We start from the raw sequence: 47,264 nt of genomic DNA, 5'->3' as shown, positions 1-47,264 counted from the left end.
AGGCGTAGTCGTCCCGGTGATCGAGGACGAGGCGGATCGCCTTCTCACGGACCTCGTCGGGGTACTTCTTCGGCATGAGGCTTACCTTCCCAAGAATGAAGGTGTGCATCAAACCCGGGACGGTTCACACTCCCCGAGCGCCAGTTGGCCGGACGTGATGGTACCGGCGTCACCATCGGTCTGGTCGTTCCAAAACGCAAGGCTCCCCAGGCCACCCAGAAGCAGAATGGCTCCGGCACCTGCGGCTATGGCTCCCTTGGTTTGTTTCTTCATACAGTCGCTCCCCTCGAAGATCGTTCTTCCGACCTCCGTCAGGTACCCGATGTGATCTGTCGCATACCCGGTGCTTGTTACGCGTGAGGCGTTTGTTATCGAGGGAGGTATCAGGAGACCAACTTGTTACCGCCTGAAAGAAACGAGAGTCTCAGGCGAGCAGTCGGTACAGACCGATCAACCCGACCACGACGATCACTGCACGCAGCGCGACCGGCGACAGGCGTCGGCCGTAGTGGGAGCCGAGATAACCACCGATCAAGGAGCCCACGGCGATCAGCGCGGCCACGGTCCAGTCGATCCGGTCGAACGCCACGAGGATGTACGCGCACGCGGCCACGACGTTCACGACCAGCGACAGAAGGTTCTTCGCCGCGTTCTGTCGCTGGATGTGGTCGTGCAGCAATGCTCCGAACAGGCCCATCAACAGGATGCCCTGTGCCGCCGTGAAGTAGCCGCCGTAGATGCCGACGGCGAAGGTGCCGACGACGAGCAGTGTCATCCGCACCGGTCCGAGGTGGCCGTCGGCGTCGCCTCCTGTCCGGCGAGCCACCCACGCCTGGATCTTCGGCTGGAACACGACGAGCGTGAGTGCCAGGAGGAGCAGGATCGGCACGACCGTCTCGAAGACGGTCTCCGGCAGGTGGAGCAGCAACCACGCTCCGACCAGCGCCCCGCAGAACGATGCGGGGATCTGCCATCGCAACCGTTCCCATTGCCCGCGCAGTTCGCGCCGATACCCCCAGGTGCCCGACACACCTCCAGCGACCAGGCCGATCGCGTTGGACATCGTCGCGGTCACCGGAGGTACACCGAACGCGACGAGCGTCGGGAAGGTGATGAGGGTGCCGGATCCGACGAGGGAGTTGATCGCTCCGGCGCCGAGCCCGGCCAATGCGACGAGGAAGAGTTCGAGCGGGGTCACCGAGGCGAGTCTACGGCGTGCCGTACACACCCGAGACAGGCCACGTTCGGGGAGGTTATGTGTGTTTTTCTCGCGAAAGACGCACACGACCTCCCCCAACTTCCGCTTGGGTAAGCGGCATACTCGGGGCATCGGAACGCGAACGGTCGGAGGAATCTGTGGCTCAGGGTTTGAAGTTGGGGTACAAGGCGTCGGCGGAGCAGTTCGGCCCGCGCGAGTTGGTCGAGTTGGGTGTGCTCGCCGAGGCGCACGGAATGGATTCGGCGACGGTGTCGGATCATTTCCAGCCGTGGCGGCACAACGGTGGGCATGCGCCGTTCTCGTTGGCGTGGATGACCGCGGTGGGGGAGCGCACCGAAAGGTTGCAGTTGGGCACGAGCGTGTTGACCCCGACGTTCCGGTACAACCCGGCGGTGATCGCGCAGGCCTTCGCGACGATGGGGTGTCTGTATCCGGGGCGGATCTTCCTCGGCGTCGGCACCGGTGAAGCGCTCAACGAGATCGCCACCGGATACGCCGGGGAGTGGCCGGAGTTCAAGGAACGCTTCGCCCGGCTGCGTGAATCGGTGCGGTTGATGCGTGAGCTGTGGCGCGGGGACCGGGTGGATTTCGAGGGCGAGTACTACACGACGAAGGGGGCGTCGATCTACGACGTGCCCGAGGGTGGTATCCCGGTCTATGTCGCCGCCGGCGGCCCGGTGGTGGCGCGCTATGCCGGACGTAGTGGGGACGGGTTCATCTGCACGTCGGGTAAGGGTATGGAGCTCTACACCGACAAGCTGCTGCCGGCCGTGGCCGAGGGTGCGGAGAAGGCCGAGCGGGATGTGGCGCAGATCGACAAGATGATCGAGATCAAGATCTCGTACGACACCGATCCGGACAAGGCGTTGGAGAACACCCGGTTCTGGGCGCCGCTGTCGCTCACGCCGGAGCAGAAGCACTCCATCGACGATCCGATGGAGATGGAGGCGGCGGCGGATGCGTTGCCGATCGAGCAGGTGGCCAAGCGGTGGATCGTGGCGTCGGATCCGGACGAGGCGGTCGAGCAGGTCAAGGCGTATGTCGATGCGGGGTTGAATCATCTGGTGTTCCACGCGCCGGGTCATGATCAGAAGCGGTTCCTGGAACTGTTCGAACGAGACCTCGCGCCGAGGCTTCGCGCACTCGCCTGACATCCGACCCACAAGGTGCCGCTTCTCCGCGATGGAGGAGCGGCACCTTTTTCTGTGTCGGGGCGGAATGTCGATGTTGTTTCACAACGGAACAGCGACGGGGTCCGGTGTCTACCTACGTTTGTTCCGACGCGGTGGCAACCGTCACACACATTGCCCGCCACCGCCGGACATCACAGCTCGGACGAGGCACACGCCGACCCCGATTCGAATCGAACCCAACGAGGCACCGTGATCACCGACAAATCTGCATCGACCATGCCGCAGTCAGAAGCGAAACCGGAGATGAACCCCCGCCGCGCATCGATCGCCGCGCTCCTCGGAGGGGCCCTGGAGTACTACGACTTCTTCGTCTACGGCGCTGCCGCCGCGCTCGTCTTCAACGTGCTGTTCTTCCCGGGCGGTAACCCCACCGTCGCCCTCATCGCATCCTTCGCCACCTTCGCCGTGGGTTACGTGGCACGGCCGGTGGGCGCCGTCGTCATGGGGCACTTCGGCGACCGGCTCGGCCGCAAACGCGTCATGCTCGCGACCGTCGTCCTGATGGGCGTCGCGTCCTTCGTCATCGGATGTCTTCCGACCTACGAGCAGGTGGGCATCCTCGCACCGATCCTGCTCGTGGCGATGCGTGTCCTGCAGGGCTTCTCGGCGGGCGCCGAATCGGCCGGGGCGTCGACGTTGACCGTCGAGCACTCGCCGGTGGGACGCCGTGGTTTCTTCACCAGCTTCGTGATGGTCGGCTACGCCGTGGGCTGCTCGCTCGCGACCGTCGTCTTCGTGCCCGTCTCGCTCCTGCCCGACGACGCGCTCTACAGCTGGGGCTGGCGGATCCCGTTCTGGCTCAGCGCAGTTGTCGTCGTCGTGACCTACTACGTTCGCAACCACCTGGACGAGACGCCGACCTTCACCGAGGTGAAGGAAGAGAGCGTCGTCCGCAAACTCCCCCTCGGCGACGTGTTCAAGTTCCACTGGCGCTCGGTGATCCGCGTGGCCGGCGCGTCCCTGATGGCGTCGGTCCAGACCCTCTTCGCCGTGTTCAGCCTGTCGTACGCCACCTCGATGGGTGTCGAGCACAGCGTGATGCTCACCGTCATCTCCGTCTCCATCGTACTGTCGATGTTCACGATCCCCGCGGCCGGCTACCTCTCCGACATCATCGGCCGCAAGCCGACCATGTTGATCGCCTCCGTCGGCTGCGCCGTGAGCCTCGCCGGATATCTGTGGGCGATCTCGACGACGAACATCCTGCTGATCTCCGTCGCCGCGTTCGTGAACATGTCGCTGTTCTTCAGCTGTTACAACGGCGTGTGGACGTCCTTCTTCGCCGAACAGTTCCCGGCGACCGTCCGCTTCACGGGGATGGCCGTGAGCAACCAGCTCGGCAACCTGCTGGCCGGCTTCTCGCCGATGGTCGCCGCGCTGATCCTGCTCCCCGGCGCGACGGGCTGGCTCCCGGTCGCGGTCTTCGGTGCGGTCGCGTGCTGCATCGCCGGTGTCGCGGTCCTCGGGCTGCGCGAGACGGCGAAGACCCCGACCGACCTGCTCGGGCTGTCGGCCGACGCCGAACCGGTGGAGGTCGTGGCGGACGCCGAGCACCCCGACACCCCGCGCGTGCTGCAGACCCAGTCCTGAGTTCCCGCGACTCCCACATGCCCGGCCGGACACCTCCGGCCGGGCATGTGCGCGGGTACACCGGGCGGAGCAAAGTTTGCAGTTAGGGTGGAATCCATGAGTGCTGCTGCAGGGTCCGTCTCGAGCATCTACATCGCAGCTCCGGAAGGGGACACCGGGAAATCGACCGTCGCCCTGGGGGTGCTGCAGACACTGTGCGCGTCCACCGCCCGCGTCGGTGTCTTCCGGCCCATCGCACGCTCCGACAGCGACATCGACTACATCCTCGAACTGTTGCTCGAACACACCACCGTCGACCTCGCCTACGAGGACTGCATCGGCGTCACCTACGACGACGTCCACGACGACCCGGACACCGCGCTCAGCGACATCGTCGGCAAGTACCACGCGGTGGCCGACCGCTGCGACGCCGTCGTCATCGTCGGCAGCGACTACACCGAGATCGCCAACCCCAGCGAGCTGTCGTACAACGCTCGCATCGCCGCGAACCTCGACGCCCCGGTGCTGCTCGTCCTGCGCGGTTCCCGCCGCACACCCGCCGAGATCGCCCAGCTCGCCGGGGTGTGTGCGAACGAGCTCGCGGGTCAGCACGCGCATCTCGGTGCGGTCGTGGTGAACCGCTGCGACCCCGACGCACTCGACGAGATCGCACAGGCACTCGGTGACCGCACCGAACCGGTGTGGACCCTCCCGGAGGTGCCCGCGCTGGTCGCGCCGACGATGGCCGAGCTGCAGACCGCGATCGGAGGCGAGCTCTACAGCGGCGACCCCGACCTGCTGCAGCGGGAAGCGCTGCGCATCATGGTCGGTGGCATGACCGCCGAGCGGATTCTGGAGCGCCTCACCGACGGTATCGTCGTGATCGCTCCCGCCGACCGCTCCGACGTCATCCTCGCGCTGGTCAATGCCAATGCCGCCGAAGGCTTCCCGACGCTCGCCGGCATCATCATGAACGGCGGTCTGCTGCCGCATCCGATGATCGCGGAGCTCGTCGCGGCTCTGAAGCCGTCGCTGCCGATCCTCACCACCGACCTCGGAACCTTCGATACCGCCTCGGCCGCCGACCGCACCCGCGGCCGCATGGCCCTCGGCGCGCAGCGCAAGATCGACACCGCTCTCGCGCTCATGGAACGGCACGTCGACGCGCACTCCCTGCTCGACCGACTGCGACTGCCGCGACCGTCCGTGACCACCCCGCAGATGTTCGAATACCAGCTCATCGACCGGGCGCGGGCCCAGCAGCGCCACATCGTGCTGCCCGAGGGCGAGGACGATCGCGTCCTCAGAGCTGCCGGGCGTGTGCTCCAGCGCGGCATCGCGAAGCTCACGATCCTCGGCGACGAGGCGGCCGTCCGCCAGCGGGCGTCGGAACTCGGGGTGGACCTGTCGGAAGCGCAGATCCTCGACCCGCGCACCTCCGAGCACGCCGACCGGTTCGCGGAGGAGTACGCGCGGCTGCGTGCCCACAAGGGCATGACCGTCGATCGTGCACGCGAGATCATGCGCGACATCTCGTATTTCGGCACGATGATGGTGCATCTGGGCCTGGCCGACGGCATGGTATCGGGCGCGGCGCACACCACCGCCCACACGATCCGTCCCGCCCTCGAGATCATCAAGACCGAACCGGGTGTGTCCACGGTGTCGAGCATCTTCCTGATGTGCCTCGCCGACCGCGTGCTCGCGTACGGTGACTGTGCCGTCGTCCCCGACCCGACCGCCGACCAGCTCGCCGACATCGCGATCTCGTCCGCCGCGACCGCCGCCCGGTTCGGCATCGACCCCCGGGTCGCGATGCTGTCGTACTCCACCGGCGAATCCGGTTCGGGCGCCGACGTCGACAAGGTGCGCTCGGCTACGACGTTCGTGCGGGAGCGGCGAGCCGATCTGCTCGTGGAGGGTCCGATCCAGTACGACGCGGCGATCGAACCGACGGTCGCGAATGCGAAGCTGCCCGACTCCGACGTCGCCGGTCGCGCCACGGTGTTCATCTTCCCGGACCTGAACACCGGCAACAACACCTACAAGGCCGTGCAGCGCAGCGCCGGTGCCGTCGCCGTCGGACCGGTCCTGCAAGGCCTGAACAAGCCGGTCAACGACCTCTCCCGAGGCGCCCTGATCCAGGATATCGTCAACACCATCGCCATCACCGCGATCCAGGCGCAGGAGGAAGACGCGTGAGCAGCCCGAACCCGGCCACCGCAGGCACCGTACTGGTCCTCAACTCCGGATCGTCGTCGATCAAGTTCCAGCTGATCGATCCGGAGAGCGGAAAGTCGCTGGCGCACGGACTGATCGAGCGGATCGGGGAACCGGAGGGGCGGATCGTCTTCCACCACACGACGGGTGTGGACGAACGCAACGACGCCATCGCCGACCACCGGACCGGACTGCGTGCGGTACTGGAGATGCTCGAAGGGCTGGGCCGTCCGCTGCACGAGGTGGGTATCGTCGCCGTCGGACACCGACTCGTGCACGGCGGCAAGGTCTTCTACGAACCGACCCTGATCGACGACGACGTGGTCCGCGCCGTCGACGAACTGTCGATCCTTGCGCCCCTCCACAATCCGGCGAACGTCGTGGGAATGGAGGTCGCGCGGGAGGAACTTCCCGACATCCCCCACGTGGGTGTCTTCGACACCGCCTTCTTCCACGGTCTTCCGCCGCACGCGGCGACCTATGCGATCGACCGCGACATCGCCCACAAACACGACATCCGGCGGTACGGATTCCACGGTACTTCACACGAATACGTGTCGGGGCGTGCCGCGGAGTTCCTCGGACGCGACATCGCGGACCTGAATCTGGTCGTGCTCCATCTGGGTAACGGTGCGTCGGCGTCGGCGGTCGCAGGTGGGAGCCCGATCGACACCTCGATGGGGCTGACCCCGCTCGAGGGTCTCGTCATGGGCACGCGCAGCGGCGACATCGATCCGGGTGTCGTCATGCACCTCAACCGGGCGGCCGGGTTGAAGGTCGACGCCATCGACGACCTGCTCAACCGGCATTCGGGCCTGAAGGGGTTGTCGGGGGTCAACGACTTCCGGGCTCTGCTGAAGCTCGTCGGCGAGGGCGACGAGGACGCGCGACTCGCGTACGAGGTCTACGTGCATCGCATCCGGAAGTACGTGGGCGCCTACACTTTCGAACTCGGTGGCGTCGACGCGATCGTGTTCACCGGCGGGGTGGGGGAGAACAACGTCGACGTCCGGCGCGACAGCCTCGCCGGCCTCGACCGGCTCGGCATCGTCGTCGACGACGCGCGCAACACTGCCGACGACGACGGGGAACGCCGGATCTCGGCCGACTCGTCGCAGGTGGAGGTGCTCGTGATCCCCACGAACGAGGAACTCGCCATCGCCCGCGCAGCCGTGCAGTTCGCCGGGCGCTGACTTCTGATCAGGTCAAACTGCGCGGCCGGATCGCGTTCGCGAGGTCGACGAGGGTGTAGCGGTGTGTGCGGGAAGGGGCGTTGCGCGCCAGTTGCCGCAGCGCCGCCTCGGTGCCCAGGCGTAGTCCCTTCTCGGTGAAGGGTACGTCGAGGATGCGGTCGTACTCGCGAGTCGACGCCCGGCCGCTGCGCACCCATTCGAGTGCGGTCCCGAGGACGAGTGCGCGCATCTGCAGGGCGCGACCCTCGTCGGGAGACAGCGACGCGATCCGGTGCGCGGCCTCCCGAAGATCGGTCTCGGAGATCTCCTCGACGCGACCACCTCGTAACAGGACCAGGGCGGCGGTCATGGTCGCTGCACTGTGGTGCCGGGAGGTCGTGGGGACCTCGTCGAGCACGTCGACGGCGGCACGGATCTCGTCGCGGGCGGTGAGCTGGCGTGCCAAACCGAAGGCCGCGCTGACGACGGCGTGATCGGTGCGCCACACGACCCGGTAGGACTGCTCGCAGAAGCGTCGCCACGCGTCGGGGTCGTCGCTCTCCCAATGCTGCAGCGTCAGTTCGGCGGTGGCCCCGAGCGCGATCTTCGGGGCGATCTCGCCCGGAAGAGCCTGCAGCACCTTGTCGAACCGGGCGAATGCTGCCTCGTAGTCGTCCTGCAGCAGTTCGGCGATGCCGGCGTACCAGTCCATGCGCCAGTCGTCGCCGAACTCGCGCTCGAGGCGGGTGAGGATCTCCACCGCGCTGTCGACCTGCCCGAGATCGAGATGGGCGCGGACCTCGGCGAGGGTGATCTCCTTGGAGAACGACACGTCAGATGCCCCGACGACCCGGCCGACCCCGTTCTCGCGCGCGTGCCGGAGCGAGTCGAGGGTCTGTTGCGGTTCGCTGTGTACCGCTGCGGCGAGGAGCGCGGCACTCGGATCGTTGGGGTCGAGCAGCGGGACGGGCAGCGCCGCTGCGACATCCTGCCCCCGCAGTTTGGGGTCGCGCTCGATCCCGTCGGCGTACACGTCGGTGGGGACGAGCGCCTCGTCGGTGCCGAAGGTCGTGCGGGGCGGACTGAACAGCCTGGAGAGTCCGGGATGTTCGGTGCCGAGCTTCTTCGACAGGATCTCGCGCAGCACACCGGTGAGCTGTCCCTGCAGTTCGTCGGCGGACGAGAAGCGCTGCTGCGGATCGGGGTTCGTGGCCCGCAGGAGCAGTCGGTGGAAGGAGTCGAACTCGTCGAGCAGGGGAGCCTGCTCGGGGGTGGGCAGACCGTCGCGGTACCGGCCCTTGTCCGATGGCATGTCGAGGGTGAGGACCGCGAGTGTGCGTCCGACCGTGTAGATGTCGCTCGCGACCGTCGGCCCGGTCCGGACGATCTCGGGTGCCTGATATCCCGGCGTCCCGTACAGATAGCCGTATCCCTCGATCGCGGAGACGGCACCGAGGTCGATGAGTTCGATCTGCTCGTCGGTGACCATGATGTTCTCGGGCTTGAGGTCGTTGTAGACCAGTCCGATGTCGTGCAGATACTGCAGTGCCGGAAGCACTTCCAGCATGTACCCGATGGCCTGCTCGACCGGGATGCGGTTCGGTGGGGGATAGTTGTCGAGCACGGTACGCAGGGTGTGACCACCCAGGTACTCCATGACGATGTACCCCATCGGGGTGCCGTCGGGTGAGGGGTGCTCGACGAAGTTGTAGATCTGCACGATGCTCGGATGGCTGACCTCGGCCAGGAACTGGCGTTCGGCCACCGCGACCGCCTGGGCCTCGGCGTCGCCACCCTGCAGCAGGCCCTTCAACACCACCCAACGGTCGCTCACGTTGCGGTCGATCGCGAGATAGATCCACCCGAGTCCGCCGTGTGCGAGACAACCCTGCACCTCGTACTGCCCGGCGACGAGGTCCCCGCGGCGCAGGGCCGGAGTGAACTGGAAATGTGTTCCGCACTGGGGGCAATCGCCTTCTGTGGGGCCCGGCCCCGACGGGGTACTGCGTCCCACCGGTTGTCCGCACTTCGAGCAGAACCGCTTGCCCTCGGAGACGTGGGGATCGCGGAGGACGGCGTCGACCGGATCCTTCGTGGTGGGGACCGGCACGTCGACGAGGCCGGCGATGCGGCGACGCTGGGTTCCGCGCGGCCGGATGCGGCGGCTCGACGAGCGTTGGGAGGACGAACGCTGGGACGACGAGCCGGACCAGATCGACGAGCGCTGGGTGGATTCGGGCCGCGTGGTGGGGACGGGGCCGCGTTCGGTGGCAGGTCCGGCATCCCCGGTGGCCCGGGCGGTGGCCGGTCCCGAGTCGCTCGTCGACGGCTCGGTCGCGGGCCCGGAATCCGCCGCACGCCTGGTGGCGGGCCCGGAGTCCACTGCCCGTTCCGTGGCGGGCCCGGAGTCCACTGCCCGTTCCGTGGCGGGGCCGGAATCGACCGACGGGGTCTCGGCCGGTTCGGGTTCGTCGGACATGGCCGTCACTCCCGGTAGTTCGGTGTCGGGGGTGACGGAGTGGGACCGAGCACCCGCAGGTACTTCTCGTACAGCGCCGTCCACGTCCCGTCGGAACGGATCCTTTCGAGGGTGGCGTTGACGAACCGTACGAGCTCGTCGCTGCCCAGCCGGATTCCGATTCCGTACGGCTCCGATCCCAGGGAGGGGCCGACGAGTTCGAGATAGGGGTCCTGCGAGGCGAGTCCGGCGAGGATCGTGTCGTCGGTGCTCACGGCGTCGACCTGCTGTTGCTGGAGGACGACGAGGCAGTCGGCCCACGACGGCACGGTGAGGATCGACGCCGACGGCTGTACCTCCCGCATCCGGAGCAGCGAGGTCGTGCCCTCGACGATGCACACGCGCCGGCCGGCGAGATCGGCGGCGGAGCGGATGTCGGATCCCCGGACGACGAGCACACGCTGCTGGGCCCGGAAGTACTCGGTGGAGAAGTCGACCTTCTCGCGACGGGCGCAGGTGATGCTCATGGTCTTCGCGACGATGTCGACGGTGGAGTCCTGCAGCGCCTTCTCGCGCTCGGCCGACGACAGGATGCGGTAGTCGACGAGAGCGGGGTCGCCCAGGAGGTCGCGGGCGATCTCGCGCGCGATGTCGACGTCGAAACCGGTGATGCGCCCGGTCGCGGTGTCGCGGTAGCTCATGAGGTTGCTGCCGGTGTCGAGGCCGACGATCAGCCGGCCGCGCGTGCGGATCCGATCGATCGCAGGTCCGGTGGCATTCGGGTCCGGGGGAAGGGATGCGGTGGGATCGCCGCAGTCGGGGGCGGGAGGTGTGGCCACCGACGACTCGAGCATCCGCGCGTTCTCGGGGAGCGGGAGGGAGGTCGTCGTCCCCTGGAGGCCGGGGGCGCGCGGTGGGGGATCGGTCGCGCACCCGCCGGCGAGTGCGGCGACGACGCACAGGCTCGCAACGAGCACGCGCTTTCTCACTGGTACTCCTTCAACCGGGGCCGGAGGCCGACCCACACGCCGACCAGCGCCACCGTCAGCAGCACCACCGACATCGGTGCGAGGCCGGCGAGGGTGCGGGAGGCGCGGAACTCGTTGTCGCGCAGTTCGGTGCGGGTGTCGTCGATTCCTTCCGTCAGAGCAGCATCGAGAGCGACGAACCGCGCGGTGGACTCGCCGGGACCTGCGCCGACCGCGAGGACCGAGGCCGCCGCGTAGTCGCCGCGGACGAGGGCGTCGACCATGCGTGCATGCGAGTTGATCCAGGCCTCGTGCGCCGACCGGGCGGTCTCCACCGCCTCGGCGCCGGCCTCGAGGGCGGAATCGCGAGCGTACTCGTCGAGGATGTCGCCGAGTCGCGACATGTTGGTCCCGAAGGTGTCGTCGTACGCGCCGGTCGTGTCGCGCCGGGCGATCAGCAGGGTCTCGGCGGTACGCGACTGCTGGGCGAGGATCCGTCCCTCGGTGAGATCGGCGAGCGGTGCCGCACCGCGCTCGATGGCGCGTTCGGTGGCACTCGACGAGGCCAGGCCGGCGACGAGCAACCAGCACAGCAGCGCGCCGGTCGCGCCGATCGCGACGAGGATTCCGGGATTGAGGGTGCGACGAGAGCGGCGGCTCACGACGACGTGCGCCACGCACAGGGCAGCGACCGTGACGAGGAGCAGCCCGATCGCGAGCCAGGGTGGTCGCACCGCGTCGCGCTGGGTGTCCTCGACGGCGGCGACGCCGCGCGTGTGCAGTTCCTGCGCGGCGGGGAGCAGTTCGGTCTGCATCAGGTGCGAGGCCTCGCCGAGATATGCGGCGCCGACCGGATGCCCGGTGCGATTGTTGGTGCGGGCCGTCTCGATGAGGCCCGTGTAGACGGGCAGCAGCCGCCCGATCTCCGTCAGATTGTGTGCGGTCTCGCGGTCGGCGTCGGTCAGTCCGGTCGCTGCGATGACGAGATATTCCGCGGCTTCGTCGGTCGCCTGGATGTAGCGACTGCGCACCGCCTCCGGTTCGAGTCCGCCCGAGATGAAGCCCGTCACGGCGGCGGCGTCGGCCACCGACAGCGCGCTGTAGAGATTCTGGGCCGCGCTGGCCAGCGGCTCGATGGACGCGAGGAGACGATCGTGGGTGGCCTGCCTGCCGGACACCATCGTTGCGGAGACCGCTGCCGAGGCGACGAGCAGCACGGTGAGCACCCCCCCCAGGACCACCAACCGGACCGGCGTGGATCGCAGCAGGGCACGGGCGTCGTCGAACCGGGCGTCCGGAGTGTCCGTATCGGCGTCGTCGCGGATGTGGCTCTCGACAGGAGCGAAGGGAGGGGTGATCCGTACGTCCACCGGGCACTCCCTTCCTCGTGTCGAGCGGTCTGAGGGGAGCATATAAGCAGCCCGGCGGTATTGTTGCCGTCCACGGACGGCGGGGATCCGGTACCGGGCACAGGCCCGGACGAGGGCGGGTCGGAGAGGCGGACGCAATGCGTGGAGACGGTGACGGCTGGGCGGTCGGACCGGACGGTGAGAAGCGCTGGGGACGACACGGTGCCGCAGGTCTGCTGCTGCGCGCTCCGCTCGCGGACGGTCGCCCCGCGGTTCTCCTGCAGCATCGGGCGGCATGGTCGCACCAGGGTGGCACCTGGGCACTTCCCGGCGGAGCCCGCGACTCGCACGAGAGCACCGTCGACGCCGCCGTGCGGGAGGCCCACGAGGAGGCCGGCATCGATGTCGCGGCCGTGACGGTGCGCGCCGAACGTGTCACCTCCGGTCTCGCGGGCGGATGGACCTACACCACCGTCGTCGCCGACGCCACCGAAACGCTCGTGACCAGCCTCAACCAGGAGAGCACCGAACTGCGCTGGGTGCCCGAACCGGAGGTCGAGGCGATGCCGCTGCACAGCGGCTTCGCCGAGGCGTGGCCGTCGCTGCGCACCTCACCGGTCCGCATGCTGCTCGACACCGCGAACGTGCTCGGTGCGAGCGGCCCCACCGGATGGTGGCGCGACCGCCCCGGCGCGACGAGCGCCCTGCTCGCCGACCTCGCCGCGGTCCTGCCCCGCACGGTCGAATGTCCCGACGGGACGTTCGGTTGGGTCCCCCGCGTCGAAGCGGTCCTCGAAGGGCATGCCCGCGACGCGACGATCGACGACGTCCGGATCCCGGTGCACAGCGCGGACGGCAGCGGCGACGACGAACTGGCCCGGCTGGCCTCCACCGCGACGGCCGTGGTGGATCCGGGGGTGACGGTCGTGGTCACCGCGGATCGCGGCCTGCGCGCACGGTTGCCCGAGGGCACGATCGCGATGTCGCCCTCGGCCGTGCTGGGCTGGCTGTAACGCCTCACGCCGGCAGCGCGGCCTTTCGGCCGTCTTTCAGGCCGGCAGTGCGGCCTTCAGTGCTGCCGCGGCTGCCCGTGGATCGGAGGCCTTCGTGATCGCCCGGACCACCGCGACCCGCGTGGCCCCGGCGTCGAGCACCTCGGGGAGCCGCTCGAGATCGATGCCGCCGATCGCGAACCACGGTCGTGCCGGCTGCGACTGCGCGACCTCGCGCGTCACCTCCAGCCCCGCCGCGGTGCGTCCCGGCTTGGTCGGGGTGTCCCACACCGGCCCGGACGCGAAGTAGTCGACGCCCTCCTCGATGTCGGCGAGCGCGGCCTGCGCCCGGCTCGACGTCGAGCGGCCGATGACGATCTCGTCGCCGAGGATCTGCCGTGCGTGCCGCACCGGCAGGTCGCCCTGACCGAGATGCAGGATGTCGGCGCCCGCCGCGAGCGCGATGTCGGCGCGGTCGTTCACGGCGAGAAGCGCACCGTGGCGTGCACACGCCTCGCCGATGATCTCGAGGGCGGCGAGTTCCTCGCGTGCCTCGAGGCGTCCGAACTTCTTCTCACCGGCCGAGTCCTTGTCGCGCAACTGGACGATGTCGACCCCACCGGCGAGGGCCTCCTCGACGAACCGTGCGAGGTCGCCGGTGTCCCGGCGAGCGTCGGTGCACAGGTACAACCGGGCGGTCGCGAGGCGGCCGCGCGGGTCGGGATGGTTGCCGCGATAGGTGGTCACGACCAAGACGGTAGCCTCTAGGCAGAAAGTGACGACACGGGAGTCCCGAGGTTCGCGGGGCTGAGAGGGGGCCTGCCGGCCCCGACCGTTATGACCTGACCCGGATCATGCCGGCGCAGGGAGTGAGGTGGACCAATGGCAACTGTGGCCGTCGTGGGTGGCGGAGTGATCGGGCTGTCGATCGCATGGCGCGCGGCCCGCTCGGGGCACATCGTGACCGTGCACGACCCGAATCCCGGTAGCGGCGCCTCGTGGGTGGCCGGGGGAATGCTGGCCCCGCTGTCCGAGGGCTGGCCCGGCGAGGACCACGTGCTGTCCCTGGGTGCGGCCTCGCTCGACCGCTGGCCGGGATTCGCGGAGGCACTGCGCGCGGAGACCGGCGTCGACGTGTTCACCGCCGAGGCGTCGCTGACCGTCGCGCTCGATGCGGCGGACGCGGCCGACCTGCGGACCGTCGCCGAATGGGTCGGGGAGCGGGGGCACGAGATGCGTCTGCTCTCCCGTGCCGAGATCCGGGAGTTCGAACCGTCGCTCGGTCCGAAGGTGCGTCTCGGACTGCTCGCACCCACCGAGTGGTCGGTCGACAACCGCGCGCTCGTCGACGCCCTGCGCGTCGCGGCCACCGGGGCGGGGGTGCGCTTCTCCGACTCCGCCGTGCACGACCTCGCCGATCTCTCGGACGACCAGGTGGTGCTCGCCGCCGGCTCGGCGTCGGCGCGACTGTGGCCGGGACTTCCGGTCCGTCCGGTCAAGGGCGAGATCCTGCGCCTGCGGGTGCGGCCCGGCGCGACCCCGCCGCCGCAGCGCACCGTGCGCGCGAGTGTCCACGGTCGCCCCGCCTATCTGGTGCCCCGCCACGACGGTCTCGTCGTGGGCGCGACGCAGTACGAGGCGTCCGACACGCAGGTCACGGTGGCCGGGGTGCGCGATCTGATCGCCGACGCCGAGCGGATCTTCCCGGCGCTCGGCGAGTACGAACTGTTCGAGGCGAGTGCGGGCCTGCGCCCGATGACCCCCGACAATCTGCCGCTGATCGGCCGGCTCTCCGATCGTGTCGTCGCCGCGACCGGCCACGGCCGCAACGGTGTGCTGCTCACGCCGCTCACCGTCGACGCGGTGCTCGCCGAACTCGGTGGGCGGTCGCTGGCCGACGCGCAATACGCCTGTCCTGGACGAATTACGGAAGCGAGTGTGGGATGACGAACGTGTCCGTGGGCATCACCGTCAACGGTGAGGACAAGTACTACGACGCGGCCCCGACCGTGTCGCAGCTGTTGAACGAGCTCGGTCTGCCCGAGAAGGGAATCGCGGTCGCCGTCGACGGTGTCGTGTGCCCGCGCGGCCGCTGGTCGGAGCCGGTCACGCGCGGAGCGAGCATCGAGATCCTCACGGCGGTTCAGGGTGGCTGACACACACGATCCCGGCGCCGACCTGCCGCAGCTGACCATCGCCGGCCGCACCTTCGGGTCGCGGCTGATCACCGGCACCGGTGGCGCAGCGAACCTGGCCGTGCTCGAGGAGGCACTCGTCGCGTCGGGTACCGAACTGACCACCGTCGCGATGCGCCGCGTCGACGCGGCCTCCGGAACCGGTGTCCTCGACCTGCTGCGCCGTCTCGGCATCGAACCGCTGCCGAACACCGCCGGGTGCCGCGGCGCGAAGGAGGCCGTGCTGACCGCCCAGCTCGGGCGGGAGGCGCTGGAGACCGACTGGGTGAAACTCGAGGTCATCGCCGACGAACGGACGCTGCTGCCCGACGCCATCGAACTCGTCTCCGCGGCCGAACAACTCGTCGACGACGGCTTCGTCGTCCTGCCGTACACGACCGACGATCCCGTCCTCGCGCGACGGCTCGAGGACGTCGGCTGTGCCGCGGTGATGCCGCTCGGCTCGCCGATCGGGACCGGCCTCGGCATCTCGAATCCGCACCACATCGAGATGATCGTCGAGGCCGCGGGTGTGCCGGTGATCCTCGACGCGGGAATCGGAACCGCCTCCGACGCGGCGCTCGCGATGGAACTCGGTTGCGACGCCGTGCTGCTCGCGACCGCCGTCACCCGCGCGAAGGATCCGGCGCTGATGGCGTCGGCGATGCGCCACGCCGTCGAGGCGGGATTCCGTGCCCGGCACGCCGGTCGGATCCCGAAACGCTTCTGGGCTCAGGCATCTTCGCCGATGGAGCCGTGACCGGTACGGAAAACCCTTGAGAATCTTCCTGTTCAGGGGTTTTTCGATTATCGCGTGACGGGATACCGTGCGGTCGGTACGATCCCCGGGCATGACAATTGCACACCGAATCCTTTCCGCCGCGGCTGCCGGGCTCATGGGTGTCGCCGTCGCCGTCACGGCACCGGGCGTGGCAGGCGCCCAGGAGCCGTGCCAGCTGAGCCGGTCGAACACCGGACCGAGGACGTGCGAGATGACGCAGCTGGCCACGCCTCCCGTGCTGACATTGGGCGACGGCATCTGCGCCGGCATCGTGCGCGCCGGTGGAACCGCCTTCGACGGCCCGCTCTACGAGTACTCCATGGCTCCGGGTGCCACCCACGGGATCGAACTGCGGATCACGCAGGGCTACTCGCTTCTCGGCGAGTGGACGCCGAGCATCCTGAACTGCGACGTCACCGTCGCTTTCGACTGGCACAATCTCGACACCGGTGCCCGCGGTACGGAGACCCGCTTCGTGCCGGCCTTCCACACGAGCACCCGGCCGTTGTTCATGCACGTGTTCCCCGGGCCGGGCCGCGTCGTCCTGACGATGCGTACCGAGCGACCGAGCATCCCGGTCACGACCGAGGTCTTCGTCCCCTGACGCACCCGCCTGCGGCTCCGGGATGCGCTCGCCGGAGCCGCACGTAGGGTGGTGCGCATGATCGAAGTGACCGGCTTGACCAAGACCTTCGGGTCCACGACCGCGGTCGACGACCTGACGTTCACGGTCCGTCCCGGCATCGTCACCGGCTTCCTCGGCCCCAACGGGGCGGGGAAGTCCACCACGATGCGCATGATCCTGGGGTTGGACCGGCCGACCTCGGGAACCGCACTGATCGAAGGGAAGCCGTACAGCGAGCTGACACGGCCGCTCACCACCGTCGGGGCGCTGCTCGACGCGAAGTGGGTGCATCCCAACCGGTCGGCGCGGGCGCATCTCGCCTGGCTGGCCGCGTCGAACGGTCTGCCCGCCTCGCGCGTCGACGAAGTGCTGCGCCAGGTGGGTCTGACGGAGGTCGCGGGCAAGCGCGCCGGCGGCTTCTCGCTCGGCATGTCGCAGCGACTCGGTCTCGCCGCCGCACTGCTCGGCAACCCGCGCGTGCTGCTGTTCGACGAACCGGTCAACGGTCTCGACCCCGAGGGCATCGTGTGGATCCGGCGGTTCATGCAGGCGCTCGCCGCGGAAGGCCGCACGGTACTCGTGTCCAGCCACCTGCTCTCGGAGATGGCGCAGACCGCCGAACATCTCATCGTCATCGGCCGTGGACGGCTCATCGCCGACACCTCGGTGAAGGCGTTCGTCGACCGCGCCTCCGACTCGTTCGTCGTCGTGCGCAGCCCGCAGCTCGACGAGCTGCGCACCGCGCTCACCGAGCGCGGACACACCGTGCGGGAGGACGACGGCGCCCTGCACGTCTCGGGCGCTCCGGCCGCGGAGATCGGCGAACTCGCCGCGACCCGGTCGATCGTGCTGCACGAACTCGCGGGACGCAACGCGTCGCTCGAGGAAGCGTTCATGAAACTCACCGGTGGCGAGGTCGAATACCACGGATCCGGAGTCGACGACGTCATGAAGGGTGGATTGTGATGAGTACGGCGCTCGACACACTGCGGGCCGAACGGATCAAGCTCACGTCGGTGCAGTCTCCGCTGTGGTGCACCGTCGTCATCGTCGCCCTCGGCCTGGGTCTGGCCGCGATCCTCGGGTCGGTCTCCCGCGCATCGGCCGGGATGGACGACGAACTGGGACGGTTCTATCCGACCGTGGACGTCGCGGTCAGCGGCGTCACCGGCTTCGGCGTGCTGGTGCTCATGATCCTCGCGGCCCTGTCGGTCACCAGCGAGTACCGCTTCGGGGTCATCCGCACGACCTTCCAGGCCACCCCGAACCGCACCCTGCTCCTGACGATGAAGGCGCTGCTCATCGGCGTGCTGGGCGCGGTGCTGACACTCGCGGTCTCGTTCGGTGCCTTCTACCTCGCGAAGGCGCTGGCCGGGCCCGACGCAGGTCGCGAACTCGTCCTCAGCGGCGACACGGCGTGGCGCGCGGTCTACGGCACCGCGATCTACGCGTTCCTGTGTGTCTTCCTCGCGATCGGTGTGGGCACGCTGCTGCGGCAGTCGGCCGGCACGATCGCGCTGCTGATGCTGTGGCCGCTGCTGCTCGAGTCGTTGTTCGCGTTGTTCGGTTCGGTGGGGCGCGAAATCCAGCCGTTCCTGCCGTTCGCGAACGCGAACAATTTCCTGGGCATCGGACAGGGCATCGAATTCCATTGGGGTCCATGGGGTTCGCTCGTGTACTTCGCGGCCTTCTCGTTCCTGGTGTTCGCGGCCTCGCTCGTGGTGGTCAACCGCCGCGACGCCTGAGGTTCCGCCTCGGCACGCCCGAGGTACTGCTTCGACGCACTGTGCCGCACGGTTTCCCCGTGCGGCGCAGTGCTTTTTTGTACGCTCGGTCGATGGCGCGGGCGCAGACGAGATACGGCATGCGGGGAGCGGCGCTGATCGCCGCCGGTGTACTGCTGACGGCGGGATGCTCGGAGGCGGAGTTGGAGGCGCCGCCCGTCGACCCGACGGCGCTCGCCGACGCCGTGCAGCTCGATGCCGTCATGACGCACCTGACGGAACTCGAACGGATCGCCGGTGAGAACGACGGAAACCGTTCGCTCGGGACCCCCGGCTACGACGCGAGCGTCGACTACGTCGCCGGAGCCCTGCGCGACGCCGGATTCGACGTGCAGACACCGGAGTTCGACACGACCCTGTTCACCGTCGAGAACGAGCAGCTCACCGTCGACGGGGAGCCGATGGGCGTGAGCGCACTCGGCATGTCGCCGTCGACGGGACCGGAGGGGCTCACCGCGCGTGTCGTGCGCATCGCCCCCGACGACACCCCCGGTTGCGAGGCCACCGACTACGACGGCATCGACGCGACCGGCGCGGTGGTGATCGTCGATCGCGGCGTGTGCACCTTCGCCGTCAAGGAGCAGGTCGCCGCCGAACGGGGAGCGGCCGCGCTGCTCGTCGCCAACAACGAGGACGGCCCGCTCGCGGCCGCCGGTCTCGGGGCGGAATCGAACCCCCGCATCCCGGTCGGTGGGGTGGCCGGGGCCGACGCCGAGCGTCTGTCCGCCGCGACCACCGTGACGGTGACGCTCCAGACTCGCACCGAGGACCGGAAGTCGCGCAACGTGATCGCGCAGACGCGCACCGGTTCGACCGACGACGTGGTCGTCGTCGGCGCGCACCTCGACAGCGTCCCCGAAGGACCGGGGATCAACGACAACGGAACCGGCGTCGCCGCCGTCCTCGAGACCGCGCTGCAACTCGGCAGCGAGCCGGGCGTGACCAACGCCGTGCGGTTCGCGTTCTGGGGCGCCGAGGAGGTCGGACTGGTCGGCTCCACGAGGTACGTCGAGTCGCTGTCCGACGAGGAACGACTCGACATCGCCCTGTATCTGAACTTCGACATGCTCGGCTCGCCCAACGCCGGATATCTGGTGTTCGACGGCGACGACTCCGACGCCGTCGGTGAAGGACCCGGACCGGAGGGCTCGGCGGGTATCGAACGGACCTTCGCGAAGTTCTTCGACGAACGCGGAATCGAGGTCGGCGGAACGGATTTCGACGGCCGCTCCGATTACGGTCCGTTCGTCGCCTTCGGCATCCCCGCGGGCGGGGTGTTCACCGGCGCCGACGACGTCAAGACCCCCGAACAGGCCGACCTGTGGGGTGGCACCGCCGACCAGCCCTTCGACCCGAACTACCACACCCCCGAGGACACCCTGGCCGGCATCGACCGAGACGCGTTCGCCGCGGCGGCCGCCGCCGTCGCCTACGGCACGGCCGTCTACGCGAATTCGATCGACGGACCCGACGGGGTGCCCACCGGCGACCAGCGGGCCGAGGTGCGCGCCGAGTTCACCGAGTGAGAGCGGGCGCGGTCAGCGCTCGTGCAGGCGCCACAACGGGTTGACCGGGCCGTGGCCGTGACCGAGGTCGTAGGACCACTCGAGGCACTTCGTGATCCATTCCTTCGCGAACTCGACGGCCTCGGGCACCGACCGGCCGTGCGCGAGAGCCGACGCGATCGCGGCCGCGAGCGTGTCGCCGCCGCCGTGGTCGTTACCGGTCTCGATGCGCGGCGTGCTGAACTCGAGGAAACGGTCGCCGTCGAACAGCAGGTCGGTGCTCTTCTCCGAGCTGCGCAGGTGACCGCCCTTGACGATCACCCACTGGGCGCCGAGCGCATGGAGCGCTTCGGCGGCGCGCCGTGCCGACGCGTCGTCGACGACGTCGATGCTCGTGATCAGCCGTACCTCGTCGAGATTCGGGGTGACGACGGTGGCGAGGGGGATGAGCACCCCGCGGATCGCGTCGAGCGCGTCGGAGTGCAACAGCGGGTCGCCGTGCATCGAGGCGCAGACCGGGTCGACGACGAGCGGCACCTCCATGTCGCGGCCGATGCCCACCTCGGAGCACACCTGCGCGACGGCCTCGATGATCTGCGTGGAGGCGAGCATGCCCGTCTTCGCTGCGGACACCCCGATGTCCTCGACCACGCACCGCACCTGGTCGGCCACGGTCTCGGCGGGGATCTCATGGAATCCGCGGACGCCGACGGAGTTCTGGACGGTCACGGCGGCCACCGCGACGCATGCGTGCACACCGCACATCGCCATCGTGCGGGAGTCGGCCTGGATGCCGGCTCCGCCTCCGGAGTCGGTGCCGGCGATGGTGAGGGCTCGAACCGGGGTCTCGCCTCGAGGCGACAGGGGCAGAAGGTCCACGCGGACACCCTACCGAGGGTGTGTTCGATCACGGCCGGGCGGCGCTGAGGCGGGTGCACTTTGCGAAACACGACAGCGTTGCCGCCGGTGGCCGCCTCGTTGCTCTATAGTGGCATAGGTCACAGTTCGATCACGCAACACCCCCATTGGAGGCGCTCATGAACACGAGTTCGCCGGACCTCGCCGTGTCGGACAACGCCGACCAGAACCGGTTCGAACTGCGCCTCAACGGCGATCTCGTCGGCATCCTGGGGTACTACGACTTCGAACGCGCTCCGGCGCCGAACCCGCCGGTCGTCGACTTCATGCACACCGTGATCGTCGAGGATTTCGGCCATCGGGGTCTCGCGGCCGTCCTCGTCGGTGGTTCGCTCGATCTCGCGCGCAGCCGAGGTTGGCGGGTGCGACCGGTGTGCACCTATGTGCAGCGGTTCCTGTCGTCGCACGAGAACTACCGCGACGTCGTCGTGGCTCTCGAGCCGCCGCGCACGGAACCCAAGCGCACGGAAGCTCAGCGCACGGAACCCCAGCGCAAGGAGAATCGGCGCAGGCAACCGCAGCGCAAGGTGCCCGCCCGCAAGGCCTGATGCCTGCGCGGGCGGTTCACCCGGCCAGGAATCCGCTCAGCGATCGAATCCGCTCAGAGGTCGAGGTCGACGATGACCGGTGCGTGGTCGCTCGCGCCCTTGCCCTTGCGTTCGTTGCGGTCGATCTCGGCGCCCGTCACCCGTGCCGCGAAGGCCGGTGATCCGAGGACGAAGTCGATCCGCATGCCCTGCTTCTTGGGGAAGCGCAGCTGGGTGTAGTCCCAGTAGGTGTACACCCCGGGGCCGGGCGCGTACGGACGGACGACGTCGGTGTAGCCGACCTCGGCGAACGCGTGGAAGGCGTCGCGCTCGGGCTGCGAAGTGTGCGTCTTGCCCTCGAAGAAGGCCGGATCCCACACGTCGTCGTCGGTGGGGGCGACGTTCCAGTCGCCGACCAGCGCGATGGGCTGCTCGGGCGCTGCGGTGGCCCACGCGTGCGCGTCGGCGCGCAACTTGGCGAGCCAGTCGAGCTTGTAGGTGTAGTGCGGGTCGTTCAGATCGCGGCCGTTGGGGACGTACAGGCTCCACACGCGCACACCCGCGCACGTCGCGCCGATCGCCCGCGCTTCGAGCGCCGGATCGACCTCCGGGTCCTTGGAGAAACCGGGCTGGTCCTCGAAGCCGATCTGCACGTCGTCGAGGCCCACGCGCGACGCGATGGCCACACCGTTCCACTGGCTCAGTCCGACGTGCGCGACGCGGTAGCCGAGTTCCTCGAAGCGTTCGTACGGGAACTGCTCGTCCTTGCACTTGGTTTCCTGCATCGCGAGCACATCCGTGTCGGTTCGCTGCAACCAGTCGAGGATGCGGTCGGTACGGGCACGGACGGAGTTCACATTCCAGGTAGCAAGGCGCACACGCCCACTGTAGGCGACCTATCCGACGGGTTCGGAGGCGTACCGGTAGCGGTGGTGGTCGACGAAGCCGAGTTCGCGATACAGGGCGCGCGCCGCGGTGTTCGACTCCTCGACCTGCAGATATGCGTGGGTCGCGCCTTGCTCGCGTGCCCAGCGCAGCAGGGCGCCGCACACGAGTGTGCCGAGTCCGCGACGCCGGTGTTCGGGAGCGACCTCGACGGTCGACAGACCCACCCAGCGGCGTCCGTCCGGCGCGTCGGTGATCGCCGCGCGGCAGATCGCGAGGGGCGGCTGCCCGGGTGCTCCGATGCGGCCGAACCCGAGGATCCCCGCGGCCACCGAGCCGAGCACGTCCTGCGCGAGCAGCGGGTCGGCGTCGGCGCGGTGGAGCGACATCCAGTCGGCGTCCGGCCGGTCGGTGATCGTGACGGGGGTGAGCTCCGGCGGCAAGGGGACGTTCGCGAGGTCGGCGCCCATCACGAGTACCGGCTCCGAGGTCGGCCACCCCTCGGGGACCCGGGCGAGGCGATCGGGTACCAGCAGTCGCAGCGGCAGTCCGCGCGCCGCGAACCATTCGCGGAGCCGGGCGCGGACGGCCGGATCGGCGGGGTCGGCCACGGTGCCGCGTTCACCCAGCGGCGTCGCCGAATTGGCGCGCCGGGTGAAACCGTGCCCGGCGCGCACGAGCCAGCCGTCCACCCAGGCCGATTCGAGACCGGGCCACCCCGCGGCGGCGGCGTGCTCGAGCGCGCGGATCTCCGAGACGCGGATCGGCCGCGCCGCGATCGGCTTGAGCGCGACGACCGAGGTGGGGGACACCTGGACGACACGACCGTCGGCGGTGCGCACCGAGACCACCGGTTCGACGGAGACGAGTTCACCGATGACGTCGGTCATCGGGTGGCTGTAGCCGGCGGGCAGGCGGTACCGCAGCACCACCCGGGTGCCGAGGGGTACGGAGGGGGCCGGACGGTCGGTCGTCATCGACGGTTCGCCGGTCGCCTCGTCAGTCGTCCTCGTCGTCGTGGCCGAACGGGTCCTCCACCGAACCGGGGAGCCAGGTCAGACCCGGGACACCCCAGCCGGCACGCTTGATGGTCTTCTTCGCGGCGCGGGCGTTGCGCCCGATCAGGACGTCGACGTACAGGAAGCCGTCGAGGTGCCCGACCTCGTGCTGCAGCATGCGAGCGAAGAATCCGTGGCCCTCGATCTCGACGGGCTCACCGTTCTCGTCGGTACCGGTGACCTTCGCCCAGTCGGCGCGACCGGTGGGGAAGTTCTCGCCGGGCACGGACAGGCAGCCCTCGAGATCGTCCTCGGGGTCGGGCATCGTCTCGGGGATTTCCGAGGTCTCGAGGATCGGGTTGACGACGACGCCACGCCGGCGCGCGACCTTGCCGGACTCGTCGCGGTCGGGGCAGTCGTAGACGAACAGCCGCTTGTCGACACCGACCTGGTTGGCGGCGAGGCCGACGCCGTTGGCCGCGTCCATCGTCTCGAACATGTCGGCGATCAGCTGAGCGAGTTCGGCGGGTGACTCGGTCACCGGCCGGGTCGGGTTGTGCAGGACGGGGTCGCCGACGATGACGATGGGAAGAATGGCCATGGTGACACAGGATAATGGGATCGACTCGCGGCGTTCTCGAACCGGTATGTGTCCCCACCCCGTGATTGAATGACTTCCGCCGAGACGCAAGGACTCTTCGTCACGGTGTGATCCAGCCAGTCGAGGAGGGAAATGGACGGCGCAGCAGCGCACGGCAACGACCGGTCCGATCTCGTGTCCCCGCAGGGCGACGGCGCATCCGCGCAGGAGCCCACCGGCGACGAGGCGAACGGCCTGAGCCGTCGCGATCTCGACATCCTGGCGTTCGAACGGCAGTGGTGGAAGTACGCCGGTGCCAAGGAGGACGCCATCAAGGAACTCTTCGGTCTCTCCGCCACCCGCTACTACCAGGTGCTCAATGCTCTGGTGGATCGTCCCGAGGCGCTCGCCGCCGATCCGATGCTGGTCAAGCGGCTGCGGCGGTTGCGTGCGAGCCGTCAGAAGGCCCGCGCGGCCCGCCGGCTCGGTTTCGACACCCGCTAGACGGGCGGCTTCCGGGCCGGATACTGCAATGTCGACACGCGCGGCCGGTCGGCAGCGCTGCGTGTGCTCGGGCAACTATGGTCGAGGTCGTGAGCAGAACCCCCGAGATCCCCAGCCGCGCGCCCGCACCCTCGGGACCGCCTCTGCGTGCGTTCGCGATGGTCCTGATCTCCCTGGGCATCCTGTTCGCAGGTCTGGGTTTCGCTTCGCTCGGTGATTCCGACGACGAACCCGCTCCCACGGCGGCACCCACCACGACGACCGCCGCAGCGCCGAGCGCACCGTCGCCGCGCTCGGCCGCGGTGCCCAACGTGCCCGCGCCCGCTGCCGCGAACGGGGGCACGTCCGCCGCCGGAACCGGCGCGACCACCACCGCGGCCGCGTCCTCGGTTCCCTCCCTGCCCGTGGCGAGCGGAACCTCCTTCGCCTCCGACACCTCGGCCGCCGCGACGGCACCGGTCCGCGTGTTCAACAACTCCGAGATCGCGGGCCTGGCCGCGCAGACCGCCACCTACCTCGAGGACGAGGGCTTCACCATCACCGAAACCGGCAACTACAGCGAGGGCCTACTGCCGCAGACCTCGGTGTTCTACGGGACGTCGCCCGGCGAGCAGCAGACCGCGACGGCCGTCGCGGAGTCGCTCGGGGTCACCGCGCAACCGCGCTTCGAGGGCATCCGCAATGCCGCCCCCGGAGTGATCGTCATCGTCACTTCGCCGTAGCGCCGGAACCGTGTCGGTCCGCCACCGGGTGGGTGCCGGAGACGCCCGGTTATGATCGGGTGACTTTTCGGCACTTCGAAGGAGCGGTTTGATGGTCTCCAGTTCCACCCGTCGCATGTCCTGGCGTGCTCTGGCCCCGATCGTCGCGATCGCCGCGGTGGGCCTGACTGCGTGCTCGAACAGCGAGGAGGCGAGCACCGAGCCGGGGACGACGCCGCCGGTGTGGACGGGATCCGCCGCACCCGCTTCCGAGGCCCACGGCGACGACCACGGCACCGAGGGCGGCAGCGAGTCGCACGCCGGTGGCTCCGCCACCGCTGCTGCGCTCACCGCCGAGCTCACCACGGTCGACGGCGAGTCGGCCGGCACCGTGTCGTTCGCCGAGAACGGCGGCAACATCGAGGTGACCGTCGACGTCGAGGGTCTCGAGCCCGGCTACCACGGTGTCCACATCCACGAGTTCGGCCGTTGCGAGGCCGAGTCCACCGCTCCGGACGGTGGCGAGCCCGGAGCGTTCCTGTCCGCCGGCGCCCACCTGCAGGCCGGTGGCAACACCTCCGTCCCGGAGAGCGGCGACCTGGTTTCGCTCGTCGTCCGTGAGGACGGCACCGCCACCGCCACCGTCACCACCTCGGCCTTCGGCCTCGAGGACCTCGAGGGTGAGGACGGCACTTCGGTGGTCGTGCACCAGGACAACCTCGGCGCACGCCTCGCGTGCGGCGTCATCGAGTGACCGGAGTCCGAATCTCCTGAGACTCGATCTCGCAGGTAATTCCCGACACAGGGCCCCGCAGACGGACATCCGTCGGCGGGGCCCTGTGGTTGGATCGAGACGTGGCAGTCGCGTTTCCGGGATCACCCCGTCCCACGATCGGCGTGGAATGGGAGATCGCTCTGGTGGACAAGACCACCCGCGATCTCTCGAACAGCGCGGCGGTCGTCTTCGACAGGGTGAAGGAGATCGCGGGGGAGACCCCGCGGTTGACCAAGGAGTTCCTGCGCAACACCGTCGAACTCGTCACCGGCGTCCACGACACGGTCGCCGAGGCGGTCGACGACCTGTCCGAGTCGCTGTCGCTGCTGCGACGTGCCGCCGACCCGAACGGCGTGGACCTGATGTGCGCCGGTACCCACCCGTTCGCGCAGTGGACCGACCAGACCGTCACGCCTTCCCCGGACTACGACGAGATGATCAACCGCACCCGCTGGTGGGGACGGCAGATGCTCATCTGGGGAGTGCACGTCCATGTGGGGATCTCTTCGGCGGAGAAGGTCATCCCGATCCTCAACGCCATGCTCGTGAAGTATCCCCACATGCTCGCGTTGTCGGCCTCGTCGCCGATCTGGGCGGGCTACGACACGGGCTACGCGAGCAACCGCGCGCTGATGTTCCAGCAGTTGCCGACCGCCGGTCTGCCCTATCACTTCGCCGACTGGCCGCAGTACGCGGAGTTCATCGCCGACCAGCTCAAGTCCGGAGTCATCAGCCACCCCGGGGGCATGCACTGGGACATCCGGCCGGCGCCGAAATGGGGCACCCTCGAGGTCCGGGTCTTCGACGGCATCACCAACCGCGCAGAACTGGCCGCCCTCGTCGCGTTCGTGCATTCGCTCGTCGTCTACTTCGACGAATGTCTCGAACGGGGCGAGGAACTGCCCGTGCTGCAGCCGTGGCACGTCAAGGAGAACAAGTGGCGTGCGGCGCGCTACGGACTCGACGCGGAGGTCATCCTCGACCCGGTGTGCACCGAGCGGCTGGTCACCGACGACCTGAACGATCTGCTCGAGCAGATCATGCCCACCGCGGTGCGGCTCGGCTGCGCCGACGAACTCGCGCGGGTCGCGGACATCCCGGTGCGGGGAGCGTCCTATCAGCGTCAGCGGCGGCTCGCGGAACGGACGGACGGCGATCTCGTCGCGGTGGTGGACTCGCTCGTGCAGGAACTGAAGGAGTGATCGGCCGAGGACGTCCCGGCCGTCAGGCCCTCATCGGTTGTCAGGCACCGCCGGGAGCGTCCTCGTCGAGCAGACCGTCGCGACCGAGCTGCTCCCGGTAGGCGACGCGGCCGACCCGGTGGGCGATCACGGGGGCGGTGAGCACCATGAACATGCCCGCCAGGGCCATCATCCAGATATCGACCGAACTACGCAGGATGATCATGGAACCGCCCAGCACGAACAACAGACCCACCACCTGGGGCTTCGTGGCAGGGTGCATGCGCGACAGGGTGTCGCGGAAACGCACCACGCCGATCGCGGCGGTCAGCGAGATGACCGCCCCGATGAGGATCAGGATGTGGGCGAAGGTGTCGATGATCGTCGTCATCCTTCGTCACGCACCCGGAATCGAGCCACGGACACCGATCCGATGAAGCCGACCAGGGCCAGCGCCACGGTGGCGGGCAGCACCGATGTGTCGCGTGTGTACACCGCCCAGATCGCGATGCCGCAGATGCCGAGCGCGAGCAGGGCATCCACGCCGACGAGCCGGTCGAGGGAGTTGGGACCCGCGATCACGCGGTAGGTGATCAGGACCGCGGAGACGAACAACAGTGCCCCCGCGATCGCCAGTGTCACGGTCACGTCAGTTCCTCCGTTCCGCTGCGCCAGGGGCTGGCCTGCCATTCCGACTCGCGTTCGAACGTCCGGATGAGAAGGCGCTCGATGAGGCGGGCGGAACGGTAGAAGTCGGCCACGGCCTTGTCGGTACTCACGTCGAGGACGTGCACGTACATGATCCGCCGCACCTGGTCGATCTCGAGCACCATGGTGCCCGGGATGTTGTTCATGATGTCCGTCCACAGTGTCAGCACCAGGTCGGACTTGATGGTGAGCCGGCAGCGCAGCACGCCGGTGACCGGCGGCGGGGAAGGCCGGATCGCGAGCCACGCCACGTTGATCGTCGAGCGGATGGTCTCGCCGAAGATCACCGCACCGAGTCGCATCGCAGACCACACGTGCAGGCGACCTTCGACGGGCACACGCGGCAGCGGCAGCACGAACATGACGACGAGCGAGACGGCCATGCCGCCGAGAATGTTGGCGATGCTGAAGGTGCCCCACAGCAGCACCCACACCAGGGTCGTCCATCCCAGAACGAACAGCCGCAGGACATTGGCACGTTTCATCATTCCTGCTCACCCCCCAGCACGGCCTCGATGTACACCGTGCGGTCGCGCAGGTTCTCCGCGGCACGGTTGCTGATGTCGAGCAGGGGACCGGCGAAGACCGTCAACGACACACCGATCGCGACGAGCCAGACCGTGGGGACGAGCATCGCCGCCGGCATCCGGCCGACGTCCGGGCGTTCCTCGAAGGAGATGTCGGTGGCGGATTCGTCGATCAGCGCCGAGGGGCCGATGTCGGCGAGGTCGCCTTCGGGGGCGTCGGCGCGTGCCCGCCAGAATGCCTTCGTCCAGATACGCGCCACGACGTACAGCGTCAGGAGGCTGGTCAGGACACCACCGGCGACGAGGACCCAGGCGAGGACCGAACCGTCCTCCGCGCCGGCCTGCAGCAGGGCGACCTTGCCGATGAATCCGGAGAACGGCGGGATACCGCCCAGGTTGAGCGCCGGGATGAGGAACAGGACCGCCAGCAGCGGGGACATGAGCGCGAGGCTGCCGAGGCGTCGCAGCGAGGCCGACCCGGCCTGGCGTTCGATGAGACCCACCACGAGGAAGAGGGTGGTCTGCACGAGGATGTGGTGGCCGACGTAGTAGACGGCGCCCGCGAGACCGGTCTGCGACGACAGCGCGACGCCGAAGATCATGTAGCCGATGTGGCTGACGAGCGTGAACGACAGCAGACGCTTGATGTCGTTCTGCGCGATCGCGCCGAGGATGCCGATGATCATCGTGAGCAGACCTGCGACGAGCAGGACGTCGTCGAGTTCGCCGCCCGGGAACAGCAGGGTGTGCGCCCGGATGATCGCGTACACACCGACCTTGGTCAGCAGGCCGGCGAAGACGGCCGTGACCGGCGCGGGCGCGGTGGGGTAGGAGTCGGGAAGCCACGACGACAGCGGGAAGACCGCGGCCTTGATACCGAAGGCCACGAGCAGCACACCGAAGATCGCGGCCCGGGTGCCCGGTGAGATCTCGTCCATCCGCAGTGCCATCTGGGCGAGGTTCAAGGTGCCCGTGGCGGCGTAGGCGAAGGCGATGCCCACGAGGAAGACCAGCGAGGACACCATCGAGACCATGACGTACGAGACGCCCGCGCGGACGCGGTCGGCGCTCGCGCCCAGGGTCAGCAGGACGAACGAGGCGGCGAGGAGCACCTCGAAGCCGACGAAGAGGTTGAACAGGTCGCCTGCGAGGAAGGCGATGTTGACGCCCGCGGTGAGCGCGAGATAGGTCGGCAGGAAGATCGAGACGGGCTGCTGCTCGTTGCCGTCGTGGATACCCTGACCGACCGCGTACAACATCACCGACAGCAGCACGATCGCCGAGACGACCAGCATCAACGCCGACAATCGGTCGACGACCAGCGAGATGCCGATCGGCGCCTCCCACCCACCGATCTGCAGTACCGCGATGCCGTCGGCGTCTGCGTAGTACAGCAGCGCCACACACACGACGAGCGAGGCGACCAGCGCGAAGACGGTGATCCACCGCTGAACGCGCGGACGGCGGCCGACGATCAGGGTCGCGGCTGCGGCGAGCAACGGGATGAGGACGGGGAGGGGAACGAGGTTCGCGACGCTCAGGTTCATCGGCGATCCTCCTTCCCGTTCTTCTCGTCGTCTCCGGTCCGCTCGCCCTCGGCAGGGTCGGGGGCCTCGGGGTCGGGATCGTCCGCACGGACGGCCTCGTCGACCTCACCGGCACGGACGGCTTCGTCGGCGTCCTCGGCAGCGTCGGCGCTACCGGGCTCGTCCGTCCCGCCCTGGTTCTGCGTGTAGGCCGAGTCGGTCGGGTCGTCGAAGTCGCCGTCGTGCAGATCCTCGTACGCCTCGAGGTCCTCGATGTTCTTGAGCTGGTCGAGCGGGATCGGGTTGCCCGCGGCGTCGAAGGCATCGCCGCTCTTGCTGGGGATACCGGTGAGCGGGTCGTCGGAGCGGTCTCGTGACGGCAGGTCGGCGAGACTGCGCCGCTGCGACACGAGGGTGTCCTCGGGGTCGTTCTCGATCTCGTCCCGTGCGCGGTAGGTGTAGGAGCGGTAGGTCAGTGCCAGCACGAACGCCGCCACACCCATCGTGATGACGATCGCGGTGAGGATCATCGCCTGCGCGAGGGGATCGGCCATGTCCGGCTCGATGTCGCTCTCCACACCGACGATGGGTGCATGACCTGCGGGACCGCCGAGGGTCAGCAGCAACAGGTTGATGCCGTTGCCGGCCAGCAGCAGCCCCAGCAGCATCTTGATGATGCTGCGTTCGAGCAACAGGTACACACCGGCCGCGACGAGCACGCCGACGACGGCGAGGAGCGTGATGTTCGCGGTCATCGGCCCTCACCCACGGTCTCGGCGTCGAGGCGAGCACCGAGGCTGCGCAGCACGTCCAGGATCAGGCCGACCACGATGAGGTACACACCGAGGTCGAAGAACAGTGCGGTCACGAGCTTGATGTCGCCGAGCAGCGGCAGCGTGAGCTCGAGGGTCGCCGACGACAGGGCCGGGGCGCCGAGGAACATCGACACCAGTGCGGTGCCCGCGGCGAAGGTGAGTCCGAGGCCGAGGATCTTGCCGGCGTCGATGGGAACCGCCTCTCCGAGCTCGTAGCGTCCGCCGGCCAGGTACCTCAACACCAGCGCGAGACCGGCGACGAGACCGCCCGCGAAACCGCCACCGGGCGCGTTGTGCCCGGAGAAGAAGAAGTACACCGACAGGATCATCATGGTGGGGAAGACCAGTCGTGTGGTGACCTCGAGGACCAGCGATCGGTAGCGCGGATCGATGAGATCGCCGCCGAGCAGCCAGGTCGTCTCGTTGCTGGCGGAGACCGCGTCGAGCTGCGCCGCGGGTGCGTCCGCCACACGTGGGGCGGTGCCGAAGCGGCGGGTGCGGAAGACCAGGCTGGCCACGCCGGTCGCAGCGACCAGCAGTACCGAGATCTCGCCCATCGTGTCCCAGGCGCGGATGTCGACGAGCAGGACGTTGACGATGTTCTTGCCGTCACCGCCGTAGTAGGCGGCGTCGGGCAGTAGCAGCGAGATCGGATCGGTGGTGCGTGCCGCGACGGCGTAGGCGCCGATCCCGACGACCACCGCGCCCACGGCGATGCCGAGCATCGCGCGGGCGAACTTGCTGCCCATCACCGCGGCCGGGTCGGTCTCGGCGGGCAGCTTGCGCAGGACCAGTACGAACATCACGAGGGTGACGGTCTCGACGAGGAACTGGGTGAGCGCGAGGTCGGGAGCTCCCTGGAGGGCGAACAGCACACCGAGCCCGTAACCCGTCACGCCCACGACCAGCACACCGCCGAGGCGATTGCGCAGGACCGTCGCGGTGACCGCGGCGGCCATCATGATCAGCCCCACCCCGAGCTGCCAGATCGAGTCCCATGCGCGCGTCGACGGCATCGTGCTCAGCCCGAAGAAGAACATCAGCACCGTCGGGAGCGCCACCAGGGTGATGAGGATCGTCGCCTGGGTCAGGGGGAGCGAACCGCGCTGCAGAAAACCGGTCAGGCGCAGGGACAGGGTGTCCATGCCCTGGAGGGTCGCGTCGTACATCCGGTCGGCGTTGCCGAGCGGCGGGTGCTCGAAGCGCAGGCGCGCGATGGTGCGGTGCGCGAGGAACAGGGCCGTGCCGCCCACGATCACCACGCCGGTCAGAGCGAGCGGCAGAGTGAATCCGTGCCACAACGCCAGGTGGTAGGGCTTGTCGAGTTCGGTGGGCAGCTCGTCGGCGTAGGGGGCGATCAGGTGGTCGATCCACGAGCTCGCGAAGCCCGCGGCGAGACCGGCGAACGCGAGAACGCTCGGGGCGGTGAGCAGCAGCGGGCCGGGCGCGTGCAGGTTCTGCACCGCGGGGCTCGGACGTTTGAGCTGCTTGCGACCGAACGCACCCCAGATGAACCGGATGCTGTACGCGAGGGTGAGGATCGACCCCACCACGATGCCCGCGGTCATGGCGATCCGCGCCCACTCGGGCAGCACCTCGGCCACCAGCGACGACTCGAGTGCTGCTTCCTTCGCGACGAACCCGATGAACGGCGGCAGACCGGCCATGCTCGCCGCCGCGAGTATCGCGATCACCATCAGATAGGGCGCGGCGGAGCCGAGGTGCGCGAGCTTGCGAATGTCGCGGGTGCCCGTGGAGTGGTCGATGATGCCGACCACCATGAACAGGCATGCCTTGAACAGGGCGTGGGCGATCACCATCGCCAGGCCCGCCAGGGCTGCTTCCCGGCTGCCCGTGCCCACCAGCGCTGTGAGGAAACCGAGCTGACTGACGGTGCCGAAGGCCAGGATGAGTTTGAGGTCGAAGGCGCGGAACGCTCGCCAGCCGGCGAGGATCATCGACGCGAGACCGAGACCGATGACGATCGGCCGCCACGCGGCGCTGTCCGCGAAGCCGGGGGCGAGCCGGGCCACGAGGTAGATGCCGGCCTTGACCATCGCCGCGGCGTGGAGATATCCGGACACCGGGGTGGGGGCGGCCATCGCACCGGGCAGCCAGAAGTGCAGCGGGACCACGGCGGACTTCGACAGTGCGCCGACGAGTACGAGCACCACGGCGACACCGGCGAGCCAGCCGTGAGGTGCCGCCGCGACGACGTCGGACAGGTTGTAGCTGCCGACCATCTCGCCGAGGATGATGATGCCGACCAGCATCGCCAGACCACCGGCCGTGGTGACGAGCAGGGCCTGGGTGGCGGCACGCCGACTCGAGGCGCGTTCGGCGTAATGCCCGACGAGCAGGAACGACAGGACGGTCGTCAGTTCCCAGAAGATGTAGAGCAGCAACATGTTGTCGCTGACCACCAGACCGAACATGGCGCCCGCGAAGGCGACCATCTCGGCGGCGAACACGCCCAGGCGGGGCTCGTCGTCCTCGAAATAGCGCGAACAATAGAGCAGGATCAACGAGCCGATGCCCAGGACGAGCACGCACATGATCGCCGCAAGCGTGTCGAAGCGCAGGTCGAAATTCATCGACAGCGTCGAGGCCCACGCGATCTGTAGTTTCTGATCGGTTCCCCAGTTGGTGACGACCCAGCCGAGACTTGTGAGGGGCACCAGCGCGAGCGGCAGGAATGCATTTCTCCCCATGACTCTGACCAGAAACGGCGCCAGAAGAGCAGCGACCGCATGGGCAACGAGTATGGCGATCAAAAGGCACTCCGTCGGGGTCGGGCCTGTCGGCGGGGTGAAACTGACTGCGGGCCGTGGGACTCGCTGTCGTCACAGCGGACGGCACACCGCCGAAACGGGGATCGCCCCGACATGCACGCCGCTCGCCGTCATCGGGCAAAACGGATTGTGCCTATCCTAACGGTTGTCTTCGCACGCTTGCGAATCGGGGAGGTGAGAGCGCTAGCGCACCTGCCACGCACAGATCACGGCGACGGCGAACAGTGCGAGCGCCGACCACTGCGCGTCCGCCGGGAGCATCCACACCGCCCCGACGACGGCCGTCGCCGGCACCGGCAGCGCCAGGCCGAGAGCCGCGACGGACGCCGATCCCGGCAACGATGCCCCGAGCGCGAGACCGGTGCCCAGGGCGACGAGCGCGACCCGCACCGCGAGAGGGATGCCCTCGCCGATTTCCGCCGGCCACCACACCGTCGCCGCCGAGATCGACGCGGCGAGCACCAACCCGGGAAGCGCGTACGGCATGTAGGGGGAGAGCCGCACCCCGGCGACCACGGCGGCCACCGCGACGAGCAGCACCCACCACGGCACGGTCGCCGACTGCATACCCGACCACAACTCGACAAGGACCGGATACGCCGCGGCCACGGCTCCGGTGACCGCGAGGACGAACCGGTCGTCGCCGGGCGGGACGAGGCGCGCGACGATCTCGGCGCCGACGACCGCGACCGCGAGTGCCCCACCGGCGACCAGCCACAGGAGCACACCCGTGTCGCTCGCGCGGGAACCCACGAACTCGCCCAGCAGTCGGTAGCCCACCGAGAGCACCACCGCGGCGGTCACCATGATCGCGAGCAACCGCGGATCGGCCCGCTGCACGCGCATCCCGGCGGGCACCGTCAGCGCGGCGGCGACCGTTGCCACGAGTGCGAAGGCCAGCACCCACTGGGGAACCGTCCAGCGCACGGCCGCGACGGGGACCTCGGAACCGACGGCCGCGGCGGTGAGGAAGGCCGCCCAGCCACCGGCGATCAGGGCCCACTGGCCGGTCGCCGAACCCCACGAGCCCGCGGTCGCCGCCCCGAGCAGCACACCGGTGATCGCGGCGATCATCCATCCGACGACCGTCAGGCTGTCGGCCGAGATGCCGGCGGGAACGAGATAGCGGATCGAACCGAGGACCACGATAGAGGCGGCGGCCAGCATCCAGGCGGTACGTCGGGAGCCGGTCCGCTGCAGTCCGGCCGCCGAGAGAACGGCGAGCGCGGCGGTGACCACGGGCGCCCATTCGCTGCGCGCACCCTCGGGAAGGACGGATTCGCCCGCGGCCGGGACGAGGATCGCGACCCCGGCGGCGAGGAAGGCCGCGAGGACGGCTGCCGGTCCGGCGACGCGGACCGCGGTGGTCACGGCCATCTCAACGGCCCTCCGCGTAGGCCTGCAGATGAGCGACCTGCGCGGGATCGAGCGAGGGCCGCACCTTCTCCCGGGCCACCGCGACGTCCTCCGCGGTCACCACGGCGGCGTCGACGTTGCGCCGCATCGCCGCGAGCGCGGCCTCGCGCAGCAGCGCCGAGCAGTCCGCGGCCGAGTAGCCGTCGAGTCCGGCGGCCAGCTCGTCGAGGTCGACGTCGTCGTCGAGCGGTACCGATCGACCCGCGGTCTTCAGGATCGCGGCCCGGGCCTCGGCGTCCGGCGGCGGCACGAACACGAGACGTTCGAGCCGACCGGGGCGCAGCAGTGCCGGATCGATGAGATCGGGCCGGTTGGTCGCTCCCACCACCACGACGTCGCGCAGCGGCTCGACACCGTCGAGTTCGGTGAGCAGCGACGCGACGACCCGGTCGGACACCCCGGAATCGGAGCTCTGCCCGCGGCGCGGTGCGAGCGCATCGATCTCGTCGAGGAACACCAGCGCCGGTGCCGAGTTGCGGGCACGCTCGAACAACTCGCGCACCGCCTTCTCCGACGCACCGACCCACTTGTCCATCAGCTCGGCGCCCTTGACGGCGTGGACGCTCAGGCGCCCCGTGCCGGCGAGAGCGCGGACGAGATAGGTCTTGCCGCAACCGGGCGGGCCGTACAGCAGCACACCGCGCGGCGGGTCGACGCCGAGACGCTCGAACGAATCGGGATGCTGCAGCGGCCACAGGACGGCTTCGGTGAGGGCCTGCTTCGTCTCGACCATGTCGCCGACGTCGTCGAGGCTCACGCTGCCGATCGCCAGCTCCTCGGAGCCCGACCGCGACAGCGGACGGATCACCTCGAGCGCGCCGACCAGGTCGTCCTGGACGAGCGAGGGTTCGTCGTCGTCGCGGTTCGCCCGCGACGCCGCGCGCAGTGCCGCTTCGCGACACAGCGCCGCGAGGTCGGCGACGACGAAACCGGGGGTGCGACCCGCGACGGCGGCGAGGTCGAGACCGGTGGACGGCACCGAGCGCAGCAGCACGTCGAGCAGGGCCCGGCGGGTCGCGCCGTCGGGCAGCGGCAGGGACAGTTCGCGGTCGCAGATCTCCGGGGCGCGCAACCGGGAGTCGACGTCGTCGGGATGCGCGGTGGTCGCGATCAGCACCGCGCCCTCGGTGTCGACCACCCGTCGCAGCTCGTCGAGGATCAACGTCGCGACGGGTTCGGTGTCGGCGGGCAGCACGGCATCGACGTCGGTGAGCAGCAGAACGCCACCGCCGCGCACCGCTTCTGCCGCCGCGGAGATCCGGCGCAACCGCTCGTCGGCGGCGAGTGCACCCACGCCCGGCCCGTCGACCTCCACCAGACGCCGGTCCGCAACCACCGAGCGCACGAAGGTCGCCTTACCGACGCCCGCGGGGCCGGTGACGAGCACCCCGAGATGCGGCGACGCGCCGAGGGTGCGCAGCAGTTCGGGTTCGTCGAGCGAGAGGGTGAGCCATTCGGAGAGCTTCGCGACCTGGGGCTGCACACCCACGAGATCCTCGACCGGTGGTGCCGGAGGCATGGCGGGGGCCGATTCGGGCCGGGCGGTCGCGGGGGAGGAGGCGACGAAGCCCGACGAGACGAATCCGGACGCGGACGGCACGGAAGACGGCAGCGCACCCGGGCCACCACCCCACACGACGGCGGTGTTCGGCTGCACGCTCACCGGTCCGGCCGGATCGACCGACGAGACGGTGAGCAGTTCGGTGGTCCACGCGATCGCGAACGTCCGCGACAGCGCCCGCGTCGTCTCGGCGTTGCTCGTGCCCGGTCCGAGATCGCGGGGGAGCAGGGACACTGCGTCGCCGACGGTGAGGACCTTCCCGAGCAGCGCCTGACGCAGGGTGGTCTCCGGGATCGACTGCCGCGCGAGCGTGGAGCCGGTGACCGTTACCGTGCGCGCGCCGTAGACCGTCACGGGCGCGACGACGACCGTCGCGTCCTCCTTCAGGCCCGTGTTCGACAGCACCACGTCGTCGAGCAGGATCGTGCCGGTCGGGGTGCCGGCCGGGGCGAGACCCGCCACGACCGCCGTGCGACGCGCTCCCACCAGCGCGATCGCGTCCCATTCCCGTAGGCCCAGCGCGGCCAGCGCCTCGGGGTGCAGACGCACGACACCGCGCCGCGAGTCGGCGGCGGAGGTGTTGAGCCGGACGGTGAGTGAGAGTTGTGGGGTCGTCACCCCGCCGAGCCTAGAACGTGACTAGCGTCCTCGCGGGTCGTGCATGTCATCGCCCTCGCGGCCGGCGCAGCCCGAGTCGCGCCTGAGATCTCGCCGACGTGGCGACACGCCGGGCCGCGACACGACGTGGACGCTGCGCGCGGTTGCGGGCGCGCAGGGCGCGTCGCTCCGAGGGCTTGATGTCCCAGGTCTCGGGTCGGGCCGCGACCCAGCGCCGCGAACGCACCGCGAAGGGGATGTGCGCGAGGTAGACCGCGACCAGCACGAGCATGAGGATGAACGGATAGGTGACCAGCGCGGCCGCCGCCACCGCGACCAGCACGAGCAGCACCACGGCGAGTCGCGCGGGCACGGACGCCGACTTCATCGCGAAGGTCGGGATGCGGCTGATCGCGAGCCCGGCCGTCCCGAGGATCCACACCGCGACCAGCCCGTAGGCGGTCCACCAGCCGTCGCCCCACTGGATGTGGGCGGCGACGGGTGCGAGCGCGATGAGGGCGGCCGCCGGTGCGGGCACACCGACGAAGTACTCGCGTGCGTAGGCGGGGACGCTGTCGTCCTCGAGCAGGGTGTTGAAGCGCGCGAGTCGCAGCACGAGGCTCACCGCGTAGAGCAGGGCGACGATCCAGCCGAAGGGGCTGCCGTCGAGCAACGTCACGTACAGCACGAGCGCGGGGGCGACACCGAACGCGACGGCGTCCGACAGCGAGTCGAGTTCGGCGCCGATCTTGCTGGTCGCGTCGAGCATGCGGGCGATGCGGCCGTCGAGCGAGTCGAGGACGGCCGCGGCGCCGATCATGCCGAGCGCGGTGCCGAGTTGTCCGTCGAGCGCGAACTTCACCGCCGACAGTCCGGCGGAGAACGCCAGGATCGTGATGACGCTCGGCAGCAGGCGGACGACGTTGGGCCGATTGCGGGACCGCCCGGTCGCGACCGCACGCGAACCCTGCGTGTGCGGACTCACGACACCGTGGGCAGCTGAGCGAGGACGGTCTCGGCACCGATGGTGCGCTGACCGCGTTCGACCAGCAGGGTGCTCCCGACCGGCAGGTAGGTGTCGACCCGGGATCCGAAGCGGATCAGGCCGTAGGTGTCGCCGATCGGCAGGGTGTCGCCGATCTGCGCGTCGTTGACGATGCGCCGTGCCAGCAGCCCGGCGATCTGGACGACGGCGACCTCGGCGCCGTCGCGCGTCTCGATCAGCATGCTGGTGCGCTCGTTGACCTCGCTCGCGTCGGCGAGATCGGCGGAGAGGAACTTGCCCGGGGTGTGGACCACCGAGCGGACGGTGCCGCCGACGGGGCTGCGCTGCACGTGCACGTCGAGGACGGACAGGAAGATGCTGACCCGAGGGCGCTCCTCGCTGCCGAGCCCGAGTTCGGCGGGCGGCACGGCGTGGTCGACGAGAGCGATCTCACCGTCGGCGGGAGCGACGACCACCCCGGCGCGGTTCGGCGGCACGCGGTGCGGGTGCCGGAAGAAGGTGGCGCACGCCAGTGCCGATGCGAGACCGGCGCGGCGCAGCCAGGGCTTGCGGCGGCCGAGGGTGGCCACGGCGAGCGGAGCTGCGACGAAGGGGATGCCGCCCGGATGCATGGGCGGTACGACATGCCTGACCAGGTCGACCATGTGGGCTACCCCGCTGGTGGGGGGTGTTCCGGCGGGCGTCGGCTTACGTGCCACGGGCTCCTCTTATCGCTGGCGATCGGTGATCCGGGACCGCAGTGGACCCGCCCGTCGCGCGGGCGGGTCCTGTCGGTCCACAGGCACTCCAGCGTACGTGAGCGGAGGAGGGAAGGTCAGACCCGCGCGCCCGCCTCGATCTCGTTCTTGAGACGGGCGAGAGTCGCGTTCATCCCCATCGTCAGTTCGTCGTCGAACGCCTCGGTGCCGCCGAGAACATACTTGACCAGGGTCTGCGATACCTTGCTCGTCCCGGTGGGCGCCTCGCGCCGCTGGATGACCCGCGTGCCGGTGGCGGTGGGTTCGAGGGTGAACGACCAGATGGACCGGTTCTCGTTGATCCGGAAGCTCAGGCGACGGCCGGGTTCGAAGTCGATCACCTTCGACGTCGTGGGCCACACCAGCAGGCCCTTCTTGTTGATGTTGATCGTGGTGGTGCCGGCAGACACCGGCCCACCGCGCACGATCATCCGACGGCACTGCGGGCTCCACTCGCCCATCCGCTTCAGATCGGACACCACGCGCCACACTTGCTCGGGGGAGGCGGTGATCTCGATCGTGGCCTCGAGGGTCTTCGACACGTGTACTCCTGTGCTCGGGGGACCGGGTCTTCTCGGGGGCCGGGTCCCGTGTATCTGATACCTGAGGTAACAGGATCGTCGTCGATCCTAACGGACGCTGTGAGTGCGGTCACGTCCTGGTCGGGTCGGCTCCGGTCAGCCGCATGAACGCCCCGAGTTCGATCAGGCCGTCCGGGGTCGACGGGAGGTGATCGGTCAGGGCGCCGGACCGGACGATCACCGCCGACCACTTGCCGCGTGAGAGGGCCACGTTCGACCGGTTGCGGGACAACAGGAACGACATGCCCCGCGGCACGTCCTCGACGGCGGAGGCCGTCATCGACACGAACACCATCGCCGCCTGGCGGCCCTGGAACTTGTCGACGGTGCCCACCTGGACACGGTGCAGACCTGCGGCGGCGAGATCCTGCCGCAGGCGGGTGACCTGAGCGTTGTACGGCGCGACCACCAGGACGTCCTCCTCGCCGAGGGGCCGCGACGGGGAGCCGGCGTCGTCCGTCCACGCCGAGCCGAGCACGGCCGCGACGGCGCGCACGATCTCGGTGCTCTCCTCGGGCGAGCAGGTCGCGTTGCCCTCGTGCGCGACCTCCGCGAGCCGGACGCCGGGCGGGACGCCGTCGAGCGCGCGACGCGTGGTGATCTCGGACTTCGACCGCAGGCGTCCCTCGTAGGACAGCTCGGACACCCGCGCGCACAGATCCGGGTGCATCCGCCAGGTCACCGGAAGGAAGTAGCCACGAGCGGCGGGCAACGCCCCGTGCCCTTCGGCGAGCCATCCGAGGGCGGACTCGTCCACGGGCTCGGGGTGGGTGCCCTGCGAGACCTGCGGCAGTTGGCGGGGATCGCCGAGCAGCAGCAGATTCGACGCCGCCGTGGCCACGGCGATGGTGTTGGCGAGGCAGAACTGACCGGCCTCGTCGACCACCAGCAGGTCGAGGCTGCCGGGCTCGATGCAGTTCGGATTCGTGAAGTCCCAGGCCGTTCCACCCACCACGTAACCGGTGGTGGAGGTACCGATATGGGCCGCAAGGGTCTTCGCGTCCGGGAAGGCGGTCCACGTCGGATCGGGGCTCTGGCATTTCGCCTTGGCGACCCGTTCCGGCGACACTCCCGCGGCGACGATGCCGGCCAACATGTTCTCGACCACCGAATGCGACTGCGCGACCACGCCGACCCGCCAACCGTGCTCGTTCACGAGCGCCGCCACCACCCGGGCCCCGGTGTACGTCTTGCCGGTGCCGGGTGGGCCCTGCACCGCCAGGTACGAATTCTCCAAGGTGAGAACGGCCGTGACGATCGTGCCGGCCGCGTCGTCGCCGAGCGCCGGCAGCGCGGCACCGGAGCACAGGCGGGGCGGGACGCGGCGCAGCACGTCCACGGCCGCGGTCGACGGCAGAGCCGGCAACTCGTCGCACATCGCCTCGGCGGCGGAGGCGATGGCCGCTTCGATGTTCTTCGACGAGATCGGCGCGCCGGGTGTGACGGCGATCGGCAGCACGGAGTACTCCTCGTCCGTCCGCAGCGATTCGTCCACGACGAGCACGTCGGGATGGTCCGTCCCCGTGGTGCGTTCGACGACCACGCCGCGCGACCACGCGCGCGTCCCGGTGCCGCCGTCGGGCAGTCCGTCCGGTCCCGGAGCGTCGTACAACAGGAAGACGTCCTGGCCGTCGCGCAACGTACTGCCCGGCTCGAACTCGCCCGCGAGGCGCAGCCGGCGCCGGAGCAGTCGCTGGCGGGGCGTGGCCTTGTGCCAGTCGGTCTCGAGCGTGCACGTCGCCGCGACCAGCGTGTCGCGGGCGTCCGCCCACTCGTCCGGCGGCGTGGACAGACGGTCGAAGTGCCCCCACCAGAATGGTTTCCGCTCGCGCCGGTGATAGCCCATGGCCGCGGCGACGAGTGCGGCCGCCTGCTGTTCCGGGGTGCGGTCGCCCGCCAGCGCACCGCCGACGTAGTCGAGGAGTTTCGTCTCGACGGGGTGCGCCTCCGCGTCGGGAGCGGCCTCGTCGTGGGTCGTCTCGGTGGGGGAGATGCCGTGATCGCGGGCGTGGGTGAGCAGCCAGTCGCGCAGACGCAGGGTGGAGATGCAGTCGGCCTCGTTGTAGGAGGCGATCGACGCGAGTTCGCGGTCCGCCTCCTCGAGGTGCCCGGCGTCGCGCAGTGCGCAGTAGTCGGCGTACGCGACGATCGAGGCGCCCGCGTCCACGACATCGCCGTCGCGCGCCTCGTCGACGTCGGTGTAGAGCGGTTCGAGCTTCTTCAGCCCGTACGCCCGGGCGCCCACCCGGATCGAGTTGCGCACCACGGGATACAGGTCGACGAGCACACCCTCGCGCAGCAGGTCGTCGACGATCTCCTCGCCGACGCCGTAGCGGCCGGCCAACCGCAGCAGCGCCGTCTTCTCGTACGGGGCGTAGTGGTAGACGTGCATCCTCGGGTGGCGACGCCGGCGGTCGGTGACGTAGTCGAGGAAGTCCAGCAGCGCCTGCCGTTCCTGTTCGCGGTCGTGTGCCCAGAAGGGCCGGAAGACCGGTGCGTCGGCCGGTCCCTCCACGACGCCGAACAGGTACTCGAGTCCCCACTCGGAACTGCCGCCCTCGGACCACAGCGGGTCGCCTTCGAAGTCGAAGAAGATGTCGCCTTCGTCGGGCGCGGGCAGGATGCCGAGCGGGGTGGCGTCGTAGACCTCCGCGTAGGGACTGCCCCGTCTCTCCTCCTCGAGCTGCGCCCGTGCCTGCGCGCGCAGGACCTCGAAGGTGCGGCGGGCCATCCCGTCGACGGGTGCCGCGCATGCGGCGAGGTCGTCGATGGTCGACACGCCCGCCTCGATCAGCCGCAGCCGCTGGGTACTGCGCATCCCCGCGACCAGCAGCAGGTCGCGGTGACGTTCCAGTTCCGGGGTGCAGTCGTCGCAGCGACCGCAGGCGGTGTGCCCACCCGCTCCCCACCGCACCGGCTCGGGGGCAGCGCGGTGCGACGCCAGAAGGGTTTCGAGACAGGCGCGTCGGTGCCGGTAGACCGGCAGGATCTCCGCCAGTGGGTAGGAGGCGATCGAGCCGTCCCCGAGGACGAGATGCGCGTGCGACGAGACTGCCGTCCCGGTGCGCGCGAGTGCGTCCGCGTAGGCGGCGAGCTGCAGCAGGGCCTCGACCTTCGCGTGCCGGGAGAGTTTGCTGTCGTAGACGGCGTAGCCGTCATCTTCGAGGACGAGGAAATCGGAGAAGCCGATCATGCCGAGCGGATCGGGGGCGGTGTCGGAGGAGCCGGTGTCGAAGGATGCGGTGTCGAAGAAAGCGCCCTGATAGACGACGGGCGCGCCGGCCCGGACGGCGTCGAGGGTGGCCTGCGCCGCCTCGGTGAGCGCCTGCGCGGTGTACTCGGGTCGGGCGATCTCGACGACCTTCTCGGCACCCACCTGCGCGCGGAACCGGTCGAGGACGCGCTGCTCGTGACGGCCGCCGAGCGCCGCGACGCGGTCGAGCATCGCATCGGGTTCGGTGTCGGGGCGCGGGAGGCGACCGAGCGTCGAGTCGAGGTTGCGAAGCAGTGCGAACTCGCACGAGGCGGCGCGGGTGAGATCTCCGGCGCCGAAGACCAGCCTGTCGTCGAGAAGAAACATCGGCAGCTCCGTCTCCGGCGTGCGGGATGCCCGGGATGGGCACGGCTGGTCCCGACTATCGCAGACCGGTCGGACCCATCGGACTGTTGTGTTCGCACTCGGCGGGTGAGAACATCTCTCTCATCAAAGAGAATAAAATTCTTGACGAGGATTCGTGCAGGTAGGAGGACTGATGAGTGGAAACGGCACGCTGCGCACGCGCGGCGCCGGGATCTCGATGACGAAGGAGGAGATCGATCTCTTCCTCTCCGCCGAGCGGACGTGCCGCGTCGCCACGATCGGCGGTGACGGAAGCCCGCACGTCGCTCCGTTGTGGTTCGTCTGGGACGGCGCCTTCCTGTGGCTCAACTCCGTCGTCCGCAGCCGCCGCTGGACCGACCTGCAGAAGGATCCGCGCATCGCGGTCGTCGTCGATGGTGGGGAGCAGTTCACGGATCTGCGCGGCGTGGAGGTGCGCGGAACCGCGGTGAGCGTCGGTGACGTGCCGCGCGGTTCCCGCCCCGAGGTCGTGGCGCGCACCGTCGAGGACGAACTGCTGCGCGGCGTCGAACTGTCCTTCGCCCGCAAGTACGCCGGTCGCGACGAGTTCACGACGGACGGCCGTCACGCGTGGCTGCGGGTCACTCCGCGCAGCGTGCGCAGCTGGGACTTCGGGAAGATCCGCCGGTCGCGCTGATTTCGGCGAACCGCCGATCCCGACGAACCACCGATCTCGACGAACGGAGCCCCCCATGAACATCGCCTCGGCGCGCCACGCGCTCGTCACCGGAGGTGCGAGCGGCATCGGCCGCGGTATCGCCGACGCCCTGGCCCGCCGCGGAGTGGCCGTGACGATCGCGGACATCGACGATGCGGCAATCGAATCCACGCTCGCCGGCCGGACGGGAGTCTTCCGGCTCGTCCGCGGAGCCGTCCTCGACGTACGCGACCGGGAGGGCTGGCGCAGCGTCAAACAGGAGGCGGAGGACGCCTTCGGCCCGGTCGACATCCTCGTCAACAACGCCGGGATCGGTTTCAACGGAACAGATTTCGCCGACCTCGATCCTCAGGTCTTCGACACCGTCATCGACATCGACGTCACCGGGGTGTTCAACGGCGTCTCGACCTTCGCGGGTGACCTGCGGACACGCGGGCGTGGGCACATCGTCAACACCGCCTCGGTCATGGGACTGACCGCGGGTGTGCCGGGCCGCGGGGTGTACAGCGCAGCGAAGGCCGCCGTCGTCGCGATGTCCGAAGCGCTACGCGCCGAACTCGCCCCGCACGGTGTCGGGGTGTCGGTCCTGTGCCCGGGGCTGGTGCGTTCGGGACTCGACGACAGCACCGCCCGGCTCGGCGGCGAGGTCCGGCGCGTGGACCACATCAAGGGCGGGAACGCCGGTATGGCACCGGAGACGGCGGGGGAGATCGTCGTCCGCGGCATCTCGATCGACGCCCCCTACATCCTCACGCACCCGCACTATCTCGGGAACATCAGTACCAGGTACGACTCGATCGCCCGCAGTGCGGATTCAGTCCACGCCGGTGCATGACGGCACGCCGGTGGACGACGGCCGCGCGGCGCATGTGTTCGCGGTGCAGTCGCCGGGCGTTACGGATGTGGTCGTCGGCCCTGCGGCGATCCGGACCGCCTTCGAGTCCGAGTGCGGTGCGTCCCGCCAGGACGAGGCCCCAGGGAACGATGACCCAGATCGGCCAGAAGTAGATCAGTGAGGCCGTTCCGAGCGAGACCAGTGCCCACACCACGAGATTGATCGATCCCACGGTGGCCCAGGCTCCCCACTCGATGCGCTGGTGGAGCGGCAGGCGCAGACGTGGGAACGGTTTGCCGGCCGGCGGGGACGGGGTGGGAACGGGTGTCGACGGCAAGTCGGTGAGAACGGCGCCGGCGTCGTCCTGCGTCACGGCGCGGTAGACCCGGGCCACACGCTCGTCGAACTCGCCGATCGTCAACCGTCCGGCGGTGAGATGGCGCCCGAGCTCCTCCACGATCGTTTCGCGCTCGGCATCGGAGATGCGCAGCGGCGATGTCGCAGTACCGGGGCCGGTGGTGGATGTGTGTTCCATGGTGCCCTCCGGGATCTTCCACAATGGAATGTCACCTGATTCCAGGGTGGATATGCCACAGTGGAATGTCAAGTCTTTTCCGTACCCGAATCGCGAAAGGAACCGGCAATGACCGGACGACCGCTCAACGCCACCGCCGCGTCGCTGCTCGGATTTCTCCACGAAGGCCCCAAAACGGGCTGGGACCTGGTGTCCACCGCACAGACGCGCATCGGCAAGTTCTGGTCGCTGACGACGAGCCAGGTCTACCGGGAACTGGCCGCGATGGAACGGCGGGGACTGATCGAGGCAGGGGAGAAGGGCCCGCGCGACCGCAAGCCCTACGTGCTGACCGAGGCCGGACGCACGGCCTTCGCCGAATGGATCGACCGCGAACCGGGCGACGAGAACATCCGCCACCCCCTGCTGCTGACCGTCGCCTTCGGCGATCACCTCCCGCCCGAGCGCCTCGCCTCGATGCTTGCCGACCATCGCCGCAGACACGAGGAGCAGCTCGCCGCCTACGAACAGCAGGCAGCGGCCGACATCCTTCCGCCGCACGCCGCGGCGACCCTCGATTTCGGCATCCTCTACGAACGGGCCGTCCTCGAATGGTTCGACCGCGTGCGCGACCGTCTCGAACCCGGGCCGGTCAGCGCAGCGGATCGAACGACCTGAGCAACGGATCCGGCTCGCCGGTCATCGACCCGGCGAGCAGCCGTCCGGTGAGGGGACCGAGCGCCACACCCCACATCCCGTGCCCGCCGGCGATGTGGACCCGCTCCGAACGGGTGCGGCCGATCAGCGGGAGCCCGTCCGCCGTGCACGGCCGCGAGCCCACCCACTCCTCGCTGCGCCCGTCCCAGTCGACATCGCGCAACAGCGGACGGGTCGCGTCGACGATCGCCCGGATGCGTCGCGGGTCGAGCGGGGCGTCGGGGCTGCGGAACTCCATCATTCCCGCGACCCGGAAACGGTCCTGGAGGGGTGTGCACGCCACCCGCTGGGCAGGGAAGTAGACCGGGTTCTTCGGCAGGCTCGGCGGTCGCACGCTGAAGCTGTAGCCGCGACCGGCCTGGACCTGCGTGCGCACACCGAACGGCCGGGCGAGCGACCCGAGCCACGCTCCGTTCGCGAGCACCACCGCATCCGCCGACCGCGAGTCCCCACCGGCCACGACGACATCCACCCCGCGACCGGTGTCGCGCACCTCCTCGACGTCGACGTCGGTGACGATCTCCGCACCCCGGGCGCGGACCGCGTGCGCCAGCGCGGCGACGAACCGCGGCGGATCGATGAACCGCTGCCCCCGGATCCGGAGACCCACCCGCACCGAGTCCCCCAGCAGCGGTTCGAGCGAATGCAGCGTGTCGGTGTCGAGCAGGTCGAAGTCGATCTCGCTGCCGGCGGCACGCGCGTGCTCGAACTCCTCCACCAGCAGCCGACGGTCGTCGTCCGAGGTGAACGCCGCGAGGAACGGATCGGCGACCCGCGTCGGCTCGGTGACGATCGTGTCGCCCGATCCGCGGGCGAGATCGTCGTAGGCATCGAGGGCGAGGCGGTTGGCGCGCGCGAAGACCTCCATCGACGACGTCCACTGCCGTCTCGTGCAGTGCCGGGCGAAGTCGGCGAGGAAGCGCAGCAACCGCACATCCGTCGTGGGCGGCACGTACACCGGCGACGACGGCCGGAACATCGAGCGCACGCCGTAACGCAGCACCCCCGGCTCGGGTAGCGGCAGGGTCAGTGCCGGCGCGAGCCATCCGGCGTTGCCCCACGAGGCGTCACCCGCCACGCCGACTCGATCGAGCACCGTGACCTCGATGCCTCGATCCTGCAGAAACCACGCGGTGGACAGACCCACGATGCCCGCACCGACGACCACCGTCCGACGAACCGTCATCGCAACCTCCTGTGAACGACGAAGCCTGCACTTCCATCATGGACCCGGAAGCGCGAGCGGGCCGGACTCGCGGACGGCTTACTATTTCCGGGGAAGTTCTGCTTGTGGAAAGGGAACCCGGAATGAGTACGAACGTCGAACAGCGTGAATTCCAGGCCGAGACGCGGCAGTTGCTGGATCTGATGATCCACTCGATCTACTCGAACAAGGACACCTTCCTGCGCGAGTTGATCTCCAACGCGTCGGACGCCCTGGACAAGCTCCGGCTGGAGTCGTTCCGAAACAAGGATCTCGACGTCGACACCTCCGACCTGCACGTCGAGCTCGAGGTGGACAAGGATGCGCGCACCCTGACCGTGCGCGACAACGGCATCGGCATGAACCGCGACGA

Annotated in this window: 44 protein-coding genes, 1 pseudogene and 1 riboswitch (1 of these 46 running past the window's edge); of the genes and pseudogenes, 21 read left to right on the top strand and 24 right to left on the bottom strand. The window is 69.3% G+C overall.

All coding sequences use genetic code 11. From position 1 onward, the window contains the following. Positions 1 to 108: 108 nt before the first annotated feature. Positions 109 to 273 (bottom strand): alternate-type signal peptide domain-containing protein, encoded by a 165-nt coding sequence (locus ACWPOC_RS23525; RefSeq protein WP_455409407.1) that lies wholly within the window; start codon positions 271 to 273, stop codon positions 109 to 111. A 151-nt stretch (positions 274 to 424) separates the two neighbouring features. Then, positions 425 to 1,198, bottom strand: a complete 774-nt coding sequence (locus tag ACWPOC_RS23520; protein ID WP_120280170.1) for a sulfite exporter TauE/SafE family protein — start codon at positions 1,196 to 1,198, stop codon at positions 425 to 427. Positions 1,199 to 1,356: 158 nt separating this feature from the next. Between ACWPOC_RS23520 and fgd the strand changes: the two genes are divergently transcribed. The 4 genes from fgd (at position 1,357) to ACWPOC_RS23500 (ending at position 7,394) form a co-directional block, all read left to right on the top strand. Then, complete coding sequence (fgd, locus tag ACWPOC_RS23515) at positions 1,357 to 2,370, top strand: glucose-6-phosphate dehydrogenase (coenzyme-F420) (RefSeq protein ID WP_120280169.1); 1,014 nt, start codon at positions 1,357 to 1,359, stop codon at positions 2,368 to 2,370. Between the two features lie 258 nt (positions 2,371 to 2,628). Further along, the gene (locus tag ACWPOC_RS23510) at positions 2,629 to 4,002 is read left to right on the top strand and encodes an MFS transporter (protein WP_455409406.1); all 1,374 of its coding nucleotides are present in this window, start codon (positions 2,629 to 2,631) and stop codon (positions 4,000 to 4,002) included. A gap of 96 nt (positions 4,003 to 4,098) precedes the next feature. Further along, the gene (gene pta / locus ACWPOC_RS23505) at positions 4,099 to 6,183 is read left to right on the top strand and encodes a phosphate acetyltransferase (RefSeq protein ID WP_455409405.1); all 2,085 of its coding nucleotides are present in this window, start codon (positions 4,099 to 4,101) and stop codon (positions 6,181 to 6,183) included. After that, positions 6,180 to 7,394 (top strand): acetate/propionate family kinase, encoded by a 1,215-nt coding sequence (locus ACWPOC_RS23500; protein WP_455409404.1) that lies wholly within the window; start codon positions 6,180 to 6,182, stop codon positions 7,392 to 7,394. Before pta ends, ACWPOC_RS23500 begins: the two co-directional genes overlap by 4 nt. A 7-nt stretch (positions 7,395 to 7,401) precedes the next feature. On the opposite strand, the gene ACWPOC_RS23495 is transcribed toward ACWPOC_RS23500, so the two are convergent. The 3 genes from ACWPOC_RS23495 to ACWPOC_RS23485 are packed head-to-tail and all read right to left on the bottom strand — an operon-like array spanning position 7,402 to position 12,169. Then, positions 7,402 to 9,852 (bottom strand): tetratricopeptide repeat protein, encoded by a 2,451-nt coding sequence (locus ACWPOC_RS23495; protein WP_455409403.1) that lies wholly within the window; start codon positions 9,850 to 9,852, stop codon positions 7,402 to 7,404. A 5-nt stretch (positions 9,853 to 9,857) separates the two neighbouring features. Beyond that, entirely contained in the window at positions 9,858 to 10,820 is a 963-nt protein-coding gene (locus ACWPOC_RS23490) for a glutamate ABC transporter substrate-binding protein (RefSeq protein ID WP_120280166.1), read from the bottom strand. Next, complete coding sequence (locus ACWPOC_RS23485) at positions 10,817 to 12,169, bottom strand: hypothetical protein (protein ID WP_455409402.1); 1,353 nt, start codon at positions 12,167 to 12,169, stop codon at positions 10,817 to 10,819. The genes ACWPOC_RS23490 and ACWPOC_RS23485 overlap by 4 nt, the downstream gene beginning before the upstream one ends. Before the next feature lie 137 nt (positions 12,170 to 12,306). On the opposite strand from ACWPOC_RS23485, the gene ACWPOC_RS23480 reads away from it, so the two are divergent. Beyond that, the gene (locus ACWPOC_RS23480) at positions 12,307 to 13,161 is read left to right on the top strand and encodes an NUDIX hydrolase (protein ID WP_120280164.1); all 855 of its coding nucleotides are present in this window, start codon (positions 12,307 to 12,309) and stop codon (positions 13,159 to 13,161) included. 36 nt (positions 13,162 to 13,197) lie between these two features. Here the strand turns inward: ACWPOC_RS23480 and thiE are convergent, their stop codons facing one another. Then, on the bottom strand, positions 13,198 to 13,887 hold the full coding sequence (thiE, locus tag ACWPOC_RS23475) for a thiamine phosphate synthase (protein ID WP_016691589.1): 690 nt from the start codon (positions 13,885 to 13,887) through the stop codon (positions 13,198 to 13,200). Positions 13,888 to 13,913: 26 nt separating this feature from the next. Next, positions 13,914 to 14,026: riboswitch (TPP riboswitch) on the top strand. Here thiE and thiO point away from each other — a divergent pair. From thiO to ACWPOC_RS23440, 7 genes are all read left to right on the top strand, one after another. Continuing rightward, entirely contained in the window at positions 14,023 to 15,087 is a 1,065-nt protein-coding gene (gene thiO / locus ACWPOC_RS23470) for a glycine oxidase ThiO (RefSeq protein WP_183070553.1), read from the top strand. (Overlaps the previous riboswitch by 4 nt.) Beyond that, on the top strand, positions 15,084 to 15,296 hold the full coding sequence (gene thiS, locus ACWPOC_RS23465; RefSeq protein WP_006553656.1) for a sulfur carrier protein ThiS: 213 nt from the start codon (positions 15,084 to 15,086) through the stop codon (positions 15,294 to 15,296). Before thiO ends, thiS begins: the two co-directional genes overlap by 4 nt. Further along, on the top strand, positions 15,289 to 16,074 hold the full coding sequence (thiG, locus tag ACWPOC_RS23460) for a thiazole synthase (protein WP_006553655.1): 786 nt from the start codon (positions 15,289 to 15,291) through the stop codon (positions 16,072 to 16,074). Before thiS ends, thiG begins: the two co-directional genes overlap by 8 nt. A 91-nt stretch (positions 16,075 to 16,165) precedes the next feature. Then, positions 16,166 to 16,699: a hypothetical protein gene (locus tag ACWPOC_RS23455; protein ID WP_455409401.1), complete on the top strand. Its 534-nt coding sequence runs from the start codon at positions 16,166 to 16,168 to the stop codon at positions 16,697 to 16,699. 57 nt (positions 16,700 to 16,756) lie between these two features. Next, on the top strand, positions 16,757 to 17,686 hold the full coding sequence (locus ACWPOC_RS23450; RefSeq protein WP_120283608.1) for an ATP-binding cassette domain-containing protein: 930 nt from the start codon (positions 16,757 to 16,759) through the stop codon (positions 17,684 to 17,686). After that, positions 17,686 to 18,465, top strand: coding sequence for an ABC transporter permease (locus ACWPOC_RS23445; protein ID WP_120280162.1), 780 nt, complete (start codon positions 17,686 to 17,688; stop codon positions 18,463 to 18,465). Before ACWPOC_RS23450 ends, ACWPOC_RS23445 begins: the two co-directional genes overlap by 1 nt. A gap of 92 nt (positions 18,466 to 18,557) precedes the next feature. Continuing rightward, complete coding sequence (locus ACWPOC_RS23440; protein WP_455409400.1) at positions 18,558 to 20,030, top strand: M20/M25/M40 family metallo-hydrolase; 1,473 nt, start codon at positions 18,558 to 18,560, stop codon at positions 20,028 to 20,030. Positions 20,031 to 20,042: 12 nt separating this feature from the next. On the opposite strand, the gene thiD is transcribed toward ACWPOC_RS23440, so the two are convergent. Continuing rightward, entirely contained in the window at positions 20,043 to 20,888 is an 846-nt protein-coding gene (gene thiD / locus ACWPOC_RS23435; RefSeq protein WP_120280161.1) for a bifunctional hydroxymethylpyrimidine kinase/phosphomethylpyrimidine kinase, read from the bottom strand. A gap of 158 nt (positions 20,889 to 21,046) precedes the next feature. Here thiD and ACWPOC_RS23430 point away from each other — a divergent pair, with 158 nt between their 5' ends. After that, the gene (locus ACWPOC_RS23430) at positions 21,047 to 21,475 is read left to right on the top strand and encodes a GNAT family N-acetyltransferase (protein ID WP_120280160.1); all 429 of its coding nucleotides are present in this window, start codon (positions 21,047 to 21,049) and stop codon (positions 21,473 to 21,475) included. A gap of 53 nt (positions 21,476 to 21,528) precedes the next feature. Here the strand turns inward: ACWPOC_RS23430 and ACWPOC_RS23425 are convergent, their stop codons facing one another. The 3 genes from ACWPOC_RS23425 to ACWPOC_RS23415 are packed head-to-tail and all read right to left on the bottom strand — an operon-like array spanning position 21,529 to position 23,938. After that, positions 21,529 to 22,332, bottom strand: coding sequence for an exodeoxyribonuclease III (locus ACWPOC_RS23425; protein WP_120280159.1), 804 nt, complete (start codon positions 22,330 to 22,332; stop codon positions 21,529 to 21,531). Positions 22,333 to 22,350: 18 nt separating this feature from the next. After that, on the bottom strand, positions 22,351 to 23,316 hold the full coding sequence (locus ACWPOC_RS23420; RefSeq protein ID WP_120280158.1) for an N-acetylglutamate synthase, CG3035 family: 966 nt from the start codon (positions 23,314 to 23,316) through the stop codon (positions 22,351 to 22,353). 22 nt (positions 23,317 to 23,338) lie between these two features. Continuing rightward, positions 23,339 to 23,938, bottom strand: coding sequence for a peptide deformylase (locus ACWPOC_RS23415; RefSeq protein WP_120280157.1), 600 nt, complete (start codon positions 23,936 to 23,938; stop codon positions 23,339 to 23,341). Between the two features lie 132 nt (positions 23,939 to 24,070). On the opposite strand from ACWPOC_RS23415, the gene ACWPOC_RS23410 reads away from it, so the two are divergent. From ACWPOC_RS23410 to ACWPOC_RS23395, 4 genes are all read left to right on the top strand, one after another. Beyond that, positions 24,071 to 24,421 (top strand): DUF3263 domain-containing protein, encoded by a 351-nt coding sequence (locus ACWPOC_RS23410; RefSeq protein ID WP_016691601.1) that lies wholly within the window; start codon positions 24,071 to 24,073, stop codon positions 24,419 to 24,421. Positions 24,422 to 24,498: 77 nt separating this feature from the next. After that, complete coding sequence (locus ACWPOC_RS23405) at positions 24,499 to 25,143, top strand: LytR C-terminal domain-containing protein (protein ID WP_120280156.1); 645 nt, start codon at positions 24,499 to 24,501, stop codon at positions 25,141 to 25,143. 91 nt (positions 25,144 to 25,234) lie between these two features. Continuing rightward, positions 25,235 to 25,876: a superoxide dismutase family protein gene (locus ACWPOC_RS23400; protein WP_455409399.1), complete on the top strand. Its 642-nt coding sequence runs from the start codon at positions 25,235 to 25,237 to the stop codon at positions 25,874 to 25,876. Between the two features lie 101 nt (positions 25,877 to 25,977). Further along, entirely contained in the window at positions 25,978 to 27,099 is a 1,122-nt protein-coding gene (locus ACWPOC_RS23395; RefSeq protein WP_120280154.1) for a glutamate--cysteine ligase, read from the top strand. Positions 27,100 to 27,139: 40 nt separating this feature from the next. Here ACWPOC_RS23395 and mnhG read toward each other — a convergent pair whose 3' ends face one another. The 12 genes and pseudogenes from mnhG to ACWPOC_RS23335 form a co-directional block, all read right to left on the bottom strand. Beyond that, the gene (gene mnhG / locus ACWPOC_RS23390) at positions 27,140 to 27,469 is read right to left on the bottom strand and encodes a monovalent cation/H(+) antiporter subunit G (RefSeq protein ID WP_120280153.1); all 330 of its coding nucleotides are present in this window, start codon (positions 27,467 to 27,469) and stop codon (positions 27,140 to 27,142) included. Next, complete coding sequence (locus ACWPOC_RS23385; RefSeq protein ID WP_060650582.1) at positions 27,466 to 27,726, bottom strand: monovalent cation/H+ antiporter complex subunit F; 261 nt, start codon at positions 27,724 to 27,726, stop codon at positions 27,466 to 27,468. Before ACWPOC_RS23385 ends, mnhG begins: the two co-directional genes overlap by 4 nt. Beyond that, a complete protein-coding gene (locus tag ACWPOC_RS23380; RefSeq protein WP_120280152.1) occupies positions 27,723 to 28,271 on the bottom strand; it encodes a Na+/H+ antiporter subunit E in 549 nt (182 codons plus the stop codon). Before ACWPOC_RS23380 ends, ACWPOC_RS23385 begins: the two co-directional genes overlap by 4 nt. Next, complete coding sequence (locus ACWPOC_RS23375; RefSeq protein ID WP_120280151.1) at positions 28,271 to 29,860, bottom strand: Na+/H+ antiporter subunit D; 1,590 nt, start codon at positions 29,858 to 29,860, stop codon at positions 28,271 to 28,273. Before ACWPOC_RS23375 ends, ACWPOC_RS23380 begins: the two co-directional genes overlap by 1 nt. A 191-nt stretch (positions 29,861 to 30,051) precedes the next feature. After that, positions 30,052 to 30,594, bottom strand: a pseudogene (locus tag ACWPOC_RS23370) (Na(+)/H(+) antiporter subunit C); the annotation flags it as partial. Further along, a complete protein-coding gene (locus ACWPOC_RS23365) occupies positions 30,591 to 33,428 on the bottom strand; it encodes a Na+/H+ antiporter subunit A (RefSeq protein WP_120280149.1) in 2,838 nt (945 codons plus the stop codon). The gene ACWPOC_RS23365 and the pseudogene ACWPOC_RS23370, both read right to left, overlap by 4 nt. Before the next feature lie 201 nt (positions 33,429 to 33,629). Then, positions 33,630 to 34,823, bottom strand: coding sequence for a hypothetical protein (locus ACWPOC_RS23360; protein ID WP_159417682.1), 1,194 nt, complete (start codon positions 34,821 to 34,823; stop codon positions 33,630 to 33,632). A 1-nt stretch (position 34,824) separates the two neighbouring features. Next, on the bottom strand, positions 34,825 to 37,041 hold the full coding sequence (locus ACWPOC_RS23355; protein ID WP_455409398.1) for an AAA family ATPase: 2,217 nt from the start codon (positions 37,039 to 37,041) through the stop codon (positions 34,825 to 34,827). A 46-nt stretch (positions 37,042 to 37,087) separates the two neighbouring features. Next, entirely contained in the window at positions 37,088 to 38,005 is a 918-nt protein-coding gene (locus tag ACWPOC_RS23350; RefSeq protein ID WP_060650589.1) for a CDP-alcohol phosphatidyltransferase family protein, read from the bottom strand. Continuing rightward, on the bottom strand, positions 38,002 to 38,724 hold the full coding sequence (locus ACWPOC_RS23345) for a phosphatidylserine decarboxylase (protein ID WP_024101805.1): 723 nt from the start codon (positions 38,722 to 38,724) through the stop codon (positions 38,002 to 38,004). Before ACWPOC_RS23345 ends, ACWPOC_RS23350 begins: the two co-directional genes overlap by 4 nt. 116 nt (positions 38,725 to 38,840) lie before the next feature. After that, positions 38,841 to 39,305 carry an SRPBCC family protein gene (locus tag ACWPOC_RS23340; protein WP_268654371.1) on the bottom strand — a complete coding sequence of 155 codons (465 nt, stop codon included), beginning with the start codon at positions 39,303 to 39,305 and terminating at the stop codon, positions 38,841 to 38,843. Between the two features lie 109 nt (positions 39,306 to 39,414). Continuing rightward, a complete protein-coding gene (locus ACWPOC_RS23335) occupies positions 39,415 to 42,924 on the bottom strand; it encodes a TM0106 family RecB-like putative nuclease (protein WP_455409397.1) in 3,510 nt (1,169 codons plus the stop codon). Positions 42,925 to 43,096: 172 nt separating this feature from the next. Here ACWPOC_RS23335 and ACWPOC_RS23330 point away from each other — a divergent pair, with 172 nt between their 5' ends. Then, the gene (locus ACWPOC_RS23330; RefSeq protein ID WP_120280144.1) at positions 43,097 to 43,600 is read left to right on the top strand and encodes a pyridoxamine 5'-phosphate oxidase family protein; all 504 of its coding nucleotides are present in this window, start codon (positions 43,097 to 43,099) and stop codon (positions 43,598 to 43,600) included. Between the two features lie 55 nt (positions 43,601 to 43,655). After that, complete coding sequence (locus tag ACWPOC_RS23325; RefSeq protein WP_455409396.1) at positions 43,656 to 44,456, top strand: SDR family NAD(P)-dependent oxidoreductase; 801 nt, start codon at positions 43,656 to 43,658, stop codon at positions 44,454 to 44,456. Here ACWPOC_RS23325 and ACWPOC_RS23320 read toward each other — a convergent pair. Beyond that, positions 44,398 to 44,991 carry a DUF1707 SHOCT-like domain-containing protein gene (locus ACWPOC_RS23320; protein WP_455409395.1) on the bottom strand — a complete coding sequence of 198 codons (594 nt, stop codon included), beginning with the start codon at positions 44,989 to 44,991 and terminating at the stop codon, positions 44,398 to 44,400. The two genes, ACWPOC_RS23325 and ACWPOC_RS23320, sit on opposite strands and share 59 nt — an antisense overlap. 108 nt (positions 44,992 to 45,099) lie before the next feature. Between ACWPOC_RS23320 and ACWPOC_RS23315 the strand changes: the two genes are divergently transcribed. Next, positions 45,100 to 45,648 (top strand): PadR family transcriptional regulator, encoded by a 549-nt coding sequence (locus ACWPOC_RS23315; RefSeq protein ID WP_120280143.1) that lies wholly within the window; start codon positions 45,100 to 45,102, stop codon positions 45,646 to 45,648. On the opposite strand, the gene ACWPOC_RS23310 is transcribed toward ACWPOC_RS23315, so the two are convergent. Then, positions 45,623 to 46,873 carry an NAD(P)/FAD-dependent oxidoreductase gene (locus tag ACWPOC_RS23310; protein ID WP_455409394.1) on the bottom strand — a complete coding sequence of 417 codons (1,251 nt, stop codon included), beginning with the start codon at positions 46,871 to 46,873 and terminating at the stop codon, positions 45,623 to 45,625. The two genes, ACWPOC_RS23315 and ACWPOC_RS23310, sit on opposite strands and share 26 nt — an antisense overlap. A gap of 122 nt (positions 46,874 to 46,995) precedes the next feature. Here ACWPOC_RS23310 and htpG point away from each other — a divergent pair, with 122 nt between their 5' ends. Next, a protein-coding gene (gene htpG, locus ACWPOC_RS23305; protein ID WP_455409393.1) for a molecular chaperone HtpG crosses the window boundary here: on the top strand, positions 46,996 to 47,264 show its 5' portion. The gene runs 1,657 nt beyond the window's last position; the window shows 269 of its 1,926 coding nt (coding positions 1-269); its start codon is at positions 46,996 to 46,998; the stop codon falls past the right edge of the window.

This window comes from Rhodococcus sp. 5G237 (assembly GCF_053764735.1).
This window is presented reverse-complemented; position numbering and strand designations above follow the sequence as displayed.

What these genes read in the sequence shown, in the direction of transcription:
- ACWPOC_RS23525 (WP_455409407.1), bottom strand. Translation starts at nt 273, where the DNA reads ATGAAGAAACAAACCAAGGGAGCCATAGCCGCAGGTGCCGGAGCCATT.
- ACWPOC_RS23510 (WP_455409406.1), top strand. Translation starts at nt 2,629, where the DNA reads ATGCCGCAGTCAGAAGCGAAACCGGAGATGAACCCCCGCCGCGCATCG.
- pta (WP_455409405.1), top strand. Translation starts at nt 4,099, where the DNA reads ATGAGTGCTGCTGCAGGGTCCGTCTCGAGCATCTACATCGCAGCTCCG.
- ACWPOC_RS23495 (WP_455409403.1), bottom strand. Translation starts at nt 9,852, where the DNA reads ATGTCCGACGAACCCGAACCGGCCGAGACCCCGTCGGTCGATTCCGGC.
- ACWPOC_RS23480 (WP_120280164.1), top strand. Translation starts at nt 12,307, where the DNA reads ATGCGTGGAGACGGTGACGGCTGGGCGGTCGGACCGGACGGTGAGAAG.
- thiO (WP_183070553.1), top strand. Translation starts at nt 14,023, where the DNA reads ATGGCAACTGTGGCCGTCGTGGGTGGCGGAGTGATCGGGCTGTCGATC.
- thiS (WP_006553656.1), top strand. Translation starts at nt 15,084, where the DNA reads ATGACGAACGTGTCCGTGGGCATCACCGTCAACGGTGAGGACAAGTAC.
- ACWPOC_RS23455 (WP_455409401.1), top strand. Translation starts at nt 16,166, where the DNA reads ATGACAATTGCACACCGAATCCTTTCCGCCGCGGCTGCCGGGCTCATG.
- ACWPOC_RS23450 (WP_120283608.1), top strand. Translation starts at nt 16,757, where the DNA reads ATGATCGAAGTGACCGGCTTGACCAAGACCTTCGGGTCCACGACCGCG.
- ACWPOC_RS23445 (WP_120280162.1), top strand. Translation starts at nt 17,686, where the DNA reads ATGAGTACGGCGCTCGACACACTGCGGGCCGAACGGATCAAGCTCACG.
- ACWPOC_RS23440 (WP_455409400.1), top strand. Translation starts at nt 18,558, where the DNA reads ATGGCGCGGGCGCAGACGAGATACGGCATGCGGGGAGCGGCGCTGATC.
- ACWPOC_RS23430 (WP_120280160.1), top strand. Translation starts at nt 21,047, where the DNA reads ATGAACACGAGTTCGCCGGACCTCGCCGTGTCGGACAACGCCGACCAG.
- ACWPOC_RS23420 (WP_120280158.1), bottom strand. Translation starts at nt 23,316, where the DNA reads ATGACGACCGACCGTCCGGCCCCCTCCGTACCCCTCGGCACCCGGGTG.
- ACWPOC_RS23415 (WP_120280157.1), bottom strand. Translation starts at nt 23,938, where the DNA reads ATGGCCATTCTTCCCATCGTCATCGTCGGCGACCCCGTCCTGCACAAC.
- ACWPOC_RS23410 (WP_016691601.1), top strand. Translation starts at nt 24,071, where the DNA reads ATGGACGGCGCAGCAGCGCACGGCAACGACCGGTCCGATCTCGTGTCC.
- ACWPOC_RS23405 (WP_120280156.1), top strand. Translation starts at nt 24,499, where the DNA reads ATGGTCGAGGTCGTGAGCAGAACCCCCGAGATCCCCAGCCGCGCGCCC.
- ACWPOC_RS23400 (WP_455409399.1), top strand. Translation starts at nt 25,235, where the DNA reads ATGGTCTCCAGTTCCACCCGTCGCATGTCCTGGCGTGCTCTGGCCCCG.
- mnhG (WP_120280153.1), bottom strand. Translation starts at nt 27,469, where the DNA reads ATGACGACGATCATCGACACCTTCGCCCACATCCTGATCCTCATCGGG.
- ACWPOC_RS23380 (WP_120280152.1), bottom strand. Translation starts at nt 28,271, where the DNA reads ATGAAACGTGCCAATGTCCTGCGGCTGTTCGTTCTGGGATGGACGACC.
- ACWPOC_RS23375 (WP_120280151.1), bottom strand. Translation starts at nt 29,860, where the DNA reads ATGAACCTGAGCGTCGCGAACCTCGTTCCCCTCCCCGTCCTCATCCCG.
- ACWPOC_RS23360 (WP_159417682.1), bottom strand. Translation starts at nt 34,823, where the DNA reads ATGGCCGTGACCACCGCGGTCCGCGTCGCCGGACCGGCAGCCGTCCTC.
- ACWPOC_RS23335 (WP_455409397.1), bottom strand. Translation starts at nt 42,924, where the DNA reads ATGTTTCTTCTCGACGACAGGCTGGTCTTCGGCGCCGGAGATCTCACC.
- ACWPOC_RS23330 (WP_120280144.1), top strand. Translation starts at nt 43,097, where the DNA reads ATGAGTGGAAACGGCACGCTGCGCACGCGCGGCGCCGGGATCTCGATG.
- ACWPOC_RS23325 (WP_455409396.1), top strand. Translation starts at nt 43,656, where the DNA reads ATGAACATCGCCTCGGCGCGCCACGCGCTCGTCACCGGAGGTGCGAGC.
- ACWPOC_RS23320 (WP_455409395.1), bottom strand. Translation starts at nt 44,991, where the DNA reads ATGGAACACACATCCACCACCGGCCCCGGTACTGCGACATCGCCGCTG.
- ACWPOC_RS23315 (WP_120280143.1), top strand. Translation starts at nt 45,100, where the DNA reads ATGACCGGACGACCGCTCAACGCCACCGCCGCGTCGCTGCTCGGATTT.
- ACWPOC_RS23310 (WP_455409394.1), bottom strand. Translation starts at nt 46,873, where the DNA reads ATGACGGTTCGTCGGACGGTGGTCGTCGGTGCGGGCATCGTGGGTCTG.